39 protein-coding genes, 2 pseudogenes and 2 riboswitches are annotated in these 44,621 nt (G+C 41.8%); of the genes and pseudogenes, 9 read left to right on the forward strand and 32 right to left on the reverse strand.

What is annotated here, in order from left to right:
• Positions 1-311: 311 nt before the first annotated feature.
• From clcA to DOT_RS17690, 5 genes are all read right to left on the reverse strand, one after another.
• Positions 312-1,904, reverse strand: a complete 1,593-nt coding sequence (gene clcA / locus DOT_RS17670; RefSeq protein WP_009621635.1) for a H(+)/Cl(-) exchange transporter ClcA — start codon at positions 1,902-1,904, stop codon at positions 312-314.
• Between the two features lie 63 nt (positions 1,905-1,967).
• Entirely contained in the window at positions 1,968-3,092 is a 1,125-nt protein-coding gene (gene alr, locus DOT_RS17675; protein WP_009621637.1) for an alanine racemase, read from the reverse strand.
• The gene (locus DOT_RS17680) at positions 3,062-4,681 is read right to left on the reverse strand and encodes a bifunctional ADP-dependent NAD(P)H-hydrate dehydratase/NAD(P)H-hydrate epimerase (RefSeq protein WP_050809905.1); all 1,620 of its coding nucleotides are present in this window, start codon (positions 4,679-4,681) and stop codon (positions 3,062-3,064) included. Before DOT_RS17680 ends, alr begins: the two co-directional genes overlap by 31 nt.
• 94 nt (positions 4,682-4,775) lie before the next feature.
• Complete coding sequence (locus DOT_RS17685) at positions 4,776-5,132, reverse strand: holo-ACP synthase (RefSeq protein ID WP_009621641.1); 357 nt, start codon at positions 5,130-5,132, stop codon at positions 4,776-4,778.
• A 15-nt stretch (positions 5,133-5,147) separates the two neighbouring features.
• The gene (locus DOT_RS17690) at positions 5,148-5,750 is read right to left on the reverse strand and encodes a TrkA C-terminal domain-containing protein (protein ID WP_040412706.1); all 603 of its coding nucleotides are present in this window, start codon (positions 5,748-5,750) and stop codon (positions 5,148-5,150) included.
• A 242-nt stretch (positions 5,751-5,992) separates the two neighbouring features.
• Between DOT_RS17690 and eam the strand changes: the two genes are divergently transcribed.
• On the forward strand, positions 5,993-7,243 hold the full coding sequence (eam, locus tag DOT_RS17695) for a glutamate 2,3-aminomutase (RefSeq protein WP_009621644.1): 1,251 nt from the start codon (positions 5,993-5,995) through the stop codon (positions 7,241-7,243).
• Positions 7,244-7,511: 268 nt separating this feature from the next.
• On the opposite strand, the pseudogene DOT_RS17700 reads toward eam, so the two are convergent.
• The 4 genes and pseudogenes from DOT_RS17700 to DOT_RS17715 form a co-directional block, all read right to left on the reverse strand.
• Positions 7,512-8,427: pseudogene (locus DOT_RS17700) on the reverse strand (TIGR01212 family radical SAM protein).
• Positions 8,428-8,495: 68 nt separating this feature from the next.
• Positions 8,496-8,876: a VOC family protein gene (locus tag DOT_RS17705; RefSeq protein WP_085930992.1), complete on the reverse strand. Its 381-nt coding sequence runs from the start codon at positions 8,874-8,876 to the stop codon at positions 8,496-8,498.
• Between the two features lie 19 nt (positions 8,877-8,895).
• Positions 8,896-10,116 carry a DVU0298 family protein gene (locus tag DOT_RS32470; RefSeq protein ID WP_009621650.1) on the reverse strand — a complete coding sequence of 407 codons (1,221 nt, stop codon included), beginning with the start codon at positions 10,114-10,116 and terminating at the stop codon, positions 8,896-8,898.
• A gap of 191 nt (positions 10,117-10,307) precedes the next feature.
• The gene (locus DOT_RS17715) at positions 10,308-10,523 is read right to left on the reverse strand and encodes a tautomerase family protein (RefSeq protein ID WP_009621665.1); all 216 of its coding nucleotides are present in this window, start codon (positions 10,521-10,523) and stop codon (positions 10,308-10,310) included.
• 724 nt (positions 10,524-11,247) lie between these two features.
• On the opposite strand from DOT_RS17715, the gene DOT_RS17720 reads away from it, so the two are divergent.
• From DOT_RS17720 to DOT_RS17730, 3 genes are read left to right on the forward strand one after another with little or no spacing between them, the layout of a single operon-like run.
• Positions 11,248-11,493: a FeoA family protein gene (locus DOT_RS17720; RefSeq protein ID WP_009621670.1), complete on the forward strand. Its 246-nt coding sequence runs from the start codon at positions 11,248-11,250 to the stop codon at positions 11,491-11,493.
• Positions 11,494-11,534: 41 nt separating this feature from the next.
• Positions 11,535-12,350, forward strand: coding sequence for a FeoB small GTPase domain-containing protein (locus DOT_RS17725; RefSeq protein WP_009621672.1), 816 nt, complete (start codon positions 11,535-11,537; stop codon positions 12,348-12,350).
• Positions 12,347-13,747: a nucleoside recognition domain-containing protein gene (locus DOT_RS17730; RefSeq protein ID WP_040412694.1), complete on the forward strand. Its 1,401-nt coding sequence runs from the start codon at positions 12,347-12,349 to the stop codon at positions 13,745-13,747. Before DOT_RS17725 ends, DOT_RS17730 begins: the two co-directional genes overlap by 4 nt.
• A gap of 81 nt (positions 13,748-13,828) precedes the next feature.
• Here the strand turns inward: DOT_RS17730 and DOT_RS17735 are convergent, their stop codons facing one another.
• The 4 genes from DOT_RS17735 to cbiM all read right to left on the reverse strand — a co-directional run bounded on the left by DOT_RS17735 (position 13,829) and on the right by cbiM (position 18,091).
• Positions 13,829-14,242 (reverse strand): iron dependent repressor, metal binding and dimerization domain protein, encoded by a 414-nt coding sequence (locus tag DOT_RS17735; RefSeq protein ID WP_009621677.1) that lies wholly within the window; start codon positions 14,240-14,242, stop codon positions 13,829-13,831.
• A 56-nt stretch (positions 14,243-14,298) separates the two neighbouring features.
• Positions 14,299-15,210: a TIGR03943 family protein gene (locus DOT_RS17740; protein WP_009621679.1), complete on the reverse strand. Its 912-nt coding sequence runs from the start codon at positions 15,208-15,210 to the stop codon at positions 14,299-14,301.
• A 15-nt stretch (positions 15,211-15,225) separates the two neighbouring features.
• Complete coding sequence (locus DOT_RS17745) at positions 15,226-16,191, reverse strand: permease (protein ID WP_009621681.1); 966 nt, start codon at positions 16,189-16,191, stop codon at positions 15,226-15,228.
• Between the two features lie 877 nt (positions 16,192-17,068).
• A complete protein-coding gene (gene cbiM / locus DOT_RS17755) occupies positions 17,069-18,091 on the reverse strand; it encodes a cobalt transporter CbiM (protein WP_009621683.1) in 1,023 nt (340 codons plus the stop codon).
• A 633-nt stretch (positions 18,092-18,724) separates the two neighbouring features.
• Between cbiM and DOT_RS17760 the strand changes: the two genes are divergently transcribed.
• Together DOT_RS17760 and DOT_RS17765 are read left to right on the forward strand one after the other, a co-directional pair.
• Complete coding sequence (locus tag DOT_RS17760; RefSeq protein ID WP_009621685.1) at positions 18,725-19,255, forward strand: FmdE family protein; 531 nt, start codon at positions 18,725-18,727, stop codon at positions 19,253-19,255.
• 4 nt (positions 19,256-19,259) lie between these two features.
• Positions 19,260-20,081, forward strand: coding sequence for a class I SAM-dependent methyltransferase (locus tag DOT_RS17765; protein ID WP_009621690.1), 822 nt, complete (start codon positions 19,260-19,262; stop codon positions 20,079-20,081).
• On the opposite strand, the gene metH is transcribed toward DOT_RS17765, so the two are convergent.
• Positions 20,078-23,719 carry a methionine synthase gene (gene metH, locus DOT_RS17770; protein WP_009621692.1) on the reverse strand — a complete coding sequence of 1,214 codons (3,642 nt, stop codon included), beginning with the start codon at positions 23,717-23,719 and terminating at the stop codon, positions 20,078-20,080. The two genes, DOT_RS17765 and metH, sit on opposite strands and share 4 nt — an antisense overlap.
• A gap of 208 nt (positions 23,720-23,927) precedes the next feature.
• The gene (locus tag DOT_RS17775; RefSeq protein WP_009621694.1) at positions 23,928-24,833 is read right to left on the reverse strand and encodes a LysR family transcriptional regulator; all 906 of its coding nucleotides are present in this window, start codon (positions 24,831-24,833) and stop codon (positions 23,928-23,930) included.
• 176 nt (positions 24,834-25,009) lie between these two features.
• On the opposite strand from DOT_RS17775, the gene DOT_RS17780 reads away from it, so the two are divergent.
• Both DOT_RS17780 and DOT_RS17785 read left to right on the forward strand, forming a co-directional pair.
• Complete coding sequence (locus DOT_RS17780; RefSeq protein WP_009621697.1) at positions 25,010-25,252, forward strand: AbrB/MazE/SpoVT family DNA-binding domain-containing protein; 243 nt, start codon at positions 25,010-25,012, stop codon at positions 25,250-25,252.
• Positions 25,252-25,593, forward strand: a complete 342-nt coding sequence (locus tag DOT_RS17785) for a type II toxin-antitoxin system PemK/MazF family toxin (RefSeq protein ID WP_009621699.1) — start codon at positions 25,252-25,254, stop codon at positions 25,591-25,593. Before DOT_RS17780 ends, DOT_RS17785 begins: the two co-directional genes overlap by 1 nt.
• A 135-nt stretch (positions 25,594-25,728) precedes the next feature.
• Here DOT_RS17785 and DOT_RS17790 read toward each other — a convergent pair whose 3' ends face one another.
• The 15 genes and pseudogenes from DOT_RS17790 to cbiQ all read right to left on the reverse strand — a co-directional run bounded on the left by DOT_RS17790 (position 25,729) and on the right by cbiQ (position 41,365).
• Positions 25,729-26,412, reverse strand: a complete 684-nt coding sequence (locus DOT_RS17790; RefSeq protein WP_009621701.1) for an anaerobic ribonucleoside-triphosphate reductase activating protein — start codon at positions 26,410-26,412, stop codon at positions 25,729-25,731.
• Positions 26,409-28,499 carry a ribonucleoside triphosphate reductase gene (locus tag DOT_RS17795; RefSeq protein ID WP_009621702.1) on the reverse strand — a complete coding sequence of 697 codons (2,091 nt, stop codon included), beginning with the start codon at positions 28,497-28,499 and terminating at the stop codon, positions 26,409-26,411. Before DOT_RS17795 ends, DOT_RS17790 begins: the two co-directional genes overlap by 4 nt.
• A gap of 117 nt (positions 28,500-28,616) precedes the next feature.
• A riboswitch (cobalamin riboswitch) is annotated at positions 28,617-28,802 on the reverse strand.
• 157 nt (positions 28,803-28,959) lie between these two features.
• Positions 28,960-29,610, reverse strand: coding sequence for a class I SAM-dependent methyltransferase (locus DOT_RS17800; RefSeq protein WP_009621703.1), 651 nt, complete (start codon positions 29,608-29,610; stop codon positions 28,960-28,962).
• A gap of 58 nt (positions 29,611-29,668) precedes the next feature.
• A complete protein-coding gene (locus DOT_RS17805; protein WP_009621704.1) occupies positions 29,669-30,652 on the reverse strand; it encodes an ABC transporter ATP-binding protein in 984 nt (327 codons plus the stop codon).
• Positions 30,618-31,580: an ABC transporter ATP-binding protein gene (locus DOT_RS17810; protein WP_009621705.1), complete on the reverse strand. Its 963-nt coding sequence runs from the start codon at positions 31,578-31,580 to the stop codon at positions 30,618-30,620. Before DOT_RS17810 ends, DOT_RS17805 begins: the two co-directional genes overlap by 35 nt.
• Positions 31,581-32,396: a nickel transporter permease gene (gene nikC, locus DOT_RS17815; RefSeq protein ID WP_009621706.1), complete on the reverse strand. Its 816-nt coding sequence runs from the start codon at positions 32,394-32,396 to the stop codon at positions 31,581-31,583.
• Between the two features lie 4 nt (positions 32,397-32,400).
• The gene (locus DOT_RS17820; RefSeq protein ID WP_348982156.1) at positions 32,401-33,372 is read right to left on the reverse strand and encodes an ABC transporter permease; all 972 of its coding nucleotides are present in this window, start codon (positions 33,370-33,372) and stop codon (positions 32,401-32,403) included.
• Between the two features lie 6 nt (positions 33,373-33,378).
• Complete coding sequence (locus DOT_RS17825) at positions 33,379-34,956, reverse strand: ABC transporter substrate-binding protein (protein ID WP_009621709.1); 1,578 nt, start codon at positions 34,954-34,956, stop codon at positions 33,379-33,381.
• A 31-nt stretch (positions 34,957-34,987) separates the two neighbouring features.
• Positions 34,988-35,740 carry a DUF4198 domain-containing protein gene (locus DOT_RS17830; RefSeq protein WP_040412701.1) on the reverse strand — a complete coding sequence of 251 codons (753 nt, stop codon included), beginning with the start codon at positions 35,738-35,740 and terminating at the stop codon, positions 34,988-34,990.
• A 671-nt stretch (positions 35,741-36,411) separates the two neighbouring features.
• Positions 36,412-37,476: a DMT family transporter gene (locus tag DOT_RS17835; protein ID WP_009621713.1), complete on the reverse strand. Its 1,065-nt coding sequence runs from the start codon at positions 37,474-37,476 to the stop codon at positions 36,412-36,414.
• Complete coding sequence (locus DOT_RS17840) at positions 37,473-38,213, reverse strand: precorrin-6A/cobalt-precorrin-6A reductase (protein ID WP_009621715.1); 741 nt, start codon at positions 38,211-38,213, stop codon at positions 37,473-37,475. The genes DOT_RS17835 and DOT_RS17840 overlap by 4 nt, the downstream gene beginning before the upstream one ends.
• A gap of 332 nt (positions 38,214-38,545) precedes the next feature.
• Positions 38,546-38,863: a cobalt transport protein CbiN gene (locus DOT_RS17845; RefSeq protein WP_009621721.1), complete on the reverse strand. Its 318-nt coding sequence runs from the start codon at positions 38,861-38,863 to the stop codon at positions 38,546-38,548.
• A pseudogene (locus DOT_RS17850) lies at positions 38,863-39,614 on the reverse strand (energy-coupling factor ABC transporter permease). The gene DOT_RS17845 and the pseudogene DOT_RS17850 overlap by 1 nt, the downstream one beginning before the upstream one ends.
• A 41-nt stretch (positions 39,615-39,655) precedes the next feature.
• On the reverse strand, positions 39,656-40,486 hold the full coding sequence (locus tag DOT_RS17855) for an ATP-binding cassette domain-containing protein (protein WP_009621725.1): 831 nt from the start codon (positions 40,484-40,486) through the stop codon (positions 39,656-39,658).
• Between the two features lie 12 nt (positions 40,487-40,498).
• Positions 40,499-41,365, reverse strand: coding sequence for a cobalt ECF transporter T component CbiQ (gene cbiQ, locus DOT_RS17860; RefSeq protein WP_009621727.1), 867 nt, complete (start codon positions 41,363-41,365; stop codon positions 40,499-40,501).
• A 204-nt stretch (positions 41,366-41,569) separates the two neighbouring features.
• Positions 41,570-41,761, reverse strand: a riboswitch (cobalamin riboswitch).
• Between the two features lie 342 nt (positions 41,762-42,103).
• Here cbiQ and DOT_RS17865 point away from each other — a divergent pair.
• Positions 42,104-42,343, forward strand: a complete 240-nt coding sequence (locus DOT_RS17865; protein ID WP_009621729.1) for a CooT family nickel-binding protein — start codon at positions 42,104-42,106, stop codon at positions 42,341-42,343.
• A gap of 440 nt (positions 42,344-42,783) precedes the next feature.
• On the opposite strand, the gene DOT_RS31120 is transcribed toward DOT_RS17865, so the two are convergent.
• Positions 42,784-43,026, reverse strand: a complete 243-nt coding sequence (locus DOT_RS31120) for a helix-turn-helix transcriptional regulator (protein WP_009621731.1) — start codon at positions 43,024-43,026, stop codon at positions 42,784-42,786.
• 527 nt (positions 43,027-43,553) lie between these two features.
• Positions 43,554-43,808, reverse strand: a complete 255-nt coding sequence (locus DOT_RS17875; protein WP_009621733.1) for a hypothetical protein — start codon at positions 43,806-43,808, stop codon at positions 43,554-43,556.
• Between the last annotated feature and the right edge of the window lie 813 nt (positions 43,809-44,621).

Below are 44,621 nucleotides of genomic sequence, written 5' to 3' on the forward strand. Positions count from 1 at the left end.
AAATACAGTTTTTCTAGGATAAATTTGAAATATTAGAATGCCCAAAAATCTTTGAAGAAACCTCAGAACCTCAATCGAAACATTATCTCAACGTGGAGGAAGCAAGGGAATGTCTAAGTTCGTAAACTCCTATATTTAACGAGTACAAGTTCGATTTTAGCATATTAGCAGATTTATGGTAACTAAAAGCTCCAAAGTATTATGTATTTTTACAATAAAATACATAGTTCACAACTTGTCAAGGTGAGTTCAAAAGGACTGCGACGTAACTGTTTACCAGTTTGTCGTAGCCCCTTTTAAAATCGAATTAATTACCTGCCCTTATGGATTTCACAGCTTTCAACCAAACAAATTAAAGCATCATTTATTTTTGCAACTTTATCCTCATTTGTCAGGACAATTAAGTAATCACCTGGGTAAATCACCGTGTCCCCCTTTGGTATTATTTCCCGTTCGCCACGTTTAACAGAAACCAAAAGGCAATGGGCTGGCCATTTAATTTCTTTGATTTGTTTACCATCCAACATTGATCCCATACATACTGCAAACTCCAAAATATATTTTGATTTCTCATTTCCAGCTTCCATCCCTTGGCCCTGTTTATGCAAGAATTTCTCGAGCAAGGACTCATATATTGGTTTTGAACCTAAAAGATCCGCTACCATATAGGCAACAATAGATACAATTGCTAAAGTAAGCAAATGACTAAAGGAGCCTGTCATTTCTGTAATCAGAATTGTCCCTGTAATCGGAGCTCTAACAACAGCGGTGAAATAACCTGCCATGGCCAGTATTATGAAATTATTAACATACATACTATCCATATGGAAAACATGAACCAGAGCGACCCCATAGACATTTCCTATTAGAGCACCTATAGCGAGTAGTGGCAGGAAAATCCCCCCCGGCGCTCCTGATCCATAGCACGCCATCGTGAATAAGAACTTTACCAACATCAATACCAGGAGAATTTTAAAAGGATAATTTCCTTTTGTTACAAGCGAAGCTATCAACTCATGACCGCCGCCTAAAACCTGAGGCAAGAAAAGTCCTAAGAGTATTGAAATCAGTAACGGAAAGATGACCCAATATTTTTTAGGTAACCAATTTTGCATAGCATATAAGTCTTGGGTCTTTAAAAGAGTTTTATTGAATGCAACCCCTAAGACCCCTATAATAGCTCCTAATATAATAATAAAGAAATATAACCGAAGAGGAAAGTCAGGTAAGTTCGCGAAGTTGAGCACAGGTTTCAAACCAAAAAATTCGCTGGTCACAAAATCCGCCGATACTGCTGCCGATACTGCTGAAAGTAACACTAAGGGTGAAAAGTTTTTATGGACCTCCTCTAGGGCAAACATAACCCCCGCCAAAGGAGCACTAAAGGCCGCCGCAAGCCCTGCACTTGCACCACTTGTGGTAAGATATTTTTCTTCTATTTTAACTCTTTTTAATACTTGACTAAAACCTTGTCCAACTGCAGCACCCAATTGGACAGATGGGCCTTCCCTTCCCATAGAAAGTCCTGACCCTATCGCTAAGACTCCTCCAACGAACTTTCCTATAATAACCTTCCACCAATTCATGGATAATTTTCTTAACAAGACTCCTTCAACTTGAGGGATACCGCTACCACTAATCATAGGATCATGTTTGACCAATAAACCTACAACATAACCTATTATACAAAGTACCCCAATCCAAGCAAAAATGAGCGCTGGTCGAACAGTCAAAATATTATAAACTTTTGTTAACATGAGTCCGGCTTCTTCCAGCATAAAACGATATAGCACTACTAAGAGGCCCGTAAGAACACCTACACCCATTCCTTCAAACACTAATTTCAATCTAAAACTATTCCAATGGAACAATGTGTTATACGTGTTATGCTTGTTATTTGTCATAGTAGTTTAATGCCCCCATTATTTACATAACCCTCCATAATCTTTAATAAAAAATCCTTCCTATTAGCTATTCTCCATCGAGTCAAGATAAATTCGAGGCACTCGTTTTGAAATCCCACACACGACCTCATAGCTAATAGTACCCATCCATCCTGCCATTTCAGTAGCTGTAATTTGTTCATATCCATCTTTTCCTAGAATCGTAACCACATCACCCACTTGTACTTTTGAGATCTTAGTCACTTCAAGCATTGTTTGATCCATACAAATCCGCCCGATCATCGTGGAGCGCCGCCCGTGAATCAGCATTTCACCATAGTTGGAAAGTGCCCTGCGCAACCCATCTGCATACCCTACTGGGATGGTAGCGACACATGTCGGATAGGCTGCTTGAAATGTGCATCCGTAACTTACCGTTTCACCCGTCTTAATACTTTTGACATGGGACACTTTGGCTTTCCAGGACAGAACCGGTTCCAAGCCGACATTTCCACCAATCTGGGCAGACGGTACAAGGCCGTAAAGGCTTATTCCGGGACGAACAAGTTCGAAATGTGATTCTGGGAAATGGATGATCGCTGCACTGTTTGCCGCATGGCGGATCGGAATATTAAGTCCAGCAGTCTTCAACTTCTCATAAAGAGCTTGAAAACGTTTAAGTTGCACTCGGGCAAACGACAGATCCGATTGATCAGACGTAGCAAAGTGAGTGAAAATTCCTTCAATATAAAGATTCGGCAAAACGGAAATTTCCATAATCTCGTCAAAATCTATCTCGCGAAATCCGATTCGGTTCATTCCTGTATCTACTTTTATATGTAAGCGCACTGTTTTGTTTTGTTTCACAGCTGCCTCAGAGAGTGCTAGAGCTTGGGATAATTGATAAATTGTAGGAATTATCTCTTTCTCAACTAAAGTATCCATCTGATCCAGCTCAGTAGCCCCGAGAATCATGACCGTGAGCTCGGGAAAAACGGCTTTAATTTCTAGCGCCTCTTGCAAGAGAGCAACCGCAAAACGTTTTGCTCCACACGCCTGTAACGTTTTCACAATGGGGATCACCCCATGACCATAGGCATCTGCCTTGACGATTGGCATCATTTCACTTCGGGTATACGCCTGTAGCTTGTTGTAATTTTCTCTTAGCGTTTGGAGATTTACCTCAGCCCAAACTTGTCGTAACCCCATTTTCCCATCCTCTCTTTCTCTAAAGGCTTTAGTTCCAACTCACGCCGAACTTTAGGCAGCCGATCAGCCACTTCCGAGGCAGTAAATCCTAACCACCCATACTCAGTCGCTAAGTCATCTGCAGATCTCCCGTGCAAATAGACACCTAGACATGCAGCTTCAAGCGGGTCAACCCCCTGGGCCAACCAAGCGAGAATGCTGCCTGTAAGTACATCGCCAGTCCCTCCTGTTCCAAGTCCCGGATTTCCAGTAGGGTTGAAAAAAGCGCGACCATCAGGCGCCGCAATAATGGTCACTGAGCCCTTTAAAACAACCACTGCCTCCCACTCTACGGCTTTCGCCACCACAATCTCCAAGCGATTTCGCTCAATATCTTCAACACTGCACTGACAAAGTCGGGCCATCTCACCAGGATGAGGCGTAAGAATCAACGGACCAAGACCGTTTCTCAAGTTAAGTAAACCTGGTTCTAATCCTACCAGATTAAGCGCGTCGGCATCCAAGACGACCGGGCAACGTATAGTTTCCATGATTTTTTCTAATACCGTTATAAACTGGGGATTCTGGGCTAAGCCCGGGCCAACGGCAAAGGCTTGGGCTTTTTCAGATTGCTTTAAAATGACCTGCCAAGCTTCTTCATTCAAAGAATCGTCTCCTGGAGCGGACCAAGTCGTCGCCTCTGTAAGGCTAGCATCTACGTCTTTCGCAATCCCAGTGGGGGTAACAATCTGCAACAGTCCAATGCCGCTTCGCAAAGCACCTCGTCCTGCAAGAATAGCAGCCCCACTCATTCCCTTAGACCCTGCAACAAGAATCCCTTTTCCGTGGGTTCCTTTATGACCCTTAAGTTGGCGAACGGGAAGCATATTGCGGACATCGTCATCAGTCAACACAAACGTGGAGATCGCTTCATCTCGAGTGTAGGATTCCGGGATTGAAATAGGGTCCACAACAACCCGTCCGCTATACTCTGGACCTTCACCAAGAAAAAGACCCCATTTAGGGAGCCCGAAGGTAACTGTGGTTTGAGCGCGAATCGCCGTGCGATATACCTTACCAGTATTGGCTTCCACTCCACTCGGGACGTCAATAGAGACCACCCATCCAGGAGAGCGGTTCACTTCGTCCACATACTCTTCTATTAAGCTGGGTAAAGCACCCCGCAGCCCAATTCCGTAAAGAGCATCGACCACGACATCTGCTTGCGCTAAGGCTAGACGTGTCAAACGACGTTGTTTCTCTCCTTCGATTATAAAACACTTTCCAGACATTCTTTGGAAAAGGTGCAAATTTAAGGCGGCGTCCCCTTTAAATTCCTTAAATCCCGCAAATAAAAAGGCCGTGACATCCATGCCTTGGAAAACTAAATGTCGAGCCACCGCTAATCCATCTCCGCCATTATTTCCCTTCCCAACCAGGATCACTGCTTTTCGTCCGCTTAAATCTGCCTCCTCTTTAGGAAGACAACGCCGAATTTCTTCGACAACTGCCCAGGCTGCATTTTCCATAAGCAGCAAACTTGGAATGCCATAATGATGAATGGCTCTTTCTTCAATCTGCCGCATCTGTTCTGCGCTGACTACACGCATTCTCCTCACCCCGGTTCTATTATATCTTTATCATATCATATCTCATGTGCTTAGACCTGTCGCCTTCATTCTTCATCATAGAATCTTATTTTGCTCAGCTTAAAATCGCAAAAGCTATCGCCTGTGTGCGATCATGAGTTAAACTTATTCGGACTTGGGAGCAACCTCTAGCCTTAACCTGATCCATAGCCCTAGCACTAAGATATACCAGAGGTTCGCCACTTGAATCACTTAAGATTTCTATATCATGCCAAGACAATCCACGCAAACCAGTGCCTAATGTTTTAAGAACAGCCTCTTTTCCAGCAAAACGAGCTGCGTAACTCTGAATACCTTTGCCTATTAAGTTACTCTGCTCTCGCGTTGTGAAAAGGCGTTCATATAACTTGGGCTGTCGTTGAAGCGCCATAGAAAATCGCTCTATTTCAATGATATCAATACCAGGATGCATTCTGTCTGCTCCAAATCATAAAATTAGTTGTTGCAATTTTTCCTGTCCCTCTGATGACCCCGCGGCCAACAGGACATCTTCTGCCCGAAGAACAAAACCCGCTTCCGGAGAAAATTGTTCAAAGCCATCACGAACCACTGCTATAATAGTTGTCCCCGTCCGCTCACGAATCTTTAATTCACTCAAAGTCTTCCCAATTGCTGGTGAAGCTTTTCCGATTTCTATTTCCCCAACGTCTAACCAACGGGACATGATTCGGTCAGCATATCCCCGCAATTTGTTCAGATGGCTTTCAATCTTCAAATCATTTTCACGTCTTTGATCCATTAGACTTTTCAAGTCTTCGAGAAAGATCTGAATTTCACCTTTTTGATCAAATGATTTAATGAATCTCTCGGCTAAAGCTTTCGATGTTACGGTAATCCCTACGCCTTGACTGACCACGACGACACCGACATTTTGTAAAATAGCGATGGCCCGGCGAATAGTTTCCGGTGACACATTGTACCGTCCTGCCAAAGTAGAACGACCATGAATTTTTTCGCCTTCATGGTATTCCCCCATCATAATAGCGTGAGCTATATCTATCGCGATCTCCTGGTAGCGTGCATGTTCCAATACCTTCATCCCCTTACTCATTTCTACTATTATAGCATAGCCATCTTCTAGTGGCATCATCCTATTGACAACTAACAACCCCTATGATATTATAAGGTTGTTAGTAATTATTGGCCATTTCTGATAAATACGATTTTCTTCTAAATTAACACACTCTAAACCCTAGTCTTCGTCTTCGCCATTTTAACGCAGTTAATTTGATAGCATCATTTGACCTATCTGAAGTAGAGGAGGAAATAAGAATGGCTGTTCAACTTAGCAATAGACCGGATACGTTTCGTCAGTTTGCACTAAGACGAGCCTCAGAACTGAAACAAAAGATTGTTCCTTATCTCCAAAAGTGCAAAACGATTCCGACGGGATTTACAAGTATAGAAGCCTATCAATTACGCCGAGCAACCATTTTAAGCTATTTCAGCGCAACGCTTGAGGACTGGGAAAACTGGCACTGGCAAATGCACAACAGAATTACAGATGCCCACGTCTTAAGTAATTTGCTCCCTGGATTAACCTCCGAACAATGTCAAGAAATAGAACGTGTTGGGAAAACCTTTCGCTGGGCATTATCTCCGTACTATTTGAGTTTGATCAATGATACCGATCCGTTTGACCCAATTAGACTTCAAGGATTACCTACCCAAGCTGAGCTTGTCGACGATTTCGGTGAAGAAGACCCGATGGGAGAAGCTATTACATCTCCTGCGCCTTGTATCACCAGGCGTTACCCGGACCGCCTGATCATCAACGTCACCAACATGTGCGCCATGTACTGTCGCCATTGTCAGCGCCGACGTAATATTGGTGAAACGGACACTCATCAAGAACGAACCCAGCTGAAAGCAGCTCTCGATTATATTCGAGCAAATCCCGAGATACGGGACGTCTTGGTGACTGGAGGAGATGCTCTACTACTCGGTGACTTAACCCTAGACTGGCTTCTCGGGGAACTCCATGCCATACCTCACGTAGAAATCAAGCGTCTCGGGACACGGACTCCAGTGACTCTCCCCATGCGCATTACAGATCAACTATGTTCAATATTGGCTAAATATCCGCCTATATATATAAATACGCAGTTCAACCACCCTAAGGAAGTAACTGAAGATGCCAAAAAAGCGGCTGACAAACTTGTTGCAGCCGGAGTGATTCTAGGGAATCAGGCAGTATTGCTCAAAGGCATAAACCACCAACCAGAAGTCATGAAAAAGCTTAATCAAGAACTACTCAAAATCAGAATCCGCCCCTACTATATCTTCCATGCCAAAAACGTCAAAGGAACACGTCATTTTGTGCCGCGGATCCAAGATGGACTTGCCGTTATGGAACACTTACGAGGGTATACTTCGGGCCTTGCGATACCAACCTATATTATAAATGCCCCCAAAGGCGGAGGCAAGACTCCCATTTCACCTCAATACTTGATGTCCCTTGATGAAAACAAAGCGATTTTGCGTACCTGGGAAGGAAAATTGATTCAGTACGAGACTCCATAATAAGCTTATATAGTTTGAAAAGGGGGCGGTGTCAATGACTGAACGTCTTAATAACGATCAAATAATCCGACGGATCACAGATGCAAATTCAGATCTGAAGCGTTACTTGAACTTAGCGCCTGGCCTCAAATTGACCCCATCTCAACCTAAAACTCTCAACGAACATTCACAACGTTCGATTCTGCCACCTCGGTTTCCTAGGCCTCCACTAAGGCCTTAAAACACTCATAACTTTATCTCCTCCTTTTAAAGCGATCCTGCGGGGTCGCTATTTCTTCGCCCTTTTTCCCTGCCATGTGTCTCGGCGTATAAGCTCGGCATCAATCGCATTGAGAACTTCCCATTTTTTTACGACTCCAGAGAGGCCCTATAAGATCATCCGGAGGCCCATCTCCTGTCAAACGATGAATAATCATCCCCGAGGGGACGATCTCTAAAATATCAACCACGAGCGAAACATAGTCCTCTTGAGTCATAAGATCAAACGGTTCACGCTGATAAATTGCTGCCAAAGGGGTTCCTCTCAACACATGAAGCAAGTGAATCTTGATTCCTTGTAAAGGCATCTTGGCAACCGCTTGGGCGGTTTCTATCATCTCCGTTTTCGTTTCCCCAGGTAAGCCGAGAATTACATGGGCACAAACCCGTATCCCTCTGGAGCACAACTGATCAAGACCCTTCAGGAATTGGGCATAGTTATGACCCCTTTCAATCCGCTCCATGGTTCGATCGTGAATACTTTGCAATCCTAGCTCTACCCACAAATACGTTCTTTGATTCAGTTCTTCAAGATAGTCCAGCACATTCTCTGGTAAACAATCCGGTCTTGTTGAGATGGATAACCCTACAACGTTTTCCTCTTTTAAAGCCTCTTCATAGACCTCACGCAACCGCTCTACCGATGCATAGGTATTGGTATAAGCTTGGAAATAAGCAATATACCTTGCGTTGGGCCATTTTTTCCTCATCCGTTCCGTTACTTCGATGAATTGATTATGGATGGATAACCCCTGTTCCCCAGCGAAATCCCCGGACCCCCGTTCGCTGCAGTAGACACAGCCATCCCTACCCAATGTCCCATCCCGGTTTGGACATGTAAATCCAGCATCTAAGGAGACCTTAAAAATTTTCCCACCAAACCTCTCCCGTAAATGTTCGTTAAAGGTATGATATCTCTTTTGCATATCGAAATTCCATTCTCTCTTACAGATTAATCCATAGACTTTTTGGTGTGCTTTACGGAGCTTCCCACTCACTCCTGATATAGTTCAAGCTTTTCCCTGCTAGGACCACGGAAAAAGAAATTATATCGTCCTTCTCCTAAGGTCATTGGCTCTGCAGAGATCAACTCCACCTCAAATTCTTTTAAGCGCTCGACGGCTTTGAAGATGTCCGATACCCGCAGAGCTAAATGATTGACAACCCCATCCTCAAAACGTTGACCATCGACAACCTCAACAAGCTCGACAACGGTACCTCCTAATTCTAAAAAAGCTAATTCCACATCACCCGGTTTAATCCGGTATAAAAACTTAAAGCCCAGTATCTCAATGTAGAACTGAAGGGCTTTCTCCATATCCAAGGCCTTAATCCCAATATGTTCGACTCCTGTAAAAAGAGACTCGCTCTTTATTCTTTCCATTTTTCTCCTCCTAAGACTCTATTTTTCTATTTTCTTCGCTTAATTCGCGCGAAATGGCCCCTTCCAGCTCTAATAGCCTCCGCTTGATGTCCAGGCCTCCAGCATATCCTGTTAAATTCCCACTTTTACCAATCACTCGATGACAGGGCACTATAACTCCAATGGGATTATTATGGTTAGCCATACCCACTGCTCTCTGCCCTTTGAGACTTCCCACCTTGGTGGCTATGTCACTATAACTACGTGTCTCTCCATACGGAATACTGAGCAGTTCTTCCCAAACTTGAAGTTGAAACGAAGTCCCTAGCCGATGAAGGGGAATCGTAAACTCCTTGCGTTTTCCAGTAAGATACTCTTGAAGCTGACGAATTGTTTCACTATTCCGTTCACGCTTCCTGATTAGGAACCCTTTTGGTAACCAACGCGCCGCCCAAGTCCGGAGGGACTGCTCTTCTTCAACCGGTGAGCCGAGACCTAACCAGCATAACCCCACCGAAGTGGAAGCAACTGTTACCTCCACCTCAAGGTCTTGGATTGCTACTTGTTCAGTCCAAAAAGCTATAGTTTCGACTTGCCAAAGCTCTTGAACGTGATAACTTTTCAGATCCCCATCTTGATAGATTTCGATTAAATTTTGGTCATTCCTTAAACGAGTATCCAGATCTAGTGGGACTGTCCACTTAGGCCCTGCCTCACGATAAATCGGAAAATGATCGTGTGGAATCCTCATCAATGCATAGATTAATGCTGCCAAACCCCTTGGTAACGGTTTTTCCGATTCTAAGAAAGGTCTTATCCGTTCTTCCAAAGGCTCCACTAAGTGTGGAGCGACCTGAGCCAATTGCCCTAACCCCCATAGAGCTCCATCACACAAACTTTCATCTTCCAGCAACCCGGAAAGCATCCAATTAAAGTGCCCACAAGTCTTTGGACAATGGACGAGAATGCTTCCTATGGCCTCCGAAGCATTCCAGGCAGTCCCTCCGGATTCCTCAGTGAGCATCCAAAAATAGCGTCGCACAAGTTCAAGCGCATTGTTACGCTTTTCCTGCTCGAAATAATGCGTGACAACACCCAACGCCTCTACCGCCCGCCAGAAAATAATACCATCTTTAACATAAATTCGCGCCATCAGCTGTCCATAAATGTTCCTATTTTCTTCAACCCAGACACCCAGTTGCTTCCAATCCCGATTCTCCAATACTCGTTCAATATCTCTTTTAGTAGGCATTGGACACACCTTCTCTCTTTGGGAAATTTTTTCCGGTCGTTCCCGATATCATTCAACATTCATTTGTCTAAACTTCTATAGTTTCTTTCCTTCTTAGGAATTATCTTATCATAATTCAATAAAACAAGGTAATAAAAAAACGACCCCTAAAAGAGGTCGATTCAAGATGCTGTGATTTAAAGCAAAATAACTCAGTCTTTAAGTTCTTTATATTTACCCCAGTAAACTGATTCTGTCAGCACTTCCCCACCAATTCCCATGTTACTGTAATCATGTTCATCCAGTGTTACGGTAAACGCTGCCATAGGAATTCCTAAAGCCTGCGAAGCAGCTTGACTCATTCCGTGAATCAGACTTCTCTTTTGATCGATAGTCAGAACGGGCCCATCAAAGTTAATCATTGGCATTTTACAAAGCACCTCCGCAAAAATCTTTCTTTACTCTCATTAAAATTCCCAGTTAATCCGTAAAACATGTAACTATATCAACCTCTTAGAATTTATTTATTTTATCTTCCTAACTGTTTTAATGACAAGAAAGTCTTCTCTCTGACAATCAAACACTACGTAAAAATTATTTTTTTCTTCAATTTTCGCACTCAAAGTATTGGTTTGTCCAATACTAGACAATAATTTCAAGGCGCCAATTGCAAATATGAGTTACAATAACTGTTGTGACGAGGCCCTCGAATTAAATGTTCCAAAACGCCTTCAAAATCACCTGGCATCTTACGTGCGAAAAAGTGCGGAAGTTTGGATCCCTCCGTATCTTATCACTTTCTGGCTTAATGATATTGTGATCTGACCGTCCGATATCTTTAGGTCAGAGCGAAGGAGGAGCTTTTTTGGCCTTGTCAAAGCTCCTCCGTCGCCTCACTTGAATATTCCTGTTGTACTCAGATCAATTTACCCCAGCATCATGTACAGCTTTAATCATCTTTGAAGCTCTGGATTGGCAAATCCAGAGCTTCTTTAGCTTGTTATAAAAGATAGTGATGAAAATTTTAATAAGCTTCATAGTAACACTTCACTCCCAGGTTTAATACTGTATTTCAAGACCTCAGTTAACCTCAGAATGGGCTATGTCAAAAGTTAACTTAGTCTAACAATCCTCGAAAGGAGAGTTACGCAGATGACAATATTACCTGTACCATTATCCACACTACAGCCCGGAGAAAAATCCAAGGTTATACAATTAGACGTTAAAGGATTACTCCGTCGTCGAATCCTTGATCTGGGTATTGTCCCTGGGACCGTTCTTACCTGCATAGGGAAAGCCCCTGCCGGAGATCCAATCGCTTACTTAGTTCGGGATACTGTAATTGCTTTGCGCAGTGAAGACGCCAGCCTTATTTATATTGACTCTGCAGCCAGATAGGTCCTAATCATTGCTAAAAAATATCTTTGGGGTGAAAAAATATGGAGTTAAAAATAGGAGACCGTTCTAACGCGCTTAAAGATCATGGTCGTGTTATGCGGGAACACTTTGGGATTAGAACGACTGGTGAACAGTACGTGATTGCGCTCGCTGGGAATCCAAACGTAGGGAAGAGTACCGTGTTTAATGCACTTACTGGTTTACATCAACATACCGGCAACTGGCCAGGAAAAACAGTCGATAATGCGCAAGGGACTTACACATATCGGAATAAATCGTTTTTATTGGTTGATTTGCCTGGTACTTATTCCTTACTAGCCCATAGTGTTGAAGAAGAAATCGCCAGGGATTTTATCTGCTTTGGTCATCCCGATGCGACCATCGTGGTGCTTGATGCGACTTCGCTGGAACGTAATCTCAACTTAGCCCTTCAAGTTATGGAGATCTCGTCAAAAGTCATTGTATGTGTCAACTTGATCGATGAAGCAAGGAAGAAGAAATTAAGCATAAACTTCATTGAATTGCAAAAAGAGCTGGGTGTACCTATCGTTCCCACAGCAGCGAGGAATGGGGAAGGGCTTCAAGAATTGCAAAACGCAGTCTACACAATGGCTGTAGAGAAGAAAAAAACTCGGCCGAAACAGGTCGTCTATTCCGAAGAAGTTGAACGAGCAATTTGCACACTTCTGCCTAAGCTCGAAAAGCTAGACTTGGCTAGAGTAGTAAATCCAAAATGGTTGGCACTTCGCTTGTTAGACAGTGATATTTCTTTTATTGAAACCATTGGCCGCTATGCAGCAACACAAAATCAGAAAATAGTAGCTATGCCTCAGCAAGGGAGCAAGATCACACTATGAGCACACTTACTCCAATAGATCCCCTCCTAAAGATTTACTCCGATACCGAATCGATCCGTTTGTCTTCTGGAACACCTCTAGCAGATCGTGTTGTTACAGATATCTTCGCTTATACCGAAAAGCTAGCCAAACAGGTCGTATTACGGGAAGACACTGTTCAGTGTAGTTGGAAAGATAAGATTGATAAAATTGTGATCTCCCGTGTGTTCGGTTATCCGCTTATGTTGCTATTGTTAGGCACAGTATTTTGGCTTACTATAGCTGGAGCGAACGTACCCTCGGAAATGATTGCTTCCGTGCTCTTTGCCTTTCAAGATGTACTTACCCAATGGTTTCAGTTAGCTCAGGCCCCTGCTTGGCTGCATGGTGTATTGGTCCTAGGTATGTACCGTACCTTGGCCTGGGTTACCGCGGTGATGCTTCCTCCGATGGCCATCTTTTTCCCCTTGTTTACCATCCTTGAAGACCTAGGTTATCTGCCGCGAGTGGCCTTTAACCTTGACAATATGTTTAAAAAAGCGCATGCTTGCGGGAAACAATGCCTGACAATGTGTATGGGCTTTGGGTGTAACGCAGCTGGGATTGTTTCTGCACGGATCATTGACTCTCCTAGAGAACGTTTGATCGCTATCCTGACCAATAATTTTGTGCCCTGCAATGGACGTTTTCCGACCCTCATCGCCATCACTTCAATCTTCATGACCAGTGCACTCGCCTTTTCACAATCACTTCTAGCCGCGGGCATGATTACGCTCTTAGTCCTACTTGGAGTAGCGGTTACGTTTGCTGTATCATGGACCTTGTCCAAAACGATCCTTAAGGGTGAGCCCTCTTCTCTGGTGTTGGAACTACCCCCTTATCGCAGACCCAAGTTCGGGGCAGTTTTCTATCGTTCCCTTATTGACCGCACGATCTTTGTTTTGCGCCGGGCGCTTGTTGTAGCAGCACCCGCTGGAGGACTCACTTGGATCCTGGCGAATGTCTACATCGGGGACGTCAGTGTCATTGCCTATATAGCGAGTGTTCTTGATCCTCTAGCCAAAGCTATTGGACTGGACGGTTTTATCCTTATGGCCTTTATCTTAGGTCTCCCAGCTAATGAAATTGTGATACCGATCCTTCTTATGAGCTATCTGGCTACGGGGCAATTGACTGAGTTTGGGAGTTTATTCGAACTAAAAAAAGTTCTGCTTGCCAACGGCTGGACCTGGCTAACCGCTTTCAACACGATGCTCTTTGCCCTACTCCACTGGCCCTGTGCCACAACTTTACTCAGCATGTACAAAGAAACAGGAAGTAAAAGATGGACCTTTATGGGTTTTATCATCCCCACAGCTCTGGCGTTCACAGTTTGTTTCATCATCGCCCAGACAGCGTACCTTTTAGGCTTAGCCTAGAAGAGGTATTCCAACCTCGTCAAAAAATTTGTCTAACCCACAGATACACTGGCCAAGTGTTCTGTGGGTATTATTGTCTGCCTAGTCTTGTAAACTCATAAAATCTTTAAAGGCTAATTGCCAAGATGGATTGCCTTTCATAAACTCCACGAGATTTTTAATGGCATCAATCGTTGCAGTTGAAAGATAATGTTCCATAGCTTCGGCCTCAACAGCAAAGTTAGATTTGCTGCATATTAGGGCTAGAAACTCCTGCAACAATTGATTCCTCGCAACTAAGTAATACCCAAATTCGTTTCCTTTATCTGTAAGCTTGATCTCACCATACCGTTCGTACTTTATGTAACATTCGTCCCTTAACTTATAGAGGGCTTTAGTTACTGATGGCAAAGCAACTTTAAGCCTTTTACTAATGTCCGTTACTCGAACTGTATCAAGCGATAACGAAAACCGATATATCTCCTCTAAATAGTCTTCCAAGCTGGGGGTTAGCATGTCAGACACTTCCTTTGCTTCACTTTAGCTATCCTTCATCCATTTATGCTTAGAATTCACTGCATTGGGGGAGCCAAATAAGGGTCTTGAGGCGTTGAAACTATTTTGCAACTATTAACGACCAAATAAGGAGCTCCATCATTTGTTTCAGTGAAATTATGTACCGATTTAATTTCATTAGCTTCGCCAATTATCCGCTTTTGCAATAACCCAGTAACTTCAACCCAAGTATCGGCTTTCAGCTTAGGCGCATCTGGACTTTCAACAATAATACCTATTGGAGTGGCATCAACGATACAACATGTGATCACAAAACGGGAGAGAACAAATTGATTCTTCGCTAACTTCGGATCTTTATAAACAAAGCCTGTTAATTTCCAGCGTTGATTATATACCTGTTCGGGGTGGTCCTCAATATTAAGGTATAATTGCATCAGATCAGTTTCCTTCACCACAGAATTAAGGGAATTAGGAGTTAACCCCTTTACCGAAGAACTACCTATATTGTTTTCCGCAGCTGATAACCCACTCGGCTGTGGTATTTCACTCCTTAGCCTATCAGTCCTTGGCACGTGAAGAGCATAATAAGGAATCGGACCGGCGGTATTAATGCTATTGGAAAGCGCTGTCGAATCAAGAATGCGTGGTTGCATGCCAAACCCAACCATTAATGGAATTATGAAAATGGCAATTTGCCCTAAACCGTTCGTTTTGTGGGAATGAAGATTATGACTGGTTGTACAAGCATGATTGTGGCCACAACAGTTATGAATTAGACTACGTCGCACCGGTACAAACTTGGCAATCGAAATTACGGCAAGAAGTATTGCTGACAATTTAGCTAGCCAAATTACCTCGAGACTGATATACAAGTCAATCGTTTCTGTCAGGATTAAATATACTATCATTACAGAAAATAAACTTAATATTAAGCTCTGAACTAAGGCATTCCTCCGCTGAATTTGCATTGCAACCTCCTCTTCTTAAAACATTAGTTTCCCTAAACCAAAGTGAATACTTAAACTTAATACATAGGTCAAACAAAGTGAGGTGACAAGAAGAAATATAAATAAAGAGAGTCGGAAATTCTTAGCAAATAAAATAATATTACGTAAATCGATAATCTGACCGATAACCAGAAAAGCCATAACCGACCCTAAAGGAAACTGATTGGCTAGAACTCGAGCCACAAATGCGTCGGCATCTGAACAAAGTGACATAGCTATAGCTAATAACATCATGGCTCCTGTTGCCATAAAGGGATTACTGGTTGCTTGTACCAGAATACCTTTGGGAACCCAAATCTGAATAGCAGCGGCAAGGAAGGCACTAATAATTAAGTAACGACCCACATCAAAGAATTCATCTCCAGCATGTACCAGCAGTTGGTGTAGCGAAAGCTTGGAGCTTTCATGTTCATGGCGATGCCATTCTCTATCCGTAAAAGCTCGATAATTGAATACAGAACCTGCTAATAAAGCCGTCGTTGCTCCTACAAGGAACGTACTAACAACCCTCAGGCCAACGAGATGCCAATTCCATTGAAAGGCCATCGCTGTTGCCAGTATTACAACTGGGTTTATAACCGGGGCAGTAAGTAAATACGCCAAAGCTGTTTGCATCGAAACTCCTTTGCGAAATAAACCGCGCGCAACCGGTAATACTCCACAGTCACATACTGGAATGAACAATCCTAAGAGTGAACCAACTATTACACCCGCCACTGCATTCTTCGGCGTAAATCTAGCAATCCAATCTTCTCGTACAAGATAGCGAATTAAGGCGGATGCGAATACGCCAAGAAGTATAAATGGTAGAGCCTGTAATATGACACTTAAGGCTAAAGTTGCTACATTGGCGCTTTGCTCTAACACCTCTTTATTTTGGAGTATTTTAGAACCTAGAATAATAAAAAACGTGCTTCCTACTAACACCGGGTAAAACTTCATATTTGAGACTCGTGGCGAGATATAAATATAGATCACCTTCCAATGTTACTTAGACTAGTTATCTATATTATTAAAACACCTTGTGTATTCCCAAACTTTTCTATTTCTGCGATTTTACACCTGGAACCAAATTATTATTATGCTCATTAGCATTCGTGGATTCAAACCGCAAGCCGAATTGCTTGGTTTCTGCTGATGCCTGTACGTTAAAAAATAATAATTATGTATCAGTCTATCTAATTCTTGTCTCAACTTTATGACCTCCAGATCAGTTAGACGCTTACTCTTTAATAACTTGTTCATTGTGCATCTATAATCTGCTATTTCAATCGCCCGATTGTTTGTATCCATAGTACTGCCCCATATTCAATGTGATTCTACAGTCCTGACGACCGTACAAATATCCAAACTTGATATTATTTCATCACAAATTAAAAAATCAATGTCATAAAAATCTGTGTACTGGGAATGCGCCTAACTCCTCCTTTCAGATATAAACAAAGACCACGAAGCTGACTCCTTTTAGTCAGACCTCCGTAGTCTTTGTTAATGCACTATCATTTTTAACAGTTTATTTAAATAAACTCTGAATAACAATTACGACAAGCAGTAAAGTGATAACTATTCCGATTCTTCGCCACATAGTTCTAAAATGTTTAGTACACACTTTTTCATTCTCCCCTCTTAAACGGGAGCCATCCCGTTGGCATAGTGGCGTTCATCTTTTTGTGAGGTTATTTAATACTATGCCCGAAGAGTTTGTCAAAGTAAATCCTCATAATCTTCCATGTTCTATGGAATTAGGTTAAGACTCTTGACAGCATCTTGAACTCTGCTTGGATAATTCAATATACGAGATACAACTAATAAAAACATATTAAGCAGGTTTCTCAGATTTACGTTTAAAACGTTGGATAGCAACCCCAATGATCCCGATAATCAACAAAGCGAAAAAAGCTGACATAATATAACCAAGTGCTTGTTGCCAAAATGATTGATCAAATCCCGCGATACCATAGTCTGGAAATAAAACATGATTCCAAAAAGCTCCTAATCTATCTAGTCCACTGGGAATGAACCCAAGTTGAGTCTGCAAATCTTCTCCGCCCCATTCGCCCCAAGCCGTTCCGGAGGCCAATAAACCTAAGGGCGTGAGCAAGGCAACAACGATCAAACCAACAATGTAACGACCATAAGAGACAGTAGACGCAGAGTTTCCTGAATCACTTCGCATTTGAAGCAGAACAGGGTTAGAGCGTTGCAAATAAGTAAAGACCAATCCTGTCACAACTCCCTCAACTGGTCCTGCAATAGTAAAGTGAGCAAAGAGCATCGCGGGAATTGCTATATTAAGTCCATAGGGGCTGTAGAGAGGCATTCCATTGGCAGCATGGAAGAGCATGGGCTGTATTCCGAATTCAATCGCAGCACAAAGTGCGGCCACATTGATTCCGACGAATCCAGCAATTCCCGCTCCAATCATGCGACGTTTGGTAAAGATGTCACTCTTTCCTGCAATAAGCTGATAGATTGCGTAACTGACAAAGGGCATTACAACCGCCATATTGAAGATATTTGCGCCCAGTGCTAAAATACCCCCGTCTCCAAAGAAAAGCGCTTGAATAATTAGGGCAATAGACACAGAAATCATGGCTGCCCAAGGCCCTAAAATAACAGCTAACAGTGATCCACCAACGGCGTGGGCGGTTGTTCCATCGGGAACAGGAACATTAAACATCATGATAGTGAAGGAAAACGCCGCACCCACTGAAAGCATCGGAATGTACTTAGCTCGAACCGTACTAGCTGTTTTTGAGGCCGCGACTGCTGCAGTGATTGCACTTGCAATACCAAGGACTGCATCTGTTTGTGGACTAAGATATCCGTCAGGAATATGCATACTAAAACCCCTCTTCTTTCTATTTTCTATTTCAATCTGATGATTGATGATTTGGTTTTATTAGTTTTATTGGTTTAACCTTAGACTTTTTCATTTTATTAAGGTAATCAAACACCATCCTTTCGGGCAAATAAAAAAAACCACAAAGCTGACCCTCTCGAGTCAAACCTCCATGGTTTTTGCAAACACCTTCATGGTCTTGCTGTGCAATATTTATAATCTTAATATTCTACTTATTCTACAACTATTCATAAATTCCTGCTAAATTAACTTGAAAATTTTTTTCATTAATTATAAGAACAAAGCTTTTATCTTTTTGCACAAAAAGCGTTTTAAATCCATTTTCATCCAAATATTCAAATGATACTGATGATCATTATGACCCTCAATCCTAAAGGTTAAAATCTAAATAAACTAGTTCAGGGCAATAGAACAAAGAAGGTATTTCATTTTTTATGTAGAATACTTTGAACATTGGTAACTATTCATAACTATAAAAGAGACCATGGAGGTCTTGACTTGACACTTAGTCTAGTCATTATTTCCGTGGTCTTTTCTATTTCAAGGAAATGGTTATCACATTTGAACAACATAAATTATCATTTAGGCCACATCAGAAAGGGGATTATTTGTATGTGTAGAGAAAAAACCATGTGGGAGAAAGCTGTAGAATTTCATGGGCATGAATGTCCAGGACTGGCAATCGGTTATAAAGCCTGTGAGGCAGCGAAAAAGAAGATGAGCATTAAATTTTCCCCTGATGAGGAAATCGTCTGTGTAACCGAAAACGATGCATGTGGTGTCGATGCCGTTCAGTTAATCACGGGTTGCACCTTTGGTAAAGGAAATCTACTTTATAAAGGCACAGGCAAAATGGCCTTCAGCTTTTTTAATCGATCCAGTGGTGAAAGTTTGAGAATGATCATTAAACCTTTTGACCAGGAAATGGATCGTCAACAGCGGCAAGCCCACATACTGAACTCACCGGTTGATGAACTATTTAATTTCTCCAAGCCGACGTTTGAACTGCCCGAAAAGGCAAGAATATTTACCACAGTTGTTTGTGAGCTATGCGGAGAAGGCGCCCCCGAACAAAAGATTCGAATCAATGACGGAAAGAAAGTATGCCTAGACTGCTTTAAAGACTATTCGAGAGGATGGTAAAGGAATGGATATTCCATATTTCATCCATCTTTGGAGCGAGGGAAAACCTAACGAAGCATCAGGTAGGTCGTTTTGGAACAACAGGGCGAGTGAGTTTGACAAGTTAGTTCGTCAAGGCATTCCAGACGAGCGTATCCGCAAAATCGTAGAATTTCTGTCGTCTAATAACCTTCTTACCAAAAATAGTAGCGTCTTGGATATAGGCTGCGGTCCAGGCCGGTTTGCCGTTGAATTTGCCAAGAAATCAACGGAAGTTACTGGTCTCGATATATCTGATAAAATGTTAGACTATGCCGTGAATAATGCTACAGCTGAAAATCTCACCAACGTCTCATTTAAAAGCTTAAACTGGGATGAAGTCAACCTTGAAGAATGCGGCTGGGAAAAAAGGTTTGACTTAGTTACTGCGATCAACAGCCCTGGGATCCATGATCAAATCACCCTAGAGAAAATGATCACGGCAAGCAAGGGACATTGCTTCTTATCTAATTTTGTAGATCGTTATGACTCTGTTCAAGATATTATTCACACCGAAATTCTTAAACTAAAAGGGGCGAAATTTTACAATAATACCGTTTACAGCCTATTTAACATCCTTTGGTTAATGGGTTATTACCCTAATATTACCTATGTCGATACAGACCGGGAGCATGTCCGCACGTACCAGGAAGCTTGTGTTTATTACAGTTCGCTTTTTGAAGCAGAGAATTGCTCTAAAGAGGAGAAGAGCTCTTTGATAAGAAGCTATCTGGAGGGAATTTCCAAAAATGGATTAGTGACTGAGTATGTTCGGACGAAAACCGCCTGGATTCACTGGAAGGTCTAATTTAGAATAGTGCTTATCATTTTCTCAAGCTCTTTATGCTCCTTTTGGTTGCGCTTGGCGTAATCAGCTGCTTGATCCTTATCAATTCTGTGAATATCAAAATATCGGGCAACTTGAGAACCAAAGTACAAACCGCAAACACTGGCAACTGGATTCATCATATAATGTTCGGTTAAAGATATACCCGTATGATATTCTCCCTCTAAGAGCTGAAAAAGCTTGGTCTTTTCAGCATGGTCCCTAAGACTAGGATAGCCAAAGGCAGGCCTGATTCCTCTATATGAACCTTTTAATAAAGCTTGAATCTCTAGCTCTTCATCTGGAGAGTATCCCCAATAATCCTTTCTCACCTGGAAATGCAATAACTCTGCGAAAGCTTCAGCTAACCGATCAGCAAGAAGTTTCACCATAATTGCCCCATAGTCATTGCCTTGTTCACTAAGTTTCTCGGCATACTCCTTGGCACCTATTCCTGCAGTTACAATAAATCCACCTAAATAATCCGTTATCCCACTCTCCTTAGGGGCTATATAATCCGCAAGGCATCGATAGACATTATCCTTAGAGAAGGTTTGTTGCCTTAACATATTGAAAGTTGTGACACTGCCCTTATGGTACAGTTCAATGTCATCGCCCAGAGAGTTGGCAGGAAAAATACCCCAAACAGCATTTGCCGTAAGTATCTCTTCCCTTTCCAGTAAATCTAACATTTCATTGGCATCATCAAAAAGCTTTTTAGCTTCTTCACTATATTTAGGATCTTCCATAATCTTAGGATAAACCATCCCCATATCCCAAGCTATAAAGAAATAAGACCAATCAATATAGTTTCTTAGCTCACTAAGAGGGAAATTTTTCAAATATTGGGTTCCAATTAAGTTTGGAACCTTTATAGTTTCCTTATTCCAATCGATTTTGAATTTCTTTTCCCTGGCCTCATTGAGGGGCATGAGCTTTCTTTCAACCTTCCCGTAGGTTTCTCTTATTGTTTGATATTCTTCCTCTACTTGAGTTAGATACCTCCTTCGCTCATTTTTATCAACTAGCTTTTTGGCGACCTCTACAGATTTTGAGGCGTCAACACTATACACGACCCCCCTTGAATAGTTAGGTGCAATCTTTAAAGCGGTGTGAGTCTTAGAAGTTGTTGCTCCGCCAATCATTAGGGGAATATCAAATCCTTGTCGTTCCATTTCCTCGGCTACATGAGACATCTCATCCAAAGAAGGTGTAATAAGCCCACTTAGAGCTATGATATCGGCATTTTCTTTTTTTGCTGTCTGGAGAATTACTTCGCAAGATGCCATTACTCCAAGATCAATCACTTCAAAATTATTGCAAGCCAGAATGACTGCTACAATGTTTTTACCTATATCATGAACATCACCCTTGACCGTGGCCATGACGACTTTTCCTGCACTGCTGCTTCCGCCACTCTTCTTCTCTGCCTCAATATATGGTAATAAACAGCCTACTGCCTTTTTCATAACTCGTGCGCTTTTTACAACTTGCGGAAGAAACATTTTGCCTTCGCCAAATAATTCTCCAACCACCTTCATGCCATCCATAAGTGGTCCTTCAATGACCTTTTCTGCTTTGTCATATTGTCTTCTGACTTCCTCAACATCTTCTTCGATATATTCTGCGATCCCTTTGACTAAAGCATGAATTAAGCGTTCCTTGCAATCCTTCTCTCTCCAAACCAGCTTATTCTCGGCTTGATCCCCACCGGAAGCTTTGTAAAGCTCTGCAAAGTCTAACAGTTTTTCGGCAGAATCTGGTGATTTATTTAAAACTACATCTTCAACCCTTTCTAGTAGAACCTTATCTATTTCATCATAAATTTGAATCATACTAGGGTTGACAATAGCCATATCCATTCCTGCCGCAATCGCGTGATACAAAAACACCGAGTGCATCGCTTCTCTGATGGCATTGTTTCCTCTAAAGGAGAAGGATAAATTACTTACCCCGCCACTTACCTTAACGAAAGGAAGATTTCTCTTGATCCAGGTTACGGTGTTAATAAAATCCACCGCATAATTGTTATGTTCTTCAATCCCTGTGGCAATTGCTAAAATGTTCGGGTCAAAAATAATATCCGTTGGAGGAAACTTTACCGTCTTCACTAATAAATCATACGCTCTTTTACATACTGTAATTCTTTTGTCAAATGTATCTGCCTGACCTTGTTCATCGAAGGCCATGACCACAATGCCTGCACCATATCGTTTGATTAACGTTGCTTGCCGAATGAACTCCTCTTCCCCTCCTTTCAGGCTTATGGAATTGACAACTGCCTTACCTTGAATTGCCTTCAAACCTGCTTCTAAAACCTCGAATTTTGAGGAATCAATCATCACCGGAACTCTGGAAATCTCTGGCTCGCTGGCAAGCAGTTTAAGAAAAGTGTCCATTTCACTGTGAGCATCAAGTAGTGCATCATCAAAGTTAAGATCGATAATTTGGGCTCCATTTTCAACCTGTTCTTTGGCTATGAATAAGGCCTCTTCATAATTTTTCTCCCTTATTAATCGAGCAAATTTAGCAGAACCAGAAACATTCGTTCGTTCTCCAATATTAACAAAATTATTTTCCTTTTTTACTTTGAAAGCTTCGAGACCACAGTAAACAGTCTCTGTTTCGAGCGCCGGAATTTGTCTTGGGTGGATGCCTTTAACCGCTTCACTGATCGCTTTAATATGGGCCGGTGTTGAACCACAACATGCTCCGACAATATTCAAATGACCTTCTTCTGCTAATTCCTTTACCAAAGCTGCAGTTTCTTCCGGTCGTTCCTCATACACCCCCAGGGAGTTGGGCAGACCCGCATTAGGATGAAAGGTTACATAGCGATCTTGACTTTTAGAGAGATATTTAATGAAGGGAATTAAATCCTTGGCGCCAAAGGAACAGTTTAATCCAATGCCAATTATTTCGTCGCCCTTCATCGTATGGGCAAAAGCTTCCAGCGTTTGACCGGATAATATACGACCGCTTTTATCGGCAATAGTGCCTGAAATAAAGATAGGCAAGGTTACGCCTTTATCCTCAAAGACATTTCCAGCTGCAAATACGGCTGCCCTAGCATTTAAGGCATCAAATATTGTTTCAATAAATAGGACATCGACTCTGCCATCTACAAGCCCTTGTATTTGCTCCTCATAGGCAAGAACAAGTTCATCAAAGCTAATATTTCTTACACCTGGGTTTTCAACATCCGGTGAAAGAGATGCTGTTCTATTCGTTGGCCCGACTGAACCTGCTACGAATCGTGGTTTGCTGGGGCCAGCATTTGTAAATATATCAGCCTGTTCTCGGGCTAACTTTGCCCCTTGAAGGTTAAGCTCATAAACCTTATCCTCCATGCCGTAATCCTTTTGAGAAATCTTGTTGGCATTAAAGGTATTGGTTTCAATAATATCTGCTCCGGCTTCGAGATAAGTCTTATGAATGGCTCTAATAATCTCGGGATGCGTAATATTTAACAGGTCATTATTCCCCTTTTGGCTTCGCTGACACGAACAACTTCCAATGAATTCCTGCTCACTTAAATTATATCCTTGAATACAAGTCCCCATGGCACCATCCAGGACAAGAATTCTCTCCTTTAAACAATTCTCGATTGTGTATTTCATTAGTTTGCCTCCTCGATTTAGGATTAATGCTTATTATGTATCGATACATCTTGCCGACCTAATGTGATCTTTACTATAGCATCAAGAAATAGATATAATGTAACTCAAAAAAACTATGGCTTGTTATAGTATAAGACTATAACAAGCCATTTTATCTTTTCACCAATGATTGCAGTCGGCAGTGCAGAAAGGTTCTATTGTGGAATGATTAGAGGTTTTTAATTACTTGGTCCAATTCTTGCACATAAGCTATCGCCAGTCTGCTGGGCGTTACATTTTTATGAGAAATCCACCCTACCGTAATGGTTTCATTAATATCTAAAGGCACCGCGATAATGTTGTTGCCATTAAGGTCAGAACTTAAAACACCTGTTGAAATAGTATAGCCGTTTAAGCCAATCAAAAGATTAAACAAAGTTGCCCTATCACTCACTCGGATGCTCTTTTTATGAGATAGAGTGCTGAGAATCTCCTCGGAAAAATGAAACGAATTGTACTCACCTTGTTCAAACGACAGGCAGGGATAAGAATCCAAGTCCTCTAAAGAAACTCGCTCTTGCTTAGCCAACGGATTTTTGGCGCTGATAAAGACATGAGGTGAAGCTTCGAATAAGACCGTGAACTCCAAATTGCCTTCTTTCATAAATTTATTGATTACCTTGGAATTAAACTCATTGAGATACAAGATGCCAATTTCACTGCGTAGATTTTTAACATCCTCTAAAATCTCATAGGTTTTCGTTTCTCGTAAAGTAAACTCATATTCTTCCAAAGCGTATTTTTTCATCAAATTTACAAAAGCATTGACCGAAAAAGCATAATGCTGGGTGGAAACAGAAAAATGCTGGGGAGAAGGCTTCGCATCCTGGTAACGGTTTTCCAACAGTTCTGTTTGCTCCAATACCTGCCGGGCGTAACCAAGAAATTCCGCTCCCTCAACAGAAATACTAACTCCCTTGTTGGTGCGCTCAAAGATCGTAATATTAAGCTCGGCCTCCAATTCTTTGATTGCGTTGGAGAGACTAGGCTGAGTGATGAATAAACGTTTTGCAGCCTCATTAATCGAGCCCCTGACTGCGATTTCAATGGCATACTTAAGCTGTTGAAGGGTCATTTTTTCACCTACCTGTTCTTTTCAAGTTTTGCATTCGCTGAATCAGGCAACACGATATCATCAAGTCTGACTCTGACCGCACGTTAAATCAAATGCCTATCTCAACAATTATCTATTGAATAAAAAAGTTCACAAATGTAGAAACTTTGTATATACTAAACTTAGGGGTGAACTTAATGCATGCCATAATTCAAAAATGGGGAAATAGCCATGCCATACGCTTACCAAAAGGAATCCTAGAGGTTGCTGATTTACACGAAAATGACAGAGTGGAGATTAATGCGGATAACGACAGTATCGTTATTAAACGCATCATTAAAAAGCATAGAACATTAGAAGAACGTTTAGCCGATTATACTGGTGATTATAAATGCAGTGAATGGGACACTGGAGAAACAAAGGGAAAAGAGGCCTACTAATGTCTTATACACCAGAACAGGGCGATATTATAACACTTGAATTCGACCCACAGTCCGGGCATGAGCAGAAAGGAAGACGGCCCGGTATCGTGGTCAGCAATAATACTTTCAATAATTTCACGAAATTAGCAATGGTATGTCCAATTACGAACACTAACCGCGGATTCCCTCTTCATGTTGTTCTCGATGCTCGAGTGACAACAACAGGTGTTGTCATGTGTGAACAGGTAAAAGCTCTCGATATATCGGCGAGAAATGCTGCATTTAAAGAAAAAGCACCTCGGGATATTATAGAAGAGGTTGTAGATATAATATTTGGTTTCATCGAATTGCCCCATTAAAATGGCTCGTAATGCAGGTTTTTCCTAATCAAGGAAAAACCTGCTTATTTCTTTAAGGGATTGTACAAATGTTTGCATGCCTTTAGTCTAAAAGGCTCTAGTGCTTGCAAATAGCATCACCCAATCCATACTCACCTAACCAACCTCGAGCCCTCGAAAAGCCAAGGACAAATTATCTTTAGACAACAAAGTTAATCTCTTCAAATTCTGTTTGTCCCAAGTAGTTTTTTTAAGATCCGTGCCTCTGCAGCCTTGAATGACATAATTTGAATCAATTTCGAAATCCGAAATAATGCAGGGTATATCCTCTGCTTCGAGTTCAGGGCAAAGTGTTGTTCTGAATTCATGAGCAAGTCCGCTATTTTTTATGACTCCTGCACTTTGCCGAATTGCCGCTAACTCCAACAGGCTTGTCCCTATAATACTTTCATATTTGGAGAGCGGAGCCTTTATGTCCATGGCGATAAAATCCAGCAGCTCATCTTCTATCAATGCTCTTATAATATCCGGATTGGTTCCATTTGTGTCAAGCTTAACGAGTAAATTCATGGCTTTCAATTCTTCGATGAAAACATATAGATTCGCTTGTAATGTCGGTTCCCCACCGCTTACAACCACTGCATCGATCATTCCTTTTCTTTTTGCAAGCCATTCAAAAATTTCTTCAGTTAGAATACTGTTTGAAGTGTCATTAAGATCTAGTAGACCGGCGTTGTGACAATAACCACATCTTAAATTACAGCCTTGAGTAAAAACCACAGAGGCTATCTTGCCTGGATAATCCACAAAGGATGTCTTTACAAATCCTGCAATATTCAAGCTACCACCTCTGGCATCATAAATTTTTTCCTCTGATTGTACTCTTCTTTCTTGCCAAGATTGTAGTTTTTGACCGGTCTCAGGTAGCCTGTCACTCTGGACCATACTTCGGCTTCAGCACCACATTCCGGGCAATTGAAATGTTCGCCGCTGATATATCCGTGAGTATCACAGATACTGAAGGTTGGCGTAATGGAAATATAGGGGATCTTGTGTTTGTTAAATATCTTTTGAATAAGCCGCTTACAGACCTCTATATCCTCAACCGCTTCCCCAAGATAGAGGTGCTGTACCGTTCCCCCTGTGTAAAGAGACTGCAATTCGTCTTGTAGCTCTAAAACCTCAAAAATATCGTCTGTATAACCTACTGGAAGTTGGGTTGAGTTTGAATAATAAGGAACTTCATCGCCAGCAGTAATAATTGAGTCATACCTTTTAGTATCTAACATGGCCAGGCGATAGGAGGTTCCCTCGGCAGGCGTCGCTTCTAAATTGTAGACATTTCCCGTCTCCTGTTGAAACTTGACTAGGAGCTCTCGCAAATAGTTCATGACCCTGACCGAAAACTCTCGACCTTCTTCTGTTTCAATTCCTTTGCCCATAAAATTCAGTAAGGCCTCATTCATACCAACAATGCCAATCGTACTGAAATGATTGTGCCAATACTGTCCCGTCCGTTCTTTGGCATGTCTCAAATAATAACAGGAATAAGGATAGAGTCCCCTATCAGACTGCTGCTCAATGATTTTTCGCTTGATTTCCAAAGCTGTACGGCCGATTACAGCCATTTGTTTCAGACGTTCCATAAATTCCTGCTTTGTATGGGACAGATAAGCTAATCTGGGTAAGTTTATAGTAAATACACCAATGGACCCTGTGAGCGGATTGCTTCCGAACAATCCTCCACCTCTTTTTCTAAGTTCTCCGGTATCCAATCTTAACCTACAGCACATGGATACGGCATCTTCAGGTGACAAATCCGAATTCACATAATTGGCGAAATATGGGATACCATACTTGCAAGTTATTCTCATGAAGGCATCTGCTACTGGACTCTCCCAATCAAAGTCTGGGGTAATATTAATCGTTGGAATTGGGAAAGTAAACACTCTTCCCTTAGAATCTCCTTCCAGCATCACTTCACAAAACGCCAAGTTGAACATATCCAACTCTTCCTGAAAATCTCCATATTTAGTCTCAGCATAAGTTCCCCCGATAATAATCGGCTCATCTCTCAACGTTGCAGGCACCTTGATGTCAAAGGTAAGGTTAGAGAAAGGGCATTGAAATCCAACCCTTGTGGGAACATTGATGTTAAAAACAAACTCTTGCAAACACTGTTTGACTTGAGTAAATGTCAATTGGTCCTGCCTAATAAACGGCGCGCAAAAAGTGTCAAAGCTTGACCAAGCTTGAGCCCCCGCAGTTTCCCCTTGAGTGGTAAAGGTAGAATTAACGATTTGCCCAAGGAATGATCGTAAATGTTTGGCTGGACCACTTTCCACTTTGCCAGATACTCCTCCGAATCCGTCCAACAAGAGCTGCCTCAAATCCCAGCCTGCACAATAGGGCCCAAAAAAGCCTAGGTCATGGATGTGGCAGTCTCCGTTTTCATGCGCTTCGCGAACTTCCTGCGGATAGATTTCATAAAGCCAATACTTTTTAGTGAATGCTTCTCGTATATAATTGTTTAAACCATTAATACTTTTTTGGGTGTTCGCATTTTCACTAATTTGCCAATCTTTATCTCCTAAGTAGTCGGAAAACATGCCAATAGTCGCGCCAATAAGCGCATCCATCTCTCGGGTGCTTTTCCTTTTCTGGCGGTACAGTATAAAGGCTTTGGCTGTTTTGGCATGTCCATTTTCGATGAGGACTTTTTCGACGATATCTTGGATCGATTCTACATCGGGTTGCTTGTCCCGATAATTATTTTGTAAGACTTCAACAACCTGTCTGCCTATCTCCTCGGCACGCTCAAAGTTTGATCCTCCACAAGCCGTAGCAGCTTTAAAAATAGCATGTACAATTTTCTCTTGATTGAAAGGCTCAATTCTTCCATTTCTTTTAATGATTTCTGCTATCATCGCTTACATAACCTCCAACTTTCTCAATTAAAAAACCTCTCGACGCTGAGCGCCAAGAGGCTGTATATGTCCCTAAATACAATCCTATTTATAGAACCCCCTATCGCTCGTAGAGTTATTGGTTCATCAGATAAAGGCAGGTCTTCTGACTTTGGTTCATTAAACGTTCCAGGCCATCCAGTATTTACCGGTGGCTATCGTATGAAACATCTCCCCATTACAGTGGCGGGACCGTGCAGGACTTTACCTGCTTCCCTTTTAAGCTGTACTCTTAGTACTTGCACCTTTATTTTCCAATATTTACTTACTATTATGTTACTCCATATTAGTCAAATGTGTCAACCATGAATCTGACTGTCTGAATCTGATTCATGGCTTTTTATCTTCAAAACCTTCCTCTCTCTGGAATTTCGACAGTTTGTTCATATTTTAGCTAGCACTTGTTTAATTTCTTAAATTCTTACATTTTTCTACCTTTAATCACATACCAGTCTTTATCACCATGTTTATCTTTGATTCCCTCTAGTAATATTCCTTCTACCTCGGTTAAACCAGCCTCTTCAAAAGCTGATACAAACATTTCTTTAGTACCACTTTTTAGAGGTAGCATATCTTCAATTTCCTGGCTATAGTGATTATTGCCAACCTTCCCTTCCCCTATTGAACAAAAGCACAAGAGCGCCCCGCCAGATTTAAGTACCCTCTGCCATTCCTTTAAAGCCACCTCCGGCTGCAGCAGCGTCCACATCACACTGCGGTTCATAATGACATCCTTACAGTCATCGGGGAAAGGCAATTGTTCGACAGCGCCTTTACGAAAATCTATTGCCAAGCCTTTCTCAACGGCGTGCTGCTTGGCAATGGTCATCATCCCTTCCGAGATATCCACTCCCGTGCACTTATAACCCAGTGCAGCAGCTTTTAAAATCAAAAAGCCTGTTCCTGTCCCCACGTCTAAGACTTCGATACTCTGATCCTGACCCAGATGGGTCTTTAAAGTACTCTCCCAACGTGTCGCATCTTCTGCACTAAGATGTCCATGATGCCGTTCATCATAACTTTTGGCATGGGTATTCCAGCGCTCCTCAATATTTTCAAGAACTTCACTCATCTTAACCCCTCCTGAATTCATTTCTTGATTTTGATTTTAATTTTTGAATTAACTTTAGTTACCGAATGAGATGGCAGGCCAAACTTCTTCCCTCTCCGATCGGGAGAAGTTTAGGCGTCTCCACTTCACATATGGGCTGACAATCTGGACAACGAGGATGAAACCTACATCCCTGAGGGAGGGCAAACGGATTAGGTGGCTCACTGACAGCCAAGTCGAGCTTACTTTTGCGCTTTGACGGATCCAGGATTGGGAGTGAAGAGATCAACAGTTTGGTGTACGGGTGCAAGGGGTTCCGAAAAATACTTTCCGTATCTCCCACTTCCAAAAACTTACCCAAATACATGACAGCCATCCGCTGGGTCATGACCCGCACAATTCTGAGATTATGCGAAATGTACAGTAACCCAATCCCTTTCTGTTCCTGCCTCGTTTTCAACAAATCGAGCACCTGAGCCTGAACGGACAGGTCCAGGGAGGCAGCCGGTTCATCGGCCACAATAAACTCCGGCTCTAAAGCTAACGCCCTTGCTAAGCCTACTCTTTGCCTTTGTCCCCCTGAGAGCTCATGCGGATGCCTTTCCAGTAATTCTGAGCCTAGATTAACCAGTTCCAGTAACTGACTGATCCTTGGGTCATTGTCTCGTTGACCTCTTTGACCTCCTTGAGTTCCTGGATATCGTTTAAACGGCTCTGCCAGCAAGCGAGCTACTGTATATCTGGGATCCAAGGAATTATCGGCATCTTGAAAGATGGGCTGCAATTTAACACGCAGATTCTTCATCCTTTTGTTCGAGAGGGAATAAAGATCTGTGTCCTTATAATAGACGTTTCCCTCTGTCCGTTCTGAAAGACGCAGCAGTAACCTGCCTACCGTCGATTTGCCGCACCCACTTTCCCCAACCAGCCCAAAACTTTCCCCTTCGGCAATCGAGAAAGAAAGATCATCGACTGCCTTCACCGGCTGGCGTGCCCAAAACCTCAAATCATTTTTAGGATAATAGTATTTAGTTAGCCTTTCGGCTCGCATCAAATTGGACAAGATGGCACCTCTCCATCTTATTGTTTAGATAACTGGCCCGAGGCCGTATTTCACCACATAAGCTGATCGCCTCAGGGCATCTGGCATAAAAAGGGCACCCCGGTAATTGATCTGTCAGGCTGGGGACATTTCCCTGAATCGGATTTAGGGAGTTGCCCTCCACTACCTTAATTAACGCTCTGGAATAAGGATGCCCTGGGGTAAAGAAGAAATCATGCACATTCGTAATTTCCAACAAATTCCCAGCATACATCACGGCCACTCGATCGCCCATTTCCGCCACAACCCCCAAATCATGGGTGATCAAAAGCAAGGACATGGCATAACGAGTTTTTAAATCACGCAGCAACTGGATGATCTGATATTGAACCGTCACATCCAAAGACGTCGTCGGCTCATCGGCAATGAGCAAGCTCGGTTGACAGGCCAAAGCCATGGCAATCATGACCCGCTGCTGCATACCGCCGCTCAGTTCATGGGGATAATCTCGAATACGCCGTGCCGAAATGCCCACTTCTTCGATCAGCCGCTTGGCCCCCCTACGAGCTTCTTGCTTAGAACACTCGTTATTGACTCCATAGGCTTCCATTATTTGCTCACCAATGCTCATGACCGGATTTAAACATCCCATCGGTTGTTCGAAGATCATTGCTATTTCCCGGCCCCTGACCAGCTTCTGTTCGGGGGTTGAGTAAGGCAAGAGGTTGCTTCCCCTATACCACACCCCCCCATTCACCAAAGCATTAGCCGGCAACAAACCCAAGATCGCCAGGGCTACGACGCTTTTTCCACACCCAGACTCTCCAACAAGACAAAAGGTCTCTTGGGGCTTGACCTCAAAACTAATCCGGTCCGCCGCCCTCACCGGACCATGTCTGGTCCGGAATTCAACGGCTAGGTCCTGTACTTTCAATAACGTCTTTTCCATTTACAGTTCAAATTCCTTTCTGAGACTGGGATCCATAAAATCCCTCAAGCCATCTCCAAATAAGTTAAAACCCAACACTGTGCTCATAATCATCAACCCCGGAAAGATGAAAAGATGCGGCGCCGAACCCATAAACGAACTTGCTTCATTAAGCATACTGCCCCACTCAGGCGTTGGCGGTTGCGCCCCTAAACCTATAAAACTCAAACCACAAATTGCCAAAATAGTATGGCTTGCTTTGAACGTTGTATAAACAATCACCGGATGAACCGCATTGGGCAAAATATGATCCTTCATGATCTCCCAGGTGCTAAAGCCCATGGCTCGAGCAGCTTCGACATAGGGTAAGTTTTTCAGGGCCAGAACACTACTCCGCACCATCCTGGCAAACCCTACCCAAGAAGTAAGGACCAGGGCTAGGATAATATTAGCCAAGGAGGGCCCCAAGATGCCCGTAATGGCAATTGGCAAGATAAATGAAGGGAACGCCATCACCACATCGACCAAACGCATCAAGATTTCATCAATAATACCACCATAATAACCCGCTATTGCGCCAACGACTGTTCCTATGACCAGACAAGCCCAGACAACGCTAAAGGAAGCCGTTATGGAGGTCCTCGTTGCATAAATAATTCGACTTAACAAATCCCTGCCCAGCTGGTCAGTTCCCATAGGATGTTGCCAACTGATTCCCTGCAATCTCTCGTGCATATCTACTTGAAACGGGTCTTTGGGCGTTAAAAGTGGAGCAACAGAAGCTAGAAACACAAGCAATACGATAAACGCCAGGCCTAACCAGATCGATTTCAGCACCTGTTTAGCCTCCTTTTGTTTTGTAGGTTATCCTGGGATCAAGGAAGACATATAACAGATCCAACACTAGATTGATACCCACAAACGTAAGCGCACTCATAAAAACAAAGCCTTGGATTACTGGTATATCACGCTCACCGGCAGCTTGGACCAAAAAGCGACCCAAACCCGGCCAAGCAAATAACATTTCCACAATTACTGCCCCGCCCACCATATGACTGACACGTAAGCCTAACGCCGTAAGCACAGGGATTAGCGCATTCCTCAAGACATGCTGCGTAAGGATCACTCTATCTTTTAGTCCTTTGGCCTTAGCCGTCCGCACAAAGTTGCGCCACAACACCTCCATCACGCTCGTTCTTGTAAGCCTCATCAATTCCATAGCACCTGTAATCCCCATGGTTAGGGCTGGAAGGATGATATTCGCCGGTTTTTCATACCCCGATGCCGGCAACCAATGAAGCTTAACTGCAAAAATATAGACCAAAAGCATCCCCAACCAGAAACTGGGCAACGATATACCTGCCAAAGCTATTACCCTGAATAGATTATCTAATCTGGAATTAGGCTTAAGTGCAACCAAGGTGCCCAAAGGTAAGGCTATAGCCAAGGATATAAGCTGGGCGACGATAAATAACTTAGCTGAGGCAGAAAATTTTTGTCTAAACATGACGGATACATTCTCTTTGGTGCTCAACGAAGTACCAAAGTCAACCACTGCCGCTTTTTTTAACCAAGTCGTATACTGAACCAGCATGGGCTTGTCCAAGCCATTTTCCTGATTGAATTGATCGATTTGTCTCTGACTCGGTTCGCCTTGCAATTCTTTTTGGAGGATCAACCGAGCAGGCTCACCTGGGCTTAGATAGACTAAGGCAAAGGAGATGAATGAAATTACCAGCAATACCGGAACTAATAGCACAACTCTTCTAAAGATATAATAAGCCAGATTTCCACACCTCCCTGAGCCCGCAATCTGCTCCTACTTCTTTTTCTCTACAACCACATTGTCAAAACGAGGTTCGGAACTCACATACTCAATATTCTTGATGTTCGGTTTAGCCACTACAAAAACTGCTTCATTATAAAGTGGTATCCCGGCAGCCTGATCTTTGATTAGGCTATAAAGTGTTTTGAAAGAGTTTAACCGTTCTTGCTCATCGAAAGAGGTTACTGCTTTTGCTAACACAGGGGTTATCTGAGGGGAGCTAAAATACCCGTACCCACCAAATTCCGCTGCTTGCGGATTAAATCTCCCGTCCAACCTGAGATAGGCGCGCCGTTCCGGTCCGCCGATATAATAAGAACGTAAATCCCAATCCCCTTTTTTATTTCTGTCCGAATAAACCCCCGCTTCCAAGACATCTAACTGTAGATCGATTCCAACCTTAGCCAATTGGGATTTGATCAATTCCGCTAATTTAACCTCATCAGGGTTTTGATTCTGTACAATCATCTTTGGCTTGTATCCTTCTGGAAAACCTGCTTGCTTAATGAGTTTCTTCGCCTCTTGTACATCATAGGAATACTCTTTCACTCCCGCTTCCTTCATAAACGGTGCTGAAGGAGAAAACAGTCCATCCTTAGCCGGATTAATCCACCCATCAAATAAGGCTGCTAGGTCGTCTTTATTGATAGCATAATTTATCCCTTGGCGCACTGTTACGTTATTCCACAAATCCTTCTTATAATTAAACGCCAGCGCAGTGGTCATGGGAAGTTCTTTCTTCAAAACCTGAAAACCGTCATCCTTCAGAGACTTAAGCAAATTTCGGGGAGTATAGGCCGATCCGCCATGATAGTAATCGACAACAACATCCGCATCTCCCGACCTTAACGCCAACACACGAGCTTCAGCCTGGGGAATATCTTTAACCGTCACTTTTTGCAACGTCGGTTTTTTTTCGTAATAATTGTCATTTGGAGCAAAAACTGTGTACTGGTCTTTTTTGTAATCTATCACTTTCCAAGGACCCGTACCGATAAGTGTAGCAAAGGGTGCCGCAGGATCGTCCTTAGGCTCTACTGAAGTTGGACTCAAGATACTGCATTGATATTCAGCAAACGAGTTCATAACCAGATAGCCCTCTTGACCAGGAATAATGCGAAAAGCCACCGTGTAAGGATCGACAACCTCTACCTTTTCCAACTTGCCTATTTGTGTCCATTGGTTGATGTTATATTTAATCAGGCGATCATAGGTGAATTTAACCGCCTCCGCTGTAAAGGGTGTACCATCCGAAAACTTAATATCCTTACGCAAATGGAAGATTATTGTTTTTCCATTATCCTGGATGTCCCAGGAAGCCGCTAAACTCGGTTGTATCTTTCCATCAATTATTTCCACCAATCGGTCTGTGGAGAATATTTTTAGCAACATATCTCCCGTTCCTTTAATCGATTTGGCATCCGTATCATTACCGTAAGCAATAGTCAATACCTGGGGTACATCTGAAGATCCGTTTTGAGGTTCTGTGACCTCCTTAGAACAACCGACCATGGAAGACATTGTTAATGAAAGAATTAAAAGTGCCATAAATAGTTTTGTGAAGTGTTTCATCCCTATTCCTTTCCCCTCTCTAGCTGGGTATTTATTTTTTAATGCTGTAATAATACGTATACGTAAACTGTGTATCGTAATAAACCCCTGTCTCTCCTTCGTTTGAATGGTGACGTGCTATCAGCAGGTACTGTCCTATTTTTTCAACGTTTATATTAAGCTTTCCTTTTCCATCCGTCTTCATCTTCATTTGTTCCACGGAGCTTTCCTCATCTTCGGCGCACGCCAAATCTATGTCATTTTCCGGCAACACATCTTTATTAAGGTATAAAGTAAAATTAATATCTTCTCCTGTCTTCCATTTTTTCCACTCTTCAGGGACAATAGCCAAGGGAAGCCGCGGTGATGTAGATAACTGTTCCTTTGACAAATCGTGTCCGACAAGCATTGTCAAATGCGAAAATTGTGTAAAGGATGTGGCTTTAGGAGAGTCGGGATAATCCTTCAAGGTCCCCCTCAAGTGCTTTCCTTCCTTGTCAATTACATAATAGCCCTTGTTATGACATATAAAATGATATAAGCCTATTTCTTTTGGTGTGAATTGCATTAAATAGCTGCTTGGTTTATAATCTTGTATCTCCAATTGCTGCTTTTGTCCGTCAGGCAAAAGCACATGTGCGGACAAACCTTCTTTTCTTGCAAGTCCATGAGCTTGCATATTGTGACCCCATTTAAAATATATTTCCACCGGATCGCCTTCATGGACATGGGTTGTGTTTGGCTCCAACCAACCCTCATGACCATATTCCATATGGTCTGTGGTATCAAGAAACTCTACTTTCATACTAGTTCCCCCTTCTCCTTTATGCACCTTTCTGCTTAAGCAAGTCCTCATTTTCCAAGCTGGAATGAGCGCATTTTCCTAACTTGTCCCTCGTATCCTAATGAACCCGAGCACCAACAAGGCGACCCCCTTTTAAGTAAATAAAAAGACCAAAAAAGCTGACTTAAAAAGTCAAACCTTCATGGTCTTTGCAAACACCTTCATGGTTCTGCTCGGCGATATCATTTTCAACAAATATTCTATAACCTTGTTCAAATTCCTGCCACGTTTCTTGATAATAAAAATTAAATATTTAGAAAAATAATTTAAGAAGCAGAAGGGATTAAGCCTTTCGTGTAGAATAGATATAAACATAAGAAAACAACAAATATTCATTATGAAAAATGAGACCATGGAGGTCTTGACTTGACTTAAGTCCGGTCATACTTTCCGTGGTCTTTTTCATTTTGCAAAGGAGGTGATTATTGGCATATGAACCTATGCCGGATGCCTTTCCAAAGTTGATGTAATGAAATTTACTGTTTCAAAACGCCTTCAAAACTATCCTGCATCTAACAACTTCAGACCTAATGATATTTTGATCTGACCGTCAAGATATCATTAGGTCTGACCCTTTCTTAAAATGAGTCTTTCTTAGGCAACTTCTTATGAACTTGTCTGGAAAGCTTTTTTTAGTGTCTATGCCTGTGATGAATGTCTGGTTTATGCGAATGCTTATGAACAATAAGTTCTTGTTCATGAACATGGGAGTGGCTTCCCCATATAAGTACTTCTTCATTAAGATGACGGTGTGTATGGTGGATATCATGTCCATGCCTATGCTCATGTACTATAGGTTTATGTTCGTGTAAATGATCATGATCTTCCTTTAATAAGAGCACTGCTCCCACGACCATGATTGGAAGGGCAAGAAAAAACGATGCGTTTAAACTTTCATCAAATATAATCAGAGAAAATAGTGTTCCTACAAAAGGAGCAGTTCCAAATAATGCGCTTGTTCTTGTCGATCCCAGGTCTCTCATCGCTTGGATAACCAAAATAATACTCAATCCATAACTAAAGCATCCGAGTAACATTGCTTTTAAAATAAAACTAATAGCAGGCAATGAATAACCTAGAATAAGGGACAATATAAGTGAAAAATTACCGGCACTCAATCCTTTAATCATTACAATCATAAGAGGGTCTTTTGCCGATACATTGCGTGTGAAATTATTATCCATTCCCCAAAGAATACAAGCACAAAGAATCCCAAAAGCACCGATCGACAGACCCCACTGTCCAGATGAATCCCATGAAAGCAGGATGATAGCTAATGTAATTAGTATTACAGCACTCCCTATGCGTTTCCCAACTGCCTCTTTGAAGGCAACAACAGCAATTATGGTAGTTGCCACTCCCTCAAAATTCAGGAGAAGGGAAGCCGAGGCTGCAGGTGTATTCTTAAGACTGAACATCAAAACTATGGGGGCTGCAATCCCGCCTACAAGTATAGCGCCAATTAGCCACGGCCAATCATGTTTGGTGAGTTTAGCCTCCTCACTGAACAAAACGGTCGACCTTTGGAAATATCTTAGAAGGAAAAGTCCAACGCCACTGCCCAGATATAGAAATGATGCCATTAATGGTGCGGCTATTTCACCCAAAAGCAATTTTGAAATCGGCGCACTGATCCCAAATAAAGCACCAGCAATTGAGGCTTTGAGCATCGGGACAATATTTCTGTTCAACTTCATTTTGATTGCCTCTTGATTATAATATTATTATCAACCCAATCCAGCAATTCATTCACATTGTTTACAGTCAAACCAGTACTGATTTTGGCTTTTTTTAAAAGCACAATCTCTAGACCAAGTTCTAAGGCAGCGGATATTTTTGTATCCGTTCCACCAGCAAGACCACTGTCCCGAGTCAAAAGAAGATCTGCTCCATAGAACTTTAGCAATACTCTGTTTATCTCTTTGGAAAAAGGGCCTTGCATAGCTACAATTTCTTTGGGGTTTATACCTATATCCTTACATTTTTGGACTAAACGTCCTTCCGGTAGAACTCTTACAACCAAACGAGTTAAGGCAGCAAAGGAGCTATGCACAATGCTTTCTAATTGATGACTACCCGTTGTAATAAAAATTGTTACCCGCCGTCCTTTATCTTGATATATTGCAGACACGCGTTGTTGGAGGCAGAGTAAAGCTTCTTCCCAATGATAAACCGGATAAATTAAGGCACTTGTAGGAACTTTAGTTTCAGGTCTTTCAAGCCTGAGATAGGTAATGCCCCTTTGTTCACACCATAGGCTTAACGTTGTTAACTTACCACTGCTTGAAGGATGGCTAGCATCAAGAATGACGGAAGGCATCCGTAAGCATACCTTTTCCGTCCAGACTTGTATACGTTCAAACTCAAGTCCTCTATTATTAAGATATGCTGCGATTTCCCGTGCCGCAGCGGTTTCTCCCAAAAGTATGATCATTTTTTCTCAGACATCCTTTGTTTCAAAAAGTTTTTTGACCTGGCCAATAGAGGACCAAACGAGATACCCTGATAAACACTAGTCGAAAAGAGCTGACTATCCGGATCTTGAAAGACAATCCCTATCTTGCGGCGCAGTTCCATAATTTCAGCTGGCTTATAAGAAAGTTTTCATCCACGGAAACGGATGCAACCCTTTTCGACTGGAAAATCCCATTAAAGTGCAAAAACGAACAAGCTTGCCTGCTCCGTTTGAGCTGAGCGCGACTATTTTCTCACCGCGGTGCACCACCCCATTGATCTTTCTTTTTTCCCTTTTACGAACTTTATACTCTAACCCTTTTTCATATTCTCAATCTTAGTTCTTTCTACGAATCTTCCCAGGAAAAAGAAAAGAATGCCGACTCCAATACCTGTCTGTACACAAAAAAGTAAGCTCTCAATTTCGCCTGGTAATTCTCCGCCAATCCAGGTTTCCATAACAGGAGTAAACCAAGGCTGATAATCGGTACCTGTAATCTGGGAAACTACTTGACTTCCTGCATCATCTGAACCACCGAATTGAGCACCTTTTAATGTAAATAATGGTACAAGGGCGATCAATGCAGCTAAAATTAATAAAATGATCACTTTGTTTTTGGTCTTTGCCATTATTTATTACCTCCGATTGAGAATCCAATTTTCTTCAATTCTGGTATTGCGTAGGTTTCAAGACCCATAATGATGACAACGCTCAGAATACCTTCGATAATTGCCAGTGGAAGTTGTGTCGGTGCAAATACTGCAAGGAACTTGAGTGCAGATGCTAGGACACCACCGGTCTCGGACGGATAGGCAAGTGCAAGCTCAACACTGGTTACGCAATAGGTAAATAAGTCACCGATGGATGCTGCCAGAAAAATGCCGACATATCTATTGACTTTCAGCAGCTGGCATAATTTGTAGATTCCATAAGAAAGAAACGGGCCTGCAATAGCCATAGAAAACGTATTAGCACCTAGAGTGGTCAGTCCGCCATGAGCAAGCAGGATTGCCTGGAAAATCAGGACAATGATACCCAGGATGCTGACTGCGGTAGGCCCGAATAAAATTGCACCAAGTCCGGTACCTGTCATATGTGAACAGCTTCCAGTTACAGACGGAATCTTTAAAGATGAAAGTACGAAAATAAAGGCACCTGCCATGGCAAGCAAAGTAATGGATTTGCGATCCGCAGCGATTGTTTTTTAATTGACAGATAACCTATCACCAAAAATGGGACACAGATAGCCCCCCACGCTATACAGTATCCGACCGGAAGATAACCTTCCATAATATGCATTGCGTTTGCTACGGGAAGTATTCCGAAAAGTAAAGCAATCGCTGTTATACTAACAAAAAATCCTTTTTCTTTTATGTTCATTTTTCTTTGCTCCTTAAATCTTAATGTTAATGTCTCAGGCATTACATGTTCCCAAGCATTTCCCTTAAGGCCTGGATACTTATGGGATAGGCTTTTGTATCTTCAAGAAGATGTTTTTCTACAAGCAAATCATAGACTTCTATTATTGTTGGTCGTTTAAGATTTGCCTGTTTTAATACTTCTTTGTTTTGGAAAATTTCCAACGGCGTTCCGTCTGCGATAATTTTCCCCTGCCAGAATACGATGGCTCTTTCAGCCCATCTGTATACAAAATCGACATCATGGGTTGAAATAAGCATTGTCTTGCCTTCTGAACCAAGCTTGTCTAAGACTTCCTCCAGCATCTGTGCATTTAAAGGATCCAGTCCCGCAGTCGGTTCATCAAAGATGATGATCTCTGATTTCATGGCAATGATATCGGCAATGCTGACGCGCTTCTTTTCTCCGCCACTCAAATAGTGAGGCGGACGATCCTTATAATCCAGGATGTTCATATAGGTCAGTGCTTCCTCCACCCGTTTCAATACTTCCTTTTTGGGAAGTTTTAAATTCATCGGCCCGAATCCGACTTCTGCCATAACAGTGGAGGCGATGATTTGATTATCGGCTTCTTGAAATACGATGCCAATATTTTTCCGTAGCTCTTTTAAGTTCTTTTTATTGATGATTGTACCACGGTAACTGATTTCTCCCTGGTCCGGTTTGAGCACTCCGTTCGTAGTCAGGAAAAATGTAGATTTCCCGGCACCGTTGGAACCAATGACAGCGATTTTCTCACCTTCATAGATATCCACACTAACGCCGTTCAATGCAGTCGTCCCATTCCCGTAGTCGTAATATAGATCCCTGATCTTTAATATTGGTTCTTCCATAATCTTTCCTTTCTAGCGTGTAAAGCCCCAAAGCAGAATCAGAAAAATTATGAATACTGCGGCCTTGGCAATTTGTATTGGTTTTACCTTTTTAACCTCTTCCAAAAATATAAGATCTCCATCATAGCATCTGGCTTCCATGGCATTATAATAAGCATCAGCCTTTTTAAACGAAACAATCAGCATATTGCTTGCAATATTTCCAAATGTTTTCCAGGAAGTCTTTACATCACAGAAGCCAAGACGGGAATCGGCGGAATTTCTCATTTTGATATTGACATCAAACAGAATGAAAATGTAACGGTAAATTAAATTCGTCAGTTCTATAATAAGCTTCGGCACATGTGCCCTTTGAATCACACTGATAATCTCGGAGGATGGAGTCGATAAGGTCATCATTTCCATAGCACTAATTGCCGCAAAAACCTTCACCATCAAAAAAACCATCATCTTAAGCTTCGCCTGGGAAGTAAACACATAGAAGAGACCAAGGTACAGATGATACTGTCCAATCGGTTGTGTCGAAAAGTCAATGCCGATGGTAAAAGTACCAAGAAGAATAAAGAAGATTGGGATCGTTAGTATCGACAAATAGGCCTGTATTGAAAGTCCTCCTACTATGATGGTCAAATAGGCCATTGCAATGATGACCGCAACGGATACATAGGGATTGTTCAATACAATACAAAGAATCAGTGTCAGCAAGGAAAGAGATACTTTAAAAGCAGGATTCCAATCTCTGATTTTTGAAGAATAAGCATAAGCATCAATGGACGACCCTTCGCCGTGTTTATGTCCGATTTTATGGTGACGATGATTTATTTCATCCCCAAGGGTATGTCCATCCCGATGTCCACTTTTGAGAATGACTGTACTCATCATTTTCCCCTTCCGTGAGCTAACCTTGGCAAGTGCAAATCAATCTAACGGATTATCTCTCTTTATTTTTGAAAGTAATATTTAAAACGAATTAAAAAAATAAAACCCTTTACCACATAATAAAGGTAAAAGGTTTAACTGGTATTTGACCACAATAGTAGCTCCAAAGACACAGCTAATACACCCCCTAACATTCCCGTAGGTAGTTTTGACTTCGGAATAAGCAGGTCTCCTGGCTAAAGATCTTCATCAACTCACGTCTTCCCGGGAATAGATCCCCAGTGACATTTTGTAAGTAGACTCCCTTTTACAGTGGCGGGCACCGCGTCAGCTTAACTGACTTCCCTTTTCAATTCTTTTCCTCGGAAAAGAATCACTTATTCCTCGATATTTGATTTAATTAAATATTAGCACAACTTAAGGCAGTCTGTCTAGAACTAATTAACGTTATAGTGATCGGCAACACCCTACATTTTCTCTGAAAATAATATTGCCGAGCAGGTCTGGGATATCACAGAGCAAATCTTATATCGATCCATACCGATTATTACTCAGTTTAGACATCAGTTTAGCAGGAATTCATAAATAGTTGGCGAACGTCTGTAATGTGTATGTTTATATATGAATAGTCATAAATCGAGAAAACCATGAAGGTTTTCCAGGACCATGGAGGTCTGACACTTGCTAGTCAGTTTTCTATGGTCTTTTTGCTTTATTTAAAAGAAGGAGTGATCTTCAATGTGTGAGTCAAATGCCTATCTCAAAGATGGAGAAAACGAGGTATTACTCATGGAATCAGTTGATATCATCGAGCCTTATGAAAACGGTCTAAAACTCATGGATATTTTCGGGAAACAGTTGTTCATCCAAGCCAAAATTAAAGACATGACCCTTCTCAACCACCGTATTATCTTAGAAAGGTGCCCACCATTCAATGTCCAAGAGAGCACTTCATGCTTATCCAAAGTAAGCACCTAAATCTTTTTATAACCACGACTTGAGATTATTCATCCTGTCGTGGTTATTTTATTTACCGGGCAAGGACGCCCGATCCCACATGACCTATCGCCTAACAAAATTTAATAACCCCAGAATATAATTCCGGGGTAAACGCCTTGCAAATAATTAAATATGGCTCTCTATGAATGACTTCAATTCCGCTTTACATTCTAACCATACTAATATTACAGGGTCCGTCAGTTTCTTCAACTCATTCCACTTCAAGAAAAAGGAGTATGAGTTACGATAAAAATGTCTGAACGCCAAGTATTCTACCAATTTTCCCGTTAGACCCTGTGAAATAACAGGCGCGCGATTATTTGTGTCTTCGGTCATTTGTTTTAATAGTTCGCTATGCCAGTGATGACCTGTAGGGAGTTTGCCATCAATATTTTCCCCAATCGTTTTAAATAAATTTTCTATTCCATTATAGAAAAACCATTCTTCAAAAAATACTTCCAGGTCTTTTGAATAGTATTAGCGAAAGCTCCCTTATCGTGGGCCAGATCGGCAGGATCAGTAGTGAATACTGCATAAGAAACATGACAGAAGTGGTAAAAAGAATAGCCTAGCAACTCAGCAAGTCGACGTGGCGTGAGTTCCTCATAGATATGCGCCTCAATGCAATTCCGACATCGCTTCATATCCGTTTTGTAATTCATGCCTTTTCCACCTCACATGGTCATTATATTCGAGCAAAATTAAACAACTTTCCAAACTTGCGGAGTTTTCAATTAAGAGATCAAATAAATTTTGGTTTCGTCACTTAGAAATATTTCTCCCTCAAATCAAATTAAATCAGAAAATTTTTCCAATATTGCTGGATTAGGAAGGTAAGGCCTAGAATAGAATGTAGTGGTAGAACAATTTAGGGTAGGTTAGCAGACCGACCATAACAAACGCCATTAACAGAAAGAAGGGGGTTAATAGTAAAAATATTTCCTAACTACTAATTATAACATGGTGTTCTTATGAGCAACTTTGTGAAATATTGTGCAATTGTATCATATCGATTCTAAATGATGAACTGCTGCCGCAAATTTGCTTGTGCAGTATTCGAGTAACCAAATAACTTTCTGTCTCATGAGATGTATTCATCAACCAAAGTTCTTTTCCTTTTCTAAAAGATAGATCTTCTGGCAGTTGTGGTTGTATCCATGAGTGTAGTGAATTCGAAACTTTTTTAATATTATATTGGCCTGATTATCAGTGTTAAAAAATAAACTGATGCTGGTTCTGTCCCAAAATATCTTGTCCCCGGCCATTCAAATTGTTCTTTTATTTCTTTGAGTGAACTTGTTAATTTTTCGATAACTGTTCTTGCGTTGTCCGATACATCAATATCTTTTCTTGCCACTAATATGAACTCATCACAACATTGGAAAGCCAAGTCGATTAAATCATGATAAACTTTCCCTTTAGGGTCTGTAGAGATAAAAAACATCTAAAAATTCTTCCTCCCCTTTAAGCCGGTCAAGGATGGCCGATCTTTTCGCCATTTGTCATATAACGGTTTGCGTGTTCCCGAAGTCTGGTTACTACATTCATGTTCTCACAGATTTTGGTAACACGCTGTTATGTGAAGCTCCCGGGCCCTATATTTATTCTGCCAATCTCCCAAAGCGATCTAAAGGCCAATATCTTATTATATACAGGATTAAAAACTGCTTTTATGATATATATCTGATTTTGAAAATATCAACCCAAACCTTCTGATAAAAAGCATTCCTATAAGATTTCTATAACTCTTCTAAGGATATATAAATGATGATTTCTAATCATTATTATTTTCAAGACGTGTTCGTGTACTCAGCTGTCTAAATAGCTGATGAGCCAACCACATCTCGCGATGTTACTGTGCGATTCCAGATACTTAAGGAGTAGTCTCACTCGAGGGACAACTCTAAAACCTTCATGCTGCTTGTAGCTAATGATTTAGGAATCATTGCTCAAATGACAGGTAACGTTGCCGTAATCTATGATGGGTATATGGTTGAGAAAGCTTCTACCGTCAAAAATTGAAGGGATTACCATTAACTAAAGTAACAAGCCACTCTACTAAAGAGCAGCTTTGTTACTTCAATTATCATTCAGTTTCCTAAGGACATAGTAATTAGGCGAAACCCCGTTATAAATATAGTCACCGGATAAGTATTCCAAGTAAACTCAAAGGACTTAGGGTAAGAGTCTTGTTCGAAAACCTTCTTAAATAAAACTTCTACTTCACAGCTTGCTTGTTTCAAATGTTCCTCCTCCC

Source organism: Desulfosporosinus sp. OT (assembly GCF_000224515.1).
Lineage (GTDB): Bacteria > Bacillota > Desulfitobacteriia > Desulfitobacteriales > Desulfitobacteriaceae > Desulfosporosinus.

Excerpts from the sequence above, each read along its gene's own strand:
- alr (WP_009621637.1), bottom strand. The coding sequence starts at position 3,092 with ATGGGGTTACGACAAGTTTGGGCTGAGGTAAATCTCCAAACGCTAAGA.
- DOT_RS17740 (WP_009621679.1), bottom strand. The coding sequence starts at position 15,210 with ATGCAAATTCAGCGGAGGAATGCCTTAGTTCAGAGCTTAATATTAAGT.
- DOT_RS32470 (WP_009621650.1), bottom strand. The coding sequence starts at position 10,116 with ATGCCTACTAAAAGAGATATTGAACGAGTATTGGAGAATCGGGATTGG.
- eam (WP_009621644.1), top strand. The coding sequence starts at position 5,993 with ATGGCTGTTCAACTTAGCAATAGACCGGATACGTTTCGTCAGTTTGCA.
- DOT_RS17725 (WP_009621672.1), top strand. The coding sequence starts at position 11,535 with ATGGAGTTAAAAATAGGAGACCGTTCTAACGCGCTTAAAGATCATGGT.
- DOT_RS17865 (WP_009621729.1), top strand. The coding sequence starts at position 42,104 with ATGTGTGAGTCAAATGCCTATCTCAAAGATGGAGAAAACGAGGTATTA.
- DOT_RS17760 (WP_009621685.1), top strand. The coding sequence starts at position 18,725 with ATGTGTAGAGAAAAAACCATGTGGGAGAAAGCTGTAGAATTTCATGGG.
- cbiM (WP_009621683.1), bottom strand. The coding sequence starts at position 18,091 with ATGCATATTCCTGACGGATATCTTAGTCCACAAACAGATGCAGTCCTT.
- DOT_RS17830 (WP_040412701.1), bottom strand. The coding sequence starts at position 35,740 with ATGAAAGTAGAGTTTCTTGATACCACAGACCATATGGAATATGGTCAT.
- DOT_RS17825 (WP_009621709.1), bottom strand. The coding sequence starts at position 34,956 with ATGAAACACTTCACAAAACTATTTATGGCACTTTTAATTCTTTCATTA.
- metH (WP_009621692.1), bottom strand. The coding sequence starts at position 23,719 with ATGAAATACACAATCGAGAATTGTTTAAAGGAGAGAATTCTTGTCCTG.
- DOT_RS17785 (WP_009621699.1), top strand. The coding sequence starts at position 25,252 with ATGTCTTATACACCAGAACAGGGCGATATTATAACACTTGAATTCGAC.
- DOT_RS17810 (WP_009621705.1), bottom strand. The coding sequence starts at position 31,580 with ATGGAAAAGACGTTATTGAAAGTACAGGACCTAGCCGTTGAATTCCGG.
- DOT_RS17715 (WP_009621665.1), bottom strand. The coding sequence starts at position 10,523 with ATGCCAATGATTAACTTTGATGGGCCCGTTCTGACTATCGATCAAAAG.
- DOT_RS17855 (WP_009621725.1), bottom strand. The coding sequence starts at position 40,486 with ATGGAAGAACCAATATTAAAGATCAGGGATCTATATTACGACTACGGG.
- DOT_RS17735 (WP_009621677.1), bottom strand. The coding sequence starts at position 14,242 with ATGCTAACCCCCAGCTTGGAAGACTATTTAGAGGAGATATATCGGTTT.
- cbiQ (WP_009621727.1), bottom strand. The coding sequence starts at position 41,365 with ATGAGTACAGTCATTCTCAAAAGTGGACATCGGGATGGACATACCCTT.
- DOT_RS17765 (WP_009621690.1), top strand. The coding sequence starts at position 19,260 with ATGGATATTCCATATTTCATCCATCTTTGGAGCGAGGGAAAACCTAAC.
- DOT_RS31120 (WP_009621731.1), bottom strand. The coding sequence starts at position 43,026 with ATGAATTACAAAACGGATATGAAGCGATGTCGGAATTGCATTGAGGCG.
- DOT_RS17845 (WP_009621721.1), bottom strand. The coding sequence starts at position 38,863 with ATGGCAAAGACCAAAAACAAAGTGATCATTTTATTAATTTTAGCTGCA.
- DOT_RS17780 (WP_009621697.1), top strand. The coding sequence starts at position 25,010 with ATGCATGCCATAATTCAAAAATGGGGAAATAGCCATGCCATACGCTTA.
- DOT_RS17720 (WP_009621670.1), top strand. The coding sequence starts at position 11,248 with ATGACAATATTACCTGTACCATTATCCACACTACAGCCCGGAGAAAAA.
- DOT_RS17775 (WP_009621694.1), bottom strand. The coding sequence starts at position 24,833 with ATGACCCTTCAACAGCTTAAGTATGCCATTGAAATCGCAGTCAGGGGC.
- DOT_RS17835 (WP_009621713.1), bottom strand. The coding sequence starts at position 37,476 with ATGAAGTTGAACAGAAATATTGTCCCGATGCTCAAAGCCTCAATTGCT.
- DOT_RS17840 (WP_009621715.1), bottom strand. The coding sequence starts at position 38,213 with ATGATCATACTTTTGGGAGAAACCGCTGCGGCACGGGAAATCGCAGCA.
- DOT_RS17745 (WP_009621681.1), bottom strand. The coding sequence starts at position 16,191 with ATGAAGTTTTACCCGGTGTTAGTAGGAAGCACGTTTTTTATTATTCTA.
- DOT_RS17875 (WP_009621733.1), bottom strand. The coding sequence starts at position 43,808 with ATGTTTTTTATCTCTACAGACCCTAAAGGGAAAGTTTATCATGATTTA.
- clcA (WP_009621635.1), bottom strand. The coding sequence starts at position 1,904 with ATGACAAATAACAAGCATAACACGTATAACACATTGTTCCATTGGAAT.
- DOT_RS17800 (WP_009621703.1), bottom strand. The coding sequence starts at position 29,610 with ATGAGTGAAGTTCTTGAAAATATTGAGGAGCGCTGGAATACCCATGCC.
- DOT_RS17680 (WP_050809905.1), bottom strand. The coding sequence starts at position 4,681 with ATGCGTGTAGTCAGCGCAGAACAGATGCGGCAGATTGAAGAAAGAGCC.
- DOT_RS17795 (WP_009621702.1), bottom strand. The coding sequence starts at position 28,499 with ATGATAGCAGAAATCATTAAAAGAAATGGAAGAATTGAGCCTTTCAAT.
- DOT_RS17730 (WP_040412694.1), top strand. The coding sequence starts at position 12,347 with ATGAGCACACTTACTCCAATAGATCCCCTCCTAAAGATTTACTCCGAT.
- DOT_RS17685 (WP_009621641.1), bottom strand. The coding sequence starts at position 5,132 with ATGCATCCTGGTATTGATATCATTGAAATAGAGCGATTTTCTATGGCG.